Source organism: Mesorhizobium sp. M0522 (assembly GCF_040321085.1).
In the GTDB taxonomy this organism is placed as follows: Bacteria; Pseudomonadota; Alphaproteobacteria; order Rhizobiales; family Rhizobiaceae; genus Mesorhizobium.
Genome location: NZ_JAMYQW010000001.1, coordinates 177608 through 231190, shown reverse-complemented (window position 1 = coordinate 231190; position 53583 = coordinate 177608). Strand labels below are relative to the sequence as shown.

Annotated in this window: 60 protein-coding genes, 1 tRNA gene and 1 riboswitch (2 of these 62 only partly in view); of the genes, 33 read left to right on the top strand and 28 right to left on the bottom strand. The window is 64.0% G+C overall.

What is annotated here, in order from left to right; all coding sequences use genetic code 11:
- A tRNA-Arg gene (locus NKI58_RS01155) sits at nt 1–50 on the bottom strand (it extends 27 nt beyond the left edge of the window).
- Nucleotides 51–97: 47 nt separating this feature from the next.
- Complete coding sequence (locus tag NKI58_RS01150) at nt 98–790, bottom strand: winged helix-turn-helix transcriptional regulator (protein WP_352696794.1); 693 nt, start codon at nt 788–790, stop codon at nt 98–100.
- Between the two features lie 174 nt (nt 791–964).
- Between NKI58_RS01150 and NKI58_RS01145 the strand changes: the two genes are divergently transcribed.
- From NKI58_RS01145 to NKI58_RS01130, 4 genes are all read left to right on the top strand, one after another.
- Nucleotides 965–1291 carry a DUF1330 domain-containing protein gene (locus NKI58_RS01145; RefSeq protein WP_023677873.1) on the top strand — a complete coding sequence of 109 codons (327 nt, stop codon included), beginning with the start codon at nt 965–967 and terminating at the stop codon, nt 1289–1291.
- A 121-nt stretch (nt 1292–1412) separates the two neighbouring features.
- Nucleotides 1413–1943, top strand: coding sequence for a hypothetical protein (locus NKI58_RS01140; protein ID WP_352570595.1), 531 nt, complete (start codon nt 1413–1415; stop codon nt 1941–1943).
- 120 nt (nt 1944–2063) lie between these two features.
- Complete coding sequence (locus tag NKI58_RS01135) at nt 2064–2354, top strand: hypothetical protein (protein ID WP_352783300.1); 291 nt, start codon at nt 2064–2066, stop codon at nt 2352–2354.
- Between the two features lie 41 nt (nt 2355–2395).
- Nucleotides 2396–2539 carry a glycine zipper domain-containing protein gene (locus NKI58_RS01130; RefSeq protein WP_198023575.1) on the top strand — a complete coding sequence of 48 codons (144 nt, stop codon included), beginning with the start codon at nt 2396–2398 and terminating at the stop codon, nt 2537–2539.
- 72 nt (nt 2540–2611) lie between these two features.
- Here NKI58_RS01130 and NKI58_RS01125 read toward each other — a convergent pair whose 3' ends face one another.
- Entirely contained in the window at nt 2612–3775 is a 1164-nt protein-coding gene (locus NKI58_RS01125; protein ID WP_352783302.1) for a M20 aminoacylase family protein, read from the bottom strand.
- A gap of 270 nt (nt 3776–4045) precedes the next feature.
- Between NKI58_RS01125 and NKI58_RS01120 the strand changes: the two genes are divergently transcribed.
- Nucleotides 4046–5224 (top strand): D-alanyl-D-alanine carboxypeptidase family protein, encoded by a 1179-nt coding sequence (locus tag NKI58_RS01120; RefSeq protein WP_352618952.1) that lies wholly within the window; start codon nt 4046–4048, stop codon nt 5222–5224.
- Between the two features lie 4 nt (nt 5225–5228).
- Nucleotides 5229–6356 (top strand): CobW family GTP-binding protein, encoded by a 1128-nt coding sequence (locus NKI58_RS01115; RefSeq protein ID WP_352754596.1) that lies wholly within the window; start codon nt 5229–5231, stop codon nt 6354–6356.
- A gap of 175 nt (nt 6357–6531) precedes the next feature.
- On the opposite strand, the gene NKI58_RS01110 is transcribed toward NKI58_RS01115, so the two are convergent.
- The 5 genes from NKI58_RS01110 to NKI58_RS01090 all read right to left on the bottom strand — a co-directional run bounded on the left by NKI58_RS01110 (nt 6532) and on the right by NKI58_RS01090 (nt 10467).
- Nucleotides 6532–6807 (bottom strand): sulfurtransferase TusA family protein, encoded by a 276-nt coding sequence (locus NKI58_RS01110; protein WP_352783306.1) that lies wholly within the window; start codon nt 6805–6807, stop codon nt 6532–6534.
- 5 nt (nt 6808–6812) lie between these two features.
- On the bottom strand, nt 6813–8141 hold the full coding sequence (locus NKI58_RS01105) for a L,D-transpeptidase family protein (protein WP_352783651.1): 1329 nt from the start codon (nt 8139–8141) through the stop codon (nt 6813–6815).
- Nucleotides 8142–8353: 212 nt separating this feature from the next.
- Nucleotides 8354–9304, bottom strand: coding sequence for an acetyl-CoA carboxylase carboxyltransferase subunit alpha (locus NKI58_RS01100; protein ID WP_352783309.1), 951 nt, complete (start codon nt 9302–9304; stop codon nt 8354–8356).
- Between the two features lie 99 nt (nt 9305–9403).
- The gene (locus tag NKI58_RS01095; protein ID WP_352593889.1) at nt 9404–10321 is read right to left on the bottom strand and encodes a site-specific tyrosine recombinase XerD; all 918 of its coding nucleotides are present in this window, start codon (nt 10319–10321) and stop codon (nt 9404–9406) included.
- Nucleotides 10318–10467 (bottom strand): hypothetical protein, encoded by a 150-nt coding sequence (locus NKI58_RS01090; RefSeq protein ID WP_023677884.1) that lies wholly within the window; start codon nt 10465–10467, stop codon nt 10318–10320. The genes NKI58_RS01095 and NKI58_RS01090 overlap by 4 nt, the downstream gene beginning before the upstream one ends.
- A 158-nt stretch (nt 10468–10625) precedes the next feature.
- On the opposite strand from NKI58_RS01090, the gene NKI58_RS01085 reads away from it, so the two are divergent.
- The 4 genes from NKI58_RS01085 (at nt 10626) to NKI58_RS01070 (ending at nt 14107) form a co-directional block, all read left to right on the top strand.
- Nucleotides 10626–11228, top strand: coding sequence for a shikimate kinase (locus tag NKI58_RS01085; protein ID WP_352593890.1), 603 nt, complete (start codon nt 10626–10628; stop codon nt 11226–11228).
- The gene (aroB, locus tag NKI58_RS01080; RefSeq protein WP_352593891.1) at nt 11225–12367 is read left to right on the top strand and encodes a 3-dehydroquinate synthase; all 1143 of its coding nucleotides are present in this window, start codon (nt 11225–11227) and stop codon (nt 12365–12367) included. The genes NKI58_RS01085 and aroB overlap by 4 nt, the downstream gene beginning before the upstream one ends.
- Nucleotides 12364–13260, top strand: a complete 897-nt coding sequence (locus NKI58_RS01075) for an HlyC/CorC family transporter (RefSeq protein WP_023677887.1) — start codon at nt 12364–12366, stop codon at nt 13258–13260. Before aroB ends, NKI58_RS01075 begins: the two co-directional genes overlap by 4 nt.
- Nucleotides 13261–13336: 76 nt before the next feature.
- Nucleotides 13337–14107, top strand: coding sequence for an alpha/beta hydrolase (locus tag NKI58_RS01070; protein ID WP_352593938.1), 771 nt, complete (start codon nt 13337–13339; stop codon nt 14105–14107).
- A 3-nt stretch (nt 14108–14110) separates the two neighbouring features.
- Here the strand turns inward: NKI58_RS01070 and NKI58_RS01065 are convergent, their stop codons facing one another.
- Complete coding sequence (locus NKI58_RS01065) at nt 14111–14413, bottom strand: BolA family protein (RefSeq protein WP_352570588.1); 303 nt, start codon at nt 14411–14413, stop codon at nt 14111–14113.
- A 133-nt stretch (nt 14414–14546) separates the two neighbouring features.
- Between NKI58_RS01065 and NKI58_RS01060 the strand changes: the two genes are divergently transcribed.
- The 6 genes from NKI58_RS01060 (at nt 14547) to NKI58_RS01035 (ending at nt 20257) form a co-directional block, all read left to right on the top strand.
- Nucleotides 14547–15176: a J domain-containing protein gene (locus NKI58_RS01060; RefSeq protein WP_254816626.1), complete on the top strand. Its 630-nt coding sequence runs from the start codon at nt 14547–14549 to the stop codon at nt 15174–15176.
- A gap of 123 nt (nt 15177–15299) precedes the next feature.
- A complete protein-coding gene (gene cobS / locus NKI58_RS01055; protein WP_352451201.1) occupies nt 15300–16286 on the top strand; it encodes a cobaltochelatase subunit CobS in 987 nt (328 codons plus the stop codon).
- Nucleotides 16287–16297: 11 nt separating this feature from the next.
- Nucleotides 16298–18196, top strand: coding sequence for a cobaltochelatase subunit CobT (gene cobT, locus NKI58_RS01050; protein ID WP_352451202.1), 1899 nt, complete (start codon nt 16298–16300; stop codon nt 18194–18196).
- Entirely contained in the window at nt 18193–19218 is a 1026-nt protein-coding gene (locus NKI58_RS01045; RefSeq protein WP_352593892.1) for an esterase-like activity of phytase family protein, read from the top strand. Before cobT ends, NKI58_RS01045 begins: the two co-directional genes overlap by 4 nt.
- A 188-nt stretch (nt 19219–19406) precedes the next feature.
- Nucleotides 19407–19775: an ArsR/SmtB family transcription factor gene (locus tag NKI58_RS01040; protein WP_352593939.1), complete on the top strand. Its 369-nt coding sequence runs from the start codon at nt 19407–19409 to the stop codon at nt 19773–19775.
- On the top strand, nt 19772–20257 hold the full coding sequence (locus tag NKI58_RS01035) for an SRPBCC family protein (RefSeq protein ID WP_352593893.1): 486 nt from the start codon (nt 19772–19774) through the stop codon (nt 20255–20257). Before NKI58_RS01040 ends, NKI58_RS01035 begins: the two co-directional genes overlap by 4 nt.
- Before the next feature lie 57 nt (nt 20258–20314).
- On the opposite strand, the gene NKI58_RS01030 is transcribed toward NKI58_RS01035, so the two are convergent.
- The 3 genes from NKI58_RS01030 to rpmB all read right to left on the bottom strand — a co-directional run bounded on the left by NKI58_RS01030 (nt 20315) and on the right by rpmB (nt 22110).
- Complete coding sequence (locus NKI58_RS01030) at nt 20315–20989, bottom strand: polyamine aminopropyltransferase (protein ID WP_023677895.1); 675 nt, start codon at nt 20987–20989, stop codon at nt 20315–20317.
- Between the two features lie 62 nt (nt 20990–21051).
- A complete protein-coding gene (locus NKI58_RS01025) occupies nt 21052–21732 on the bottom strand; it encodes a queuosine precursor transporter (protein ID WP_023677896.1) in 681 nt (226 codons plus the stop codon).
- A gap of 81 nt (nt 21733–21813) precedes the next feature.
- On the bottom strand, nt 21814–22110 hold the full coding sequence (gene rpmB / locus NKI58_RS01020) for a 50S ribosomal protein L28 (protein WP_006328411.1): 297 nt from the start codon (nt 22108–22110) through the stop codon (nt 21814–21816).
- A 680-nt stretch (nt 22111–22790) separates the two neighbouring features.
- On the opposite strand from rpmB, the gene NKI58_RS01015 reads away from it, so the two are divergent.
- Genes NKI58_RS01015 through NKI58_RS01005 form a run of 3 tightly spaced genes read left to right on the top strand, consistent with a single transcriptional unit; the run spans nt 22791 to nt 25179 of the window.
- Entirely contained in the window at nt 22791–23582 is a 792-nt protein-coding gene (locus NKI58_RS01015) for a DUF3108 domain-containing protein (protein ID WP_352593894.1), read from the top strand.
- Nucleotides 23583–23623: 41 nt separating this feature from the next.
- Entirely contained in the window at nt 23624–24511 is an 888-nt protein-coding gene (gene yddG / locus NKI58_RS01010; protein WP_352593895.1) for an aromatic amino acid exporter YddG, read from the top strand.
- Entirely contained in the window at nt 24508–25179 is a 672-nt protein-coding gene (locus tag NKI58_RS01005) for a lysoplasmalogenase family protein (RefSeq protein WP_352783325.1), read from the top strand. Before yddG ends, NKI58_RS01005 begins: the two co-directional genes overlap by 4 nt.
- Nucleotides 25180–25183: 4 nt before the next feature.
- On the opposite strand, the gene NKI58_RS01000 is transcribed toward NKI58_RS01005, so the two are convergent.
- Nucleotides 25184–25612 (bottom strand): cupin domain-containing protein, encoded by a 429-nt coding sequence (locus NKI58_RS01000; protein WP_352591166.1) that lies wholly within the window; start codon nt 25610–25612, stop codon nt 25184–25186.
- A 21-nt stretch (nt 25613–25633) separates the two neighbouring features.
- A complete protein-coding gene (gene gloB, locus NKI58_RS00995; protein ID WP_352451211.1) occupies nt 25634–26401 on the bottom strand; it encodes a hydroxyacylglutathione hydrolase in 768 nt (255 codons plus the stop codon).
- Between the two features lie 98 nt (nt 26402–26499).
- Here gloB and NKI58_RS00990 point away from each other — a divergent pair, with 98 nt between their 5' ends.
- The 3 genes from NKI58_RS00990 (at nt 26500) to NKI58_RS00980 (ending at nt 30115) form a co-directional block, all read left to right on the top strand.
- On the top strand, nt 26500–27282 hold the full coding sequence (locus tag NKI58_RS00990; RefSeq protein WP_352646682.1) for a class I SAM-dependent methyltransferase: 783 nt from the start codon (nt 26500–26502) through the stop codon (nt 27280–27282).
- Between the two features lie 117 nt (nt 27283–27399).
- Nucleotides 27400–29232, top strand: a complete 1833-nt coding sequence (locus NKI58_RS00985; protein ID WP_352783330.1) for an ABC transporter ATP-binding protein/permease — start codon at nt 27400–27402, stop codon at nt 29230–29232.
- A gap of 76 nt (nt 29233–29308) precedes the next feature.
- Nucleotides 29309–30115: a DUF1194 domain-containing protein gene (locus NKI58_RS00980; RefSeq protein WP_352783333.1), complete on the top strand. Its 807-nt coding sequence runs from the start codon at nt 29309–29311 to the stop codon at nt 30113–30115.
- A gap of 18 nt (nt 30116–30133) precedes the next feature.
- Here NKI58_RS00980 and NKI58_RS00975 read toward each other — a convergent pair whose 3' ends face one another.
- Entirely contained in the window at nt 30134–31159 is a 1026-nt protein-coding gene (locus NKI58_RS00975; RefSeq protein ID WP_352783335.1) for an RNA polymerase subunit sigma-70, read from the bottom strand.
- Nucleotides 31160–31201: 42 nt separating this feature from the next.
- Entirely contained in the window at nt 31202–31948 is a 747-nt protein-coding gene (locus NKI58_RS00970) for an SDR family NAD(P)-dependent oxidoreductase (protein ID WP_352783338.1), read from the bottom strand.
- A 234-nt stretch (nt 31949–32182) separates the two neighbouring features.
- Between NKI58_RS00970 and NKI58_RS00965 the strand changes: the two genes are divergently transcribed.
- Entirely contained in the window at nt 32183–32503 is a 321-nt protein-coding gene (locus NKI58_RS00965) for a DUF1330 domain-containing protein (RefSeq protein ID WP_352783341.1), read from the top strand.
- A gap of 25 nt (nt 32504–32528) precedes the next feature.
- On the opposite strand, the gene metW is transcribed toward NKI58_RS00965, so the two are convergent.
- Both metW and metX read right to left on the bottom strand, forming a co-directional pair.
- On the bottom strand, nt 32529–33143 hold the full coding sequence (gene metW / locus NKI58_RS00960; RefSeq protein WP_023677909.1) for a methionine biosynthesis protein MetW: 615 nt from the start codon (nt 33141–33143) through the stop codon (nt 32529–32531).
- 115 nt (nt 33144–33258) lie between these two features.
- The gene (metX, locus tag NKI58_RS00955) at nt 33259–34428 is read right to left on the bottom strand and encodes a homoserine O-acetyltransferase MetX (RefSeq protein ID WP_023677910.1); all 1170 of its coding nucleotides are present in this window, start codon (nt 34426–34428) and stop codon (nt 33259–33261) included.
- Between the two features lie 92 nt (nt 34429–34520).
- A riboswitch (SAM riboswitch) is annotated at nt 34521–34598 on the bottom strand.
- A 138-nt stretch (nt 34599–34736) separates the two neighbouring features.
- Here metX and hisC point away from each other — a divergent pair.
- Both hisC and NKI58_RS00945 read left to right on the top strand, forming a co-directional pair.
- Nucleotides 34737–35846 carry a histidinol-phosphate transaminase gene (gene hisC / locus NKI58_RS00950; protein ID WP_352621618.1) on the top strand — a complete coding sequence of 370 codons (1110 nt, stop codon included), beginning with the start codon at nt 34737–34739 and terminating at the stop codon, nt 35844–35846.
- Nucleotides 35847–35852: 6 nt separating this feature from the next.
- Nucleotides 35853–36788, top strand: a complete 936-nt coding sequence (locus NKI58_RS00945) for a prephenate/arogenate dehydrogenase family protein (protein WP_352621620.1) — start codon at nt 35853–35855, stop codon at nt 36786–36788.
- A 134-nt stretch (nt 36789–36922) separates the two neighbouring features.
- On the opposite strand, the gene NKI58_RS00940 is transcribed toward NKI58_RS00945, so the two are convergent.
- Nucleotides 36923–37924 carry a DUF2125 domain-containing protein gene (locus NKI58_RS00940; protein WP_352703653.1) on the bottom strand — a complete coding sequence of 334 codons (1002 nt, stop codon included), beginning with the start codon at nt 37922–37924 and terminating at the stop codon, nt 36923–36925.
- Nucleotides 37925–38038: 114 nt separating this feature from the next.
- On the opposite strand from NKI58_RS00940, the gene NKI58_RS00935 reads away from it, so the two are divergent.
- Complete coding sequence (locus NKI58_RS00935; protein ID WP_352703651.1) at nt 38039–38572, top strand: gamma-glutamylcyclotransferase; 534 nt, start codon at nt 38039–38041, stop codon at nt 38570–38572.
- Nucleotides 38573–38612: 40 nt separating this feature from the next.
- On the opposite strand, the gene NKI58_RS00930 is transcribed toward NKI58_RS00935, so the two are convergent.
- Nucleotides 38613–39593 carry a quinone oxidoreductase family protein gene (locus NKI58_RS00930; protein ID WP_352577230.1) on the bottom strand — a complete coding sequence of 327 codons (981 nt, stop codon included), beginning with the start codon at nt 39591–39593 and terminating at the stop codon, nt 38613–38615.
- Nucleotides 39594–39937: 344 nt separating this feature from the next.
- Between NKI58_RS00930 and NKI58_RS00925 the strand changes: the two genes are divergently transcribed.
- Entirely contained in the window at nt 39938–40885 is a 948-nt protein-coding gene (locus NKI58_RS00925) for an aldo/keto reductase (RefSeq protein ID WP_352593905.1), read from the top strand.
- A gap of 78 nt (nt 40886–40963) precedes the next feature.
- Nucleotides 40964–41584: a LysE family transporter gene (locus tag NKI58_RS00920; protein WP_352577228.1), complete on the top strand. Its 621-nt coding sequence runs from the start codon at nt 40964–40966 to the stop codon at nt 41582–41584.
- Nucleotides 41585–41611: 27 nt separating this feature from the next.
- Here NKI58_RS00920 and NKI58_RS00915 read toward each other — a convergent pair whose 3' ends face one another.
- Together NKI58_RS00915 and NKI58_RS00910 are read right to left on the bottom strand one after the other, a co-directional pair.
- Nucleotides 41612–42412: a lysophospholipid acyltransferase family protein gene (locus tag NKI58_RS00915; protein ID WP_352703649.1), complete on the bottom strand. Its 801-nt coding sequence runs from the start codon at nt 42410–42412 to the stop codon at nt 41612–41614.
- A gap of 107 nt (nt 42413–42519) precedes the next feature.
- Nucleotides 42520–43428 (bottom strand): LysR family transcriptional regulator, encoded by a 909-nt coding sequence (locus NKI58_RS00910; RefSeq protein WP_352703646.1) that lies wholly within the window; start codon nt 43426–43428, stop codon nt 42520–42522.
- 131 nt (nt 43429–43559) lie between these two features.
- On the opposite strand from NKI58_RS00910, the gene NKI58_RS00905 reads away from it, so the two are divergent.
- Nucleotides 43560–44180, top strand: a complete 621-nt coding sequence (locus tag NKI58_RS00905) for a pyridoxamine 5'-phosphate oxidase family protein (protein ID WP_352570568.1) — start codon at nt 43560–43562, stop codon at nt 44178–44180.
- A 15-nt stretch (nt 44181–44195) separates the two neighbouring features.
- Here the strand turns inward: NKI58_RS00905 and NKI58_RS00900 are convergent, their stop codons facing one another.
- From NKI58_RS00900 to ftsE, 3 genes are all read right to left on the bottom strand, one after another.
- Nucleotides 44196–44960 (bottom strand): YdcF family protein, encoded by a 765-nt coding sequence (locus tag NKI58_RS00900; RefSeq protein ID WP_352703644.1) that lies wholly within the window; start codon nt 44958–44960, stop codon nt 44196–44198.
- An 88-nt stretch (nt 44961–45048) separates the two neighbouring features.
- Nucleotides 45049–46032 (bottom strand): cell division protein FtsX, encoded by a 984-nt coding sequence (locus NKI58_RS00895; RefSeq protein ID WP_352646673.1) that lies wholly within the window; start codon nt 46030–46032, stop codon nt 45049–45051.
- Complete coding sequence (gene ftsE / locus NKI58_RS00890; RefSeq protein ID WP_023677923.1) at nt 46025–46684, bottom strand: cell division ATP-binding protein FtsE; 660 nt, start codon at nt 46682–46684, stop codon at nt 46025–46027. The genes NKI58_RS00895 and ftsE overlap by 8 nt, the downstream gene beginning before the upstream one ends.
- 236 nt (nt 46685–46920) lie before the next feature.
- On the opposite strand from ftsE, the gene NKI58_RS00885 reads away from it, so the two are divergent.
- From NKI58_RS00885 to NKI58_RS00875, 3 genes are all read left to right on the top strand, one after another.
- Nucleotides 46921–47211: a hypothetical protein gene (locus NKI58_RS00885; RefSeq protein ID WP_352646671.1), complete on the top strand. Its 291-nt coding sequence runs from the start codon at nt 46921–46923 to the stop codon at nt 47209–47211.
- Between the two features lie 186 nt (nt 47212–47397).
- Nucleotides 47398–47940 (top strand): hypoxanthine phosphoribosyltransferase, encoded by a 543-nt coding sequence (gene hpt / locus NKI58_RS00880; protein ID WP_254816654.1) that lies wholly within the window; start codon nt 47398–47400, stop codon nt 47938–47940.
- A 197-nt stretch (nt 47941–48137) separates the two neighbouring features.
- On the top strand, nt 48138–48509 hold the full coding sequence (locus NKI58_RS00875) for a response regulator (protein WP_023677925.1): 372 nt from the start codon (nt 48138–48140) through the stop codon (nt 48507–48509).
- A 19-nt stretch (nt 48510–48528) separates the two neighbouring features.
- On the opposite strand, the gene NKI58_RS00870 is transcribed toward NKI58_RS00875, so the two are convergent.
- Nucleotides 48529–49479 (bottom strand): DMT family transporter, encoded by a 951-nt coding sequence (locus NKI58_RS00870; protein WP_352703642.1) that lies wholly within the window; start codon nt 49477–49479, stop codon nt 48529–48531.
- Between the two features lie 223 nt (nt 49480–49702).
- Between NKI58_RS00870 and NKI58_RS00865 the strand changes: the two genes are divergently transcribed.
- On the top strand, nt 49703–50560 hold the full coding sequence (locus tag NKI58_RS00865) for a LysR family transcriptional regulator (protein WP_352853028.1): 858 nt from the start codon (nt 49703–49705) through the stop codon (nt 50558–50560).
- Nucleotides 50561–50633: 73 nt separating this feature from the next.
- Here the strand turns inward: NKI58_RS00865 and NKI58_RS00860 are convergent, their stop codons facing one another.
- Both NKI58_RS00860 and NKI58_RS00855 read right to left on the bottom strand, forming a co-directional pair.
- Nucleotides 50634–53249: a TIGR02302 family protein gene (locus tag NKI58_RS00860; RefSeq protein ID WP_352783357.1), complete on the bottom strand. Its 2616-nt coding sequence runs from the start codon at nt 53247–53249 to the stop codon at nt 50634–50636.
- A 212-nt stretch (nt 53250–53461) separates the two neighbouring features.
- Nucleotides 53462–53583, bottom strand: the final stretch of a protein-coding gene (locus NKI58_RS00855; protein ID WP_352824343.1) for a threonine/serine dehydratase. Its footprint extends 820 nt past the window's final position; only the last 122 of its 942 coding nucleotides appear in the window; its start codon lies beyond the right edge, outside the window; the stop codon is at nt 53462–53464.

Here is a 53583-nt window from a genome sequence, read left to right as displayed (position 1 = left end):
TGACCTACAGATTAGGAATCTGCCGCTCTATCCTACTGAGCTACGGGACCATCGCGCCCGACACATAACCGCTTCGGGACGTTTCGCCAAGAGGCAGCTAGGCAGCTCGCTTGGGTTCGACCGCGAACGGGCTCAGGCCCAGCCAGGTCTGCATTTTACGGGCGATATTCTGGTCTCCCGTCAAGATGACTTTCGCCCCGGCCTTCTCGACGGTGATCAGGCCCATCCAGATTTCGGTCATGGTGTGCAGGTCGGTCGAGACGTAGAGATCGACATCGAAGCCCGGATCGTACCAGCAGAGGTCGACCTCGCCGTGCTTCTCGACGATCAGCCACCATGACCGCTTGGAGGCGGGGAGCTCCTGATACAGAAATTGTATCACCGTGCGGCCGTCGGGCAGCGGTGACGCGTTGAGGTTGCGCCGCATGTCCCACATCAGCAGCGACGGATCGAGGTTCTTCAGCGACAGCCGCGACTCGACCCATTTCTGCCCCCAAAAGCCCATCGCCTCGACAACGGAACGCAGATCCCTGCCTGCCTCGGTCATCCGGTATTCGAAGATGCCTTTCTCGCCGCGCACCTCCTTGCGCTCGACGATCCCGGCCAGCTCGAGCTCCTTGAGGCGTTGCGACAGAAGGGTCGGCGACATTTTGGGGACGCCGCGGCGCAGATCGTTGAAACGGGTCGAGCCCGCCACCAATTCGCGAAGCAGAACCATGGTCCAGCGGGTGCACAGCACCTCGGCGGCCATCGATAGCGGGCAGAACTGCTTGTATCCGGACTGGGTCATGATGTTGCCTTCCCCTCAAACTCAGCCGGGATCATAGGCCTTCCCCCGCGGCACGGCGAGTACAGAAACTGTACCACACCAGTACAGATCGGGGACTGGCTGGCGCGACCCTTGCCATGCGACCCCTCTGCCGCTGCACGGGATACCCCTGTGCACGACCAGGAGACATGACCCATGACCGCTTACGTTATCGCAGACATCAAGGTGAGGGACCCGAAGTGGATGCCGGCCTATGCCGCGTCGGTCCACGACCTCGTTCACAAGCACGGCGGCAGATATCTGTCGCGCAGCGGCAATGTGAAGACGCTCGAAGGCAAGCCGCTCGACACGACGCTGATTGCCTTGATGGCGTTCCCGACCGAGGCCGCGGCGCGCGCCTTCACCGACGATCCTGCCTACGCGCCGTTCGTTTCGGCCCGTCAGGGCGGCAGCGACAGCCGTTTCCAGCTGATCGACAACTCCGATCTGGCCGGAACCATCCCGTATCTGCCGAAGGGATGATCTTCCCCTGCATTCGTCGCATCGGGCCAGGGATCTCCCAGCAACAACAGCCACAGCGCCCACCTGCCGGACCTCCTTACTTCCGGCGGCCGGCCGGGCTGTGCTTTTCAAGAAGAATGGAATGACTATGACAATCAACTTTCGCAATAGAGTTCTCGCTGCCGCGGCGCTGCTGTCGGCCTGCACTGCGTTGGCGCAGGCGCATCAGGCAGCGCCCGCGTCCGGCCCCAATCCGCTGGCCGACAAGGTACGCGCGGCCAACAGCCGCTTCGAGAATGTGGCGGCGGCGACCGCCGAGGGCTATGCGCCGATCCCCTGCGCCAGCGGCATCACCGGCGGCGCCATGGGCATCCATTACGTCAATCCCGGCTACCTCAAGGACGACGCTGTCGATGTCGCCAAGCCGGAAGCGGTGATGTACGAGCCGATGGCCGACGGCACGCTAAAACTGATCGCGGTCGAATACATCACCTCGAAAGGCCCGGCCTCGCTCGATGGGCATCTGTTCAACTTCAACAGCGCGCCCAATCGCTATGGCCTCGGTCCGTTCTATGAGCTGCATGTCTGGGCCTGGAAGGGCAACCCGACCGGCGCGTTCGCGGATATGAACCCGAACGTGTCGTGCGAACCGACGACTGCTGCCAGCCAGTAAGCAGCCGGGCCAGGCGGCGCCAACGCCGCCTGGCCGAATGTGGGAGCAGGCCCCAAAGAGGTCGGGATAGCGGAACTTTCGGGACGCCGGCGCGCTTTAGTGTCCCGAAGGAGACACCGCATGAGCGCCACCAAAGAGTTCTTTCAAACGTGGCTGCAGGAGAATGTCGGCAATCTGCCCGCCGAGAGCGAGGTGAGCGTCGCCGTCCTGGCGCAGCAATTCGAGCAGGATGCCGATGCTGCCGGCTATGGCCACGAGGTTCGCGAAGACGAACTCGGCAATATCCAGGAGGCGATCGAGGCAGCCCTGACGAAGGCGAGGACAGGCGAAGAGCCGCAGGCTGCCGACGACAATGAGCTGGCGCCGATCATGGAGGCGCTGGAGGTCGAGGATCCGAAGAGCGGACCGTAGCGGTTGCGGCTCTTCCCTTCCACGCTACATGACCGGGCATAATGGATGCCAAACACCTCACACTCGGCGTCGTGATCGGCGTGGCTATCGGCGTCGTGTTGGACAACATTGTTGCGGGCATCGGTATAGGTATTGCTCTGGGCATTGCCTTCGGCCTTGCCCGGAAGTCGTCCGGCCGGAAGTGACCAGCAGAACATGTCCTGCCCGGTTTTGCCGCCCAGAGGTGCGGCGGTTGCCGCACTGCCAATGCCGAATGGCTACGCCGCCAGCGCTGTTTCCGCCAGCTTCACCCAATAGCTCATGCCGTGCGGGATGACCTCGTCGTTGAAGTCGTAGGCTGGGTTGTGCAGGCCGGCGGTATCGCCATTGCCGATGAAGATGAAGGCGCCCGGCCGCGCTTCCAGCATGTAGGAGAAATCCTCGCCGCCCATCACCGGCTGGATCGCGCGGTGCACATGGCTGTCGCCGGCGACGTCGGCCGCGATGTCGCTGGCAAAGACCGTCTCTTCTGGATGGTTGAAGGTGACGGGGTAATTGGCATTGTAATCAACCTCGATTGTCGCGCCGAAGGCAGCGCCCAGGCCTTGGCAAAGTGCGCGGATGCGCTCTTCGGCCTTCTTGGCGACTTCCTTCTTCAGCGTGCGTACGGTGCCGGCGATCTCGGCGGTCTCGGGAATGACGTTATAGGCGTCGCCGGCGTGGAATTTCGTCACCGAGACGACCACTGCCTCGACCGGATCGGTGCTGCGCGAGGCGATCGTCTGCAATGCGCCGACGAGCTGGCTGGTGATGACGATCGGATCGATGGTGCCGTGCGGCATCGCCGCGTGGCCGCCCCGGCCCTTGACGGTGATGGTGAATTCGGCGGTCGCCGCCATGATCGGGCCCGGCCTGATGGCGAACTGGCCGACCGGCAGGCCAGGCATGTTGTGCATGCCGAAAACCTTGGAGATACCGAAGCGCTCCATCATACCGTCCTTGACCATCTCGTTGCCGCCGCCGCCGCCCTCTTCGGCCGGCTGGAAGATGACCGCGACGGAGCCGGCGAAATTGCGCGTTTCGGCGAGGTATTTGGCGGCACCCAACAGCATCGCGGTGTGGCCGTCATGACCGCAGGCGTGCATCTTGCCGAGGACGGTCGAAGCATAGGATTTGCCGGTGATCTCGTTGAGCGGCAGGGCATCCATGTCGGCGCGCAGGCCGATGGTCGAGCCTTCGCCGTGGCGGCCGCGGATGATGCCGACGACGCCGGTCTTGCCCAAACCCGTCACGATATCGTCGCAGCCGAAAGCCTTCAGCTTCTCGGTGACGAAAGCGGCGGTCTTGAAGACGTCGAAATTCAGCTCCGGCGTCTGGTGCAAATGGCGGCGCCAGCCGGCCACCTCGTCCTGCATTTCGGCGGCTCGGTTCAGGATCGGCATGATGGTTCCATTTCGCTGTTGGAGCAGGCGGTCTTGGCCTGCTGCTTTGCAATTGTGCCTGCTGCCTTGCAACCATGCACGCTGCTTTGCATTGTGCTGCTGCTTCCACATTGTGATCGGCAGCACTTTGCCATGTTGACGTCACATAGAGTAAATAGCACCGCGACTGTGGTCCGGGAACAGAGGGCCGGACCATTATCCTGGCGATCGTGTAACGAAATCTTACGGAGCCAGGTGGGACTGCGGCAAGAGGCTATTTCGGTTTTCATGATGCGCTACAGGCATTTCCTCAAACTGTTGGTGGCGGGCACGGTGGTGCTTGCGTCGCTGGCCGGGCCTGCCTTGGCCAATCCGACAATCCTGTTCGACCTGAACAGCGGCAAGATCCTGCAACACCAGGAGGCGTTCAGGCGCTGGTACCCGGCTTCGCTGACCAAGCTGATGACCGCCTATGTGGCGTTTCGTGCGATTGCCGCGGGCGAGGTCCAGCTCGATTCGCCGATCAAGGTAACGAAACATTCTGCCGGCGAGCCGCCGAGCAAGATGGGCTTCAAGCCGGGCTCGGTGATGCGGTTGGACAATGCGCTGAAGATGATGCTGGTCAAATCGGCCAACGATATCGCCATGGCGGTCGGCGAGAATATCGGCGGTTCGCAAGCGGCTTTCGCCGAACGCATGAACGCCGAAGCGCAGAGGCTCGGCATGAGCGGGTCCCATTTCGTCAATCCGAACGGGCTCTATTCGCCGGACCAGTATACGACAGCGCGCGATCTCGCTTTGCTGGTGATGGCGATTCGCAAGGAATTTCCGCAATATGCCCCCTGGTTCTCGATCGAAGGCCTTGCCGTCGGCAAGAAGGCGATCTCCAACTACAACCTGCTGATCGGCCGCTATCCGGGTGCCGACGGCATGAAGACGGGTTTCGTCTGCTCGTCCGGCTTCAACATGATCGGCTCGGCGACCCGCAACGGCCGCACCCTGGTCGCCGTAGTGCTCGGCGAGCAATCGGCAGTCACCCGCGCCGAGGCGGCGGCAAAATTGCTCGACCAGGGCTTTGCAACGCCGGCGCCGAGCTGGCTGACGGTAGCGGCGCTGCCCGCCTATGGCGACACCATGTCGGCCAACGACATGAATGACGAAATCTGCAAGAAGAAGCCGGTCGAGGAGCAGTCGGAAACCGCACCCGCCGTCGGCGACAAGGGCAAGGACGTGCCGAAATCGCCCTATCAGGAAAAGCTCGACCATGTACCGACGCTGATCGCCGTCGGCCTCGGCGGCGCCACGGGACCGAAGCCGAAGGCGATGCTCGACGCCTCCGGGCAGGAATATGCCGACGTGCCGCTGCCGACATGGCGGCCGGACCGGGCGCCGCCGGCTGGCGCCGAGCCAGTTGTGGCCGGATCCGCCACCGCCGCGCAGGTCCAGCAGCCGGCCAAGGCGCTGAACTAGCCGCATGGCCGGCTTCCCGATCCCCGTTTCGGTGCTCACCGGCTTTCTCGGTGCCGGCAAGACGACGCTGCTCAACCGGCTGCTCCGGGATCCGGCGCTCGCCGACACCGCCGTCATCATCAACGAGTTCGGCGAGGTGGCGATCGACCATCTCCTGGTCGAGCAGGCCTCCGACGGCATCATCCAGCTCTCCGACGGCTGTCTCTGCTGCACGGTGCGCGGCGAGCTGGTCGACACGCTGGCTGACCTCGTCGACCGCCTGCAGACCGGCCGCATCGACCGGCTTGCCCGCGTCATCGTCGAGACCACCGGGCTCGCCGATCCCGCCCCCGTACTGCAGTCGATCATGGCACACCCGGCCCTGGTCCAGGCCTTCCGGCTCGACGGCGTCATCACCCTGGTCGATGCCGTCAACGGCAATGCGACGCTCGATGCGCATGTCGAGGCGGTGAAGCAGGTGGCCGTCGCCGATCGCATCGTGCTCAGCAAGGCCGACCTGACCACGGATGCAGGCGATGTCGAGGCGTTGCGGGCGCGGCTCAGGCAGCTCAACCCGGGCGCCGTGGTGCTCGACGCGGGCGAGGCAAGCACCGCGACCCTGTTCGATAGCGGCCTCTACAATCCGGCCACCAAATCCGTCGATGTGCAGCGTTGGCTCGGCGAAGAAGCCGGCCACGACCATGACCACGGCGGGCATGACCACGGCGGGCATGATCACGACGGGCATGACCATGCCGACCATGATCACCATGACCACAGGCACGATTCCCGCGTGCGTTCGTATTCGCTGGTTCATGACGGGCCGGTGCCGTTTTCGGCAATCGAGATGTTCCTCGATCTGTTGCGCTCGGCGCATGGCGAGCGCCTTTTGCGGATGAAAGGCGTCATCGAGCTTGCAGAAGACCCGTCGCGGCCGCTGGTTATCCATGGCGTGCAGAAGATCCTGCATCCGCCGGTGCAACTGCCGGCCTGGCCGGACAGCCAGCGCGGCACAAGGCTGGTGCTGATCACGCTCGACATGCCCGAAGACTATGTTCGCCGGCTGTTCGCCGCCTTCACCAACCGGCCGTCGATCGACACGCCGGATCGCGTAGCACTGGAAAGCAACCCGCTGGCTATTGCCGGATCGTGATCTCCCCCCTTGAGGGGGAGATGTCGCCGAAGGCGACAGAGGGGGTCGCCTCGGCTGGCGCGACCCCCTGTGGGACGAAAGAAAAGGTTGGCGCTTCACGCGCGGCAACCCCCTCTGGCCTGCCGGCCATCTTATCCCGCTCAGCCGCTTTCGCCAGAACCAGCTAAGTCGAGACTCAGCCGATCCCGCGCTCGACCAGGAAGCGGTGGCCGCCTGCCGCCGCCGCCGTTTCGATCAGCCGATGGCCGCTCTCGGCGCAGAAGGCGGGAATGTCGATGACGGCGAGCGGATCGGTGGTTTCGAGCCACAGGCGGCTGCCCGGCTGCATTGCGGCCAGGCGCTTTTTTGCCTTGAGCACGGGCAACGGGCAGTTCAGGCCTTTGAGGTCGTAGACGGCGGCGGGGCTGGTTGAGGGCCTGTCTTCTTGGCCCCCATCTTCTTGTTCAAGCATGAACCTCAGCCGCCAAACATGCCGAGCAGTTTCTTCTTCAGCTTTGTCGCCGTGCTTTCGGCGTCCGCAGCCTGCGTTTCGGCGACCGGAACGGCCTCCGCGGATGGCGCGACGGTTGCGGTCGCGACAGGCGCTTCGGCCGCCGACTTGGCAGCATCCTTTTCGGCGACCGCCTGAGCCTTGGCGGCTTCCTTCTCGGCCAGGGCCTGTGCCTTGGCTGCCTCTTTCGCGGCCTTGGCCGCTTCTATGGCGGCAAGCCTTTGTTCCTCGGCCTTCTGCTTGGCGGCCTTTTCGGCATCGAGCGCCGCCATCTTGCGGCCGGCCGGCGAATCGATGCGGCCCATGCGCGCCGTTTCGGCCACGGTGCCGTCCGGGTTGAGCGAAGGCGGCTCGATCGGAACGCGTTCGCCGCGCGCACGCCGTTTCGACCAGTCGGAAACGATGCTGGCTTCCTTGATCCCGGCGATGGTCGGCTTGGGTGCCGGCACGCTGGCCTTCATGGCGCCGTTGAAGGCCGCCTCATAGGTGCTTTGATAGGCGTTGATGGCGCTCTTCAGCGAATCGGGCTGGGTGGTCGCAGGGCAAGCGCCGGTCGGATTAAAGGTCGAGCCGTCGGCCGCAACCTGGTTGAAGACGTAGCGCTTCTCGCAGACGTCGACTTTCGGCGGCACCTTGGTAACCTCGAAATTGTCGTAGCCGACCTTCAGCATCTTCCAGAATTCGTAGTTCGGATCGTTGCGATAGCGCGCCATGTTGGCTGCGGTCATGCGGAACGGAAAAGCCTGGATCTGGAACTCGGTCTGGCCGCCCTGGAAGGCGTCGCGGCCGAAAGCGTAAATCTGCTCGATCTGCGCGTCGGTCATCGAATAGCAGCCAGACGACGAGCAGGCGCCATGGACCATCAGGTTGGAACCCGTGCGGCCATTGGCGCGGTCATAGGCGTTCGGATAGCCGATATTGAAGGACAGGTGGTAATTCGACCGCGGGTTCATCTGTGCCGGGCGCACCGTGTAAAAGCCTTCCGGCGCCTGGCGGTCGCCTTCGGTGAATTTTGGCCCGAGCTTGCCCGACCATTTGCAGATGTCGTAGCTGGCGACCAGGTCGTAGCGGCCGTTGGTCTTGGCCTTCCAGATTTCGAGCTTGCCTTCTTCCTTGAAGATGCGGGCCATCACCGAGGAGGTGCGGACCATGCCCTTGGCCTTCATCTCGGCCAGGATCTTGTCCGGCAGCGGCTTGTTGGCTTGCGGCGCAAAATCCTTCATCGAAGCATCATTGCAGCCGGCGACGCCGATCGCAGCGATCAGAACTCCGGTGCGGGCAAGCTTGGCAAACATGGATATGGCTATCGTCTTCATCTCTGCACCGCGGATGCCGCGGCTGCTAAACTGACCACTGACGGACCCTAAGCCCGTTAACCTTGAAAATTCCTTACCGCAATCATGCTGGCGCGTCCCCTTACGGCAACCCCACTGAGCCGAATGCGGCGGCATTTTTGTGGCGAAACTGGTTCACGCCGCCACATTTCGGGCCGCGTGCCTGCCGGATGTTATAGATTGCGGCCCATCGCCAGGTATTTCTCGCGGCGATGCTCGCGGAAATCGGTGTTGGCGCCGGAGAATTCCTTCATCGTCCTGGCGATGAGGTCGCCGGTGGCGGCGATCACCGTTTCGGGGGCGCGATGGGCACCGCCGAGCGGCTCGGCAATGATGGCGTCGATGATCTTCAGCTCCACCAGGTCTTGCGCCGTGATCTTCATGTTGGTCGCCGCGTCCTTGGACCGCGTGGTGTCGCGCCACAGGATCGAGGCGGCGCCCTCCGGCGAGATCACCGAATAGATGGCGTGTTCGAGCATGTAGACGCGGTTGGCGGTGGCGATCGCTATGGCGCCGCCGGAGCCGCCTTCGCCGATCACCACCGAGATCGACGGCACCTTCAGGCCAAGGCAGGCCGAGGTCGAGCGGGCGATGGCTTCCGCCTGGCCGCGCTCTTCGGCGTTGACGCCGGGATAGGCGCCGGCAGTGTCGACCAGCGTCAGCAGCGGGATTTGGAAGCGGTCGGCGAGTTCCATCAGCCGCACCGCCTTGCGGTAGCCCTCCGGCCGGACCGAGCCGAAATTATGCTTCAGCCGGCTTGCCGTGTCGGAACCTTTTTCCTGGCCGAGGATCGCCACCGGCTCGCCACGGAAGCGGGCGAAGCCGCCGACGATCGCCTGGTCCTCGCCGAAATTGCGGTCGCCGGCGAGCGGCGTGAAATCGGTAAGCAGGCCCTTGATGTAGTCGATGCAATGCGGCCTGTCCGGATGGCGCGCCACCTGCACCTTCTGCCACGGCGTCAGCGCCTTGTAGGCGTCGCGCAGCGCATCGCGCGAGCGCTTCTCGAGACGGGCGATCTCATCGCCGACATCGACCGCCTCGCCGTTCTCGGCAAGCTTCTTCAGCTCAAGGATCTTGCCTTCGAGATCCTGCACAGGCTTTTCGAAATCGAGGTAATTGTACATTCTTGGGCGGACCGGCAAGTCGGAAGGCAATGACTGACGCAAGCCTGAAAATGCAGGCTGGGCGCGGTGGAACGTCGTTCTCACATAGCGGCATGACGCCTAGTCGGCAAGCGGATGATGATCGTTGACCAGACGCACCAGCCGCTCCTCCAGCACATGCGTGTAGATCTGCGTCGTTGAAATATCGGCATGGCCAAGCAACTGCTGCACGGCCCTGAGATCAGCGCCGTTCTGCAGCAGATGGCTGGCGAAAGCATGGCGCAGCACATGCGGCGATATCTTCGCCGTGGCAATGCCGGCCCGAGCGCCAAGCCCTTTCAGCTCGCGGGCAAAGACCTGTCTCGAGAGATAGCCGCTGTCGGAGGCAGCCGGAAACAGGAACGGGCTGTCGGCAAGAGCCGGCACCGCCCCCCGTGCGGCAAGCCATGTCCGCATCGCGGTGCGCGCCTTGGCCGACAGCGGCACCATGCGCTCCTTGTTGCCCTTGCCTCGCACCATGAAGAAGCGGTCGTCGCGCTGTGCCACCGTCACGGGAAGGCCGACCAGCTCCGAAACGCGCAAGCCGGTGGCGTAGAGCACCTCGACCAGCGCGTGCAGGCGCAGCGCCGCCAGGCTGTCGCCGTCATGCAGGGAGGGGTCCATTGCCTCCTGCGCGGCACGGTCGAGCAGCCGGCCGGTGTCGGCCTCGCTCATCGTCTTAGGCAGCGGCCGGCCCTTCTTCGGACTGTCCAGCGTGCCGGTCGGATCGTCACCGCGCAGGCCTTCGGCGTAGAGGAACTTGAAGAACTGCCGGATCGCCGACAATTTGCGCGCCTGCGAGGTGGCGGCAAAGCCGCGCGCGGCGATGTCGTCGAGGTAGGCGCGGATGTCGGCGCTGGTGGCAGCGGCAAGCCCACCGCCGATCCCGGCGGAAGCGTCCTCGAGGTCGCGGCGATAGGAGGAAAGCGTGTTTTCGGCGGCGCCGCGCTCGGCGCTCATCATCTCCAGGAAAGCTTCGATGCGGGCGGCGCTGTTCATTTTTTGGGATTGAGCTTTTCCGGAGGGATACGCACGCTCATTTCCGCCTTCCTCGGCTCGACGAACATGACCAGGGCGAACATCGCGCCATAGACAATGCCGGCCAGAATCGCGAGCGTCACGACAAAGCGAAACAGTGTTGGCATTAATTTTCGCCCGTCGTCTTATTCTGCATTTCCAACCCTGTGCCCTTATGAGACGCCAATCCGGCCAATTCAAGGGTGAAGCCCATAGTCCCGGTTGCGCCGCGCTTGACGCAAACAGGCTTTTGATGTCGATACGCCGCCAAAGAGGCCCTAGAAGCATGAACGCGCTACCAGCAAATCCTCCGGGCGAGAGCTATGCCGCGCTGCTCGGCCGGCTGGGCGGCCGTTCCATCGTCTTTGTCGGGCTGATGGGCGCCGGCAAGACGGCGATCGGCCGCAAGGTGGCGGCGATGCTGGCACTGCCCTTCATCGACAGCGACCAGGAGATCGAAACTGTTTCGCGCATGAGCGTCCCGGACCTGTTCGAGCGCTATGGCGAGGCGGAGTTCCGGGCACTGGAGCAGCGCGTCATCCTGCGTGTGCTGGAGCACGGGCCGCAGGTGCTGTCGACCGGCGGCGGCGCCTTCATGAACGCGCAGACGCGCGAGGCGATCGCCAGCCATGGCGTTTCGGTTTGGCTGAAAGCCGAGATCGACCTGTTGATGGAGCGCGTTTCCAAGAAACAGAACCGGCCGCTGCTGAAAAGCGCCGATCCGCGCGCCGTGCTGGAACGGCTGATGGCGGAACGCTACCCGGTTTACGCCGCGGCCGATGTCATCGTGCCGACCCGCGACGACCGCAAGGAGATCATTGCCGCCGAAGTGGTGGACGCGCTGCGCGGCCATCTCGGCGTTGCCGATATTGACGAGGTGCGGTCGTGAGCGCTGATGCAACGGTCTCTGTCGAAGTCGGGCTTGGCGAGCGTGCCTACGATATTTTGATCGGTCCCGGCCTGCTGTCACGCGCCGGCGCCGAGATTTCGCGCCGTCTGCCGGGGACGCGGGCGGCGGTCGTCACCGACGAAAACGTCGCGGCCGCGCATCTCGCGACGCTTGCGGCCGGCCTGGCAAGCGGTGGCATCCAACATGCCGTCATCACGTTGCTGCCAGGCGAAAAGACCAAGAGCTTTGCCCATCTGGAAGAGGTGGTCGACGGCGTGCTGGCCGCCAAGCTGGAGCGCGGCGACGTCGTCATCGCGCTCGGCGGCGGCGTCGTCGGCGACCTCGCCGGCTTTGCCGCCGGCATCGCGCGGCGCGGCATGAACTTCGTGCAGGTTCCGACCTCGCTGCTGGCGCAGGTCGATTCCTCCGTCGGCGGCAAGACCGGCATCAACAGCAAGCGCGGCAAGAACCTGGTCGGGGTATTCCACCAGCCCAGGCTGGTGCTGGCCGACACCGAAGTGCTCGACACGCTGCCAATCCGCGAGTTTCGCGCCGGCTATGCCGAACTGGCCAAATACGGGCTGATCGACCGGCCCGAGTTTTTCGCCTGGCTGGAAGAAAACTGGCGTCAAGTGTTTGCCGGCGGGCCGGAGCGGGCTGCGGCCATCGCCGAGGCCTGTCGTGCCAAGGCCGACGTCGTTGCCCGCGACGAGTTCGAGACCGGCGACCGCGCGTTGCTCAATCTCGGCCACACCTTCGGTCATGCGCTGGAGGCGGCGACCGGCTATGACGGCGCAAGGCTCGTGCATGGCGAGGGCGTCGCCATCGGCATGGCGCTGGCGCACCGCTTTTCGTCAAGGCTCAATTTGGCGAGCCCCGACGACGCGGCGCGTGTCGAGGCGCATCTTCGCGCCGTCGGTCTGCCCTGGCGCATGGCCGACATTCCAGGCGAACTGCCCGACGCCGAGACGCTGTTCTCCTTCATCACCCAGGACAAGAAGGTGTCGCGCGGCGCGCTGACCTTCATCCTGACGCGCGGCATCGGCCAGGCCTTTATCGCCCGGGATGTGCCGGCCTCGGAAGTGCTGGCGTTCCTCCGGGAGAACCATCCGGGTCGGCAGGAAAGCCGCCCGGGATGAGCCAGGCCGGCTGGATCGCGGCTGCCGTGCTCGCCGGCCTCGGCCTGCTGGGCTTCGTCTTGCGCCGGCGCCTGCTCGCCGCCTTCGGCTACGAGCTGCAACGCATCGAGCCGCAGCGCTCTGCGCGCGAGGAACTGCGCGGCGCCGTCGACGATTTCCGCCGCGACGGCCAGGTGGTGCGCGAGGACCGCGCCCGCATCGGCGGCCTGTTCGACCTCGAGGAGCTCGAAGTGTCGGACGTCATGGTCCACCGCACGAATATGCGCTCCGTCAACGCTGACGACCCGCCCGAAGCGGTGGTTCGCGAGATCCTGCAGAGCCCGCACACCCGCATGCCGTTATGGAAGGGTTCGCTCGACAACATTGTCGGCGTGCTGCACGCGAAGGATCTGCTGCGCGCGCTGAACGAGGTCGGCAACGATTTTTCCAGGATCGACGTGATGAAGATCGCGTCGAAACCGTGGTTCGTGCCCGACACCACGACGCTTCAGGAGCAGCTCAATGCCTTCCTGCGCCGCAAGGCGCATTTCGCCATCGTCGTCGACGAATATGGCGAGGTCGAGGGGCTGGTGACGCTGGAAGACATCATCGAGGAGATCGTCGGCGAGATCGCCGACGAGCACGACATCGACATCCAGGGCGTCAAGCAGGAGGCCGATGGCTCCGTCGTCGTCGACGGCACGGTGCCGATCCGCGACCTTAACCGGGCGCTCGACTGGAACCTGCCGGACGAGGAAGCCACCACCATCGCCGGCCTTGTCATCCACGAGGCGCAGTCGATCCCGGACGAAAAGCAGGCCTTTACGTTTCACGGCAAGCGCTTCGTAGTCATGAAGCGCGACAAGAACCGTATCGCGCGGCTGAGGATCAAGCCGGCGATGCTTGGAGAATGACAGTGCGCACCTTGTGGCAGCCGTGGGCAGTCAGGAGTTGGTGACGATCGATCGGCGAAGCCTGCTTCTGGCGTCGATGGCGGCGCTGCTGCCGGGACAGGCGGCGGCATTGCGGCTGCGTTCGCCGTCGCCCGAAACCTTCGACTATGGGCCGGCCAAGCTCGACATCTATTCCCGCGATGGCGCAAGCGGCCTGCCGGTCGTCTTCTTCGTCCATGGCGGCGCCTGGCGGGTCGGCAACCGCAACAATGTCAATTCCAAGCCTGGTTTCCTGCTCGACAATGGCTTCGGCTTCGTCTCGATCGACTACCGGATGCTGCCTGAAGCCGACGTCGCCACCCAGGCGGCAGATGTCGAACTGGCCTATCGTTACGTCCGCGCCAACATCGCCAGGCATGGCGGCGATCCGGACCGGATCGTCGCCATGGGCCATTCGGCCGGCTGCCATCTCGTAGCATTGACCGGGCTGCGCGGCGGCCTGCCCGGCGTCGCGGCGCTGGTTCTCGACGACACCAGGGCCTACGATCTGGAGGCGCTGGCCAGAAGCGGCGGCATTGCAGGGGTCTATGCCCGCGCCTTTCCCGATCCGGCGCAGTGGCGCGCGCTGTCGCCTGTCACCTATGTGGAAGGCCGCAAGCACCCGCCGACCTTCATCGCCCATTCGCGGGCGAAAGCCCGCGCGGCGGACGCCCAGGCCTTCGCCGGGCGTCTGCGCGCCACCGGAACCAGGGTCACGCTGTTCGACGGCGGCGCCTATTCGCACATGTCGATCAATCGCGACTTCGGCACCGACGGCGATGCATTGACCGCAGCGGTGATGGCTTTCCTGAGGGCGAGCCTCGGCTGAAATTTACCAGCGGGTCTTTTCACCGGGCGCCACCGGCTCGATTGCCAGGGCGTGGACGCCGGATTTCAACTCCTCGGCCAGCAGATCGTTGACTGCGCGGTGACGCTCGACGCGGCTCATGCCGGCAAAGGCTGGCGCGACGATGCGGACGCGGAAATGCGTCTCGCCAGTGCCGTCGAAGGTGGCGTGATGGCCGGAATCCACATGATGATGCCCGGCATGGAGATGGCTTTCGTTGATGACGTCCAGCCGTTCCGGCGAAAACGCCTTTTTCAGCTTATCTTCCATCGTTGCCTGTATGGACATCGCCGCTTCCCTTCACCACATCTATGTCATCGCACAAAATTCGCAATTCGCCGGTTTTATGCCGCGATTCAGCGGTTAGGGCGATCATCGCGAAAATGTCAATTCTTGTTTCGCATCAGCGAACAGCCCATAAATGGGTGAGATGAAGCCGTACCCAAAATATTTCGAGAAGATTCGCATCCGCCCGGAGAAGGACGCGGAGCTGAAGTCGCGTTCGCCGATCTGCCAGTGGGATGGCTGCAAGGAGGCCGGTACCCACCGTGCCCCGGTCGGACGGATGAAGGAAGGCGAGTATTTCCAGTTCTGCTTCGATCACGTGCGCGAGTACAACAAGGGCTTCAATTATTTCTCGGGCGTTCCCGACACCGAGATCGCCCGCTTCCAGAAGGAAGCCATGACCGGCCACCGGCCGACCTGGAAAATGGGCGTCAACGGTGCCTCGACACGCTCCTCGCCAGACTTCGCCCAGGCGCGCTCCGGCCGCGCCGGCTACTACAATCGCATGCGCGATCCGTTCGACCTGTTCAAAGGCCCGAAGGACCCGCGCGAAGCACGCGAGCGCAAGGCCAAGCCGCTTGAGGCCAAGGCACTGGAAACGCTTGGCCTTGATACAAAGGCAAGTGGCAAGGATATCAAGGCGCGCTATAAGGAACTTGTGAAACGCCACCACCCGGATGCGAATGGCGGCGACAGAGGTTCGGAAGACCGGTTCCGCGATGTGCTCCAGGCGTATCGCGTGCTCAAGCAGGCAGGTTTGTGCTGAGCGACCATACGGTTCGTGTCGCTTTCCAACTTTCATAAGGTTGGAAAAGGCTCTAAGACCGCCCCCGAACAAAATCGATTGCCGGCGAAACGCGGCGTTTCGCTTGTGGAGACGTTGATAGAGATGAACAAGGTCGATCGCGACATCGCCAACCTGCCCGACACCACGGTGTCGGTGAAGGAGACATTCGGCTTCGACTCCAAGATGGTGGTGCCGGCCTATGCGGTGACGAGCGAGCATGTCCCCGACATCGATCCGGACTACCTGTTCGACAAGAACACGACCATGGCGATCCTCGCCGGCTTTGCCTATAACCGCCGGGTCATGGTGTCGGGCTATCACGGCACCGGCAAGTCGACGCATATCGAGCAGGTCGCCGCCCGCCTCAACTGGCCCTGCGTGCGTGTCAATCTCGATAGCCATGTCAGCCGTATCGACCTCGTCGGCAAGGACGCCATCGTCGTCAAGGACGGGCTGCAGATCACCGAATTCCGCGACGGCATCCTGCCCTGGGCCTATCAGCACAATGTCGCGCTGTGCTTCGACGAGTACGATGCCGGCCGCCCGGACGTGATGTTCGTCATCCAGCGCGTGCTGGAATCGTCGGGCCGGCTGACGCTGCTCGACCAGAGCCGGGTCATCCGCCCGCACCCGGCCTTCCGGCTGTTTTCGACCGCCAACACGGTTGGGCTGGGCGACACCACCGGCCTCTACCACGGCACCCAGCAGATCAACCAGGCGCAGATGGACCGCTGGTCGATCGTCACCACGCTGAACTACCTGCCGCACGACAATGAAGTGAACATCGTGCTGGCCAAGGCCAAGCACTACCGCGATGGCAAGGGCAAGGAGATCGTCAACAAGATGGTGCGGGTCGCCGACATGACGCGCTCGGCCTTCATCAACGGCGATTTGTCGACGGTTATGAGCCCGCGCACGGTTATCACCTGGGCCGAGAATGCCGAAATCTTCGGCAATATCGGCATGGCGTTCCGGCTGACCTTCCTCAACAAATGCGACGAGCTGGAACGCTCGCTCGTCGCCGAATTCTACCAGCGCGCCTTCGGCGAAGATCTGCCGGAATCGGCGGCGAATGTGGTGCTGGGCTAAGCAGAGTCTCGATGGCGGGTCCGGGCGACAACACGCGAAACAAATCCAAGACCGGCGCTGAGAACGACAGCTTCAAGCGCGCCGTCACCGTCTGCATGCGCGCCATCGCCGGCGACAAGGATCTCGAGGTCGGCTTCGCCAAGGATCGGCCGGCGCTGGCCGGCAGCCGCGCCCGGCTGCCGGAATTGCCGAAGAAGGCATCGAAGGCGGACATCGCCATCACCCGCGGGCTCGGCGATTCCATGGCGCTGAAGCGCGCCTGCCACGATGCGCGCATCCACACCAGGCTGGCACCGGAAGGCAAACAGGCCCGCGCCATCTATGACGCGGTCGAGCAGGCCCGCGTCGAGGCGATCGGCAGCCGCGCCATGCAGGGCGTCGCCGACAATATCGGCTCGATGCTGGAGGACAAATACGCCAGGGCCAACCTCGTCGACGTCAAGGACAAGGCCGACGCGCCGATCGAGGAAGCGCTGGCGCTGATGGTGCGCGAAAAGCTGACCGGCCGCACTGTGCCGAAAAGCGGCGAACGGCTGGTCGATCTCTGGCGCCCTTGGGTCGAGGAAAAAGCCAGTGCCGATCTCGACGGGCTGTCGGCAAAGCTCGACGACCAGCAGGCGTTCGCCCGCGTGGTGCGCGAGATGCTCGCCTCCATGGAAATGGCCGAGGAACTCGGCGATGACCAGGAGACGGAAGACTCCGAGGACAACGACGAAAACCAGCCGCAAGGCGAGGAGCAGAGCGAGGAGGGCGGCGAAGACGATTCGGGCTCCGAGCAGTCGCAGTCCGAGGATACCGAGGCATCGTCGGACGACGAGCAATCGGCCGAGACGGAGGCCTCCGACGCCACCGCCGAGGATCTCTCCGACGATGACGACGCCGATGCGGAGACGCCCGGCGAGGCGCGCCGCAACGACAATCCCTTCACCAATCTGCCGAAAGAGATCGACTACAAGGTCTTCACCACGGCCTTCGACGAGACCGTAGGTGCGGAGGAACTGTGCGAGGAGGAGGAGCTCGACCGGCTGCGCGCCTTCCTCGACAAGCAGCTCGCCAACCTCTCCGGCGTCGTCGGGCGGCTGGCCAACCGGCTGCAGCGCCGCCTGATGGCGCAGCAGAACCGCTCCTGGGATTTCGATCTCGAAGAAGGCTATCTCGATCCGGCACGGCTGGTGCGCGTCGTCATCGACCCGATGCAGCCTTTGTCCTTCAAGCAGGAGCGCGATACCAAATTCCGCGACACGGTGGTGTCGCTGGTGCTCGACAATTCGGGTTCTATGCGCGGCCGGCCGATCACGGTCGCCGCGACCTGCGCCGACATCCTGGCGCGCACGCTGGAACGCTGCGGCGTCTCGGTCGAAATCCTCGGCTTCACCACCCGCGCCTGGAAGGGCGGACAGGCGCGCGAGAAATGGCTGAAGGAAGGCAAGCCGCCGAACCCCGGCCGGCTCAACGATCTGCGCCACATCATCTACAAATCCGCCGACCATCCGTGGCGGCGGGCGCGCCGCAATCTCGGCCTGATGATGCGCGAGGGCCTGCTCAAGGAAAACATCGACGGCGAGGCGCTGCTGTGGGCGCATAACCGGCTGATCGCGCGGCCGGAGCAGCGCAAGATCCTGATGATGATCTCGGACGGCGCGCCGGTCGATGATTCGACGCTGTCGGTCAATCCGGGCAATTATCTCGAGCGGCATCTGCGCGCCATCATCGAGCTCATCGAGACGCGCTCGCCGGTCGAGCTTTTGGCCATCGGCATCGGCCACGACGTCACCCGCTACTATCGCCGCGCCGTCACCATCGTCGATGCCGAAGAACTGGCCGGCGCCATGACCGAGCAGCTGGCCTCGCTGTTCGCCGAGGAAACCGTGCGCGACACGCGGCGCGGCGGCATGCGGCGCGCCGGATGATTTGTTCCCGCGGCGGCTTTTGGCAGAAGCTTTTGGCCGCCATTGCGTTGTTCGGCATCACTTTGGCCCCGGCTGTCGCTGCCGGGCCGGCCTCGGTCGAGCCGGCCGAAATCTCGGCCCGGCCCATAACCCAGTTTCGCATCGGCAATGACGAAAAACAGTTCGGGCCGCTCGAATTCGTCGGCGGGCTCGAAATGACCTCGCCGACGCGCGATTTCGGCGCGCTGTCGGCGCTTCGGTTCCTCAAGCCAGGCAGCGATTTCATCGGCGTTGCCGACACCGGTTTCTGGTTCTTCGGCACCCTCGTTCACGATGCCGAGAAGCGGCCTTCCGGCATCCAGAATTTTCGCATGCAGCAGATGGTCGATGCGGCCGGCCAGCCGATCGACGAGAAATGGGCGGTCGATGCCGAAGGCCTCGCGGTCAAGGACGGCATTGCCACGGTCGGTTTCGAGCGCGATCACCGTATCGCCGAGTTCAAGATCGACCCGGACGACATGAAGGCGCCGTTCAGGCAATTGGACTTCCTTATCCCGGCCTGGGAACTCCGCCGCAATCGCGGCTTCGAGACCGTTACCCGCGCCCATCCTCACGGGCAGCACGCGGGCGGGCTGGTCGTGGTGTCGGAAAAGAGCCTCGACAAGACCGGCAACATCTTTGCCGCGATCATCGAAGGGCCGCGCAAGGGCGTCTTCACCATCAAGCGCAATGGCGATTTCGACATCACCGACGGCGCCTTCCTGCCGGACGGCGACCTGTTGCTTCTGGAGCGCAGTTTTTCGATGGCCGGCGGCGTCAAGATGCGGCTGCGGCGCATCTATGGCGAAAGCGTCGAGAAGGGCGCCGTCGCCGACGGGCCGGTGCTGCTCGAAGCCGACATGGGCTACCAGATCGACAACATGGAAGCGCTCGACGTCTGGACCCGCGACGATGGCGCGCTGATCGTGTCGCTGATGTCCGACGACAACCACTCGATCCTGCAGCGCAATCTTTACCTGGAATTTGTGCTGCACGAGGATTGACGCGCGACCGGCCTGCTGGCTGACAGCATCGCTGGCGTTTCCGCGCCGTTTTGCAGCGCAGGCAATTTCCCTCGCAATTTCCCCTGGCAATGACCCGCGTCGCGGGTTTTCCAGCCGGCTCTCACCATCAGCAAAAATACTTTAGCCGTGACTTGACAATTTGTGTCATCGGCGAAATACTCAAGTCCATGCTTAAGTATTCCGAGATCGACAGCATCCTGCGGGCTCTTGCCGAGCCGACGCGCCGGGCAATCCTGGAAAGGCTGAGCCGCGGGCCGGCCACCGTCAGCCAGTTGGCGGAGCCGTTCGGCATGACCTTCGCCGCCGTGCTCCAGCATCTTCAGGCGCTGGAAGCGTGCGGGCTGATCCGCAGCGAGAAGGTCGGACGCGTGCGCACCTGCCGGATCGAGCCCGGCGGGCTTGCCCCGCTCGCCGACTGGATCGCCGCGCGCCGTACGCCGGCCGAACGCCACCTCGACCGTCTCGGCCAGATCCTGGCGGAGACTGACCAAACGAACGCAACAATCCACGACCAGGAAAAGGACGACAAGAAATGAACCAGATTGCCCCCGTGAACGACCAGCAGTCCGTCATCCATTCGACCTTCACGATCGAGCGGACCTATCCGCAATCGCCCGAGAGCGTCTTCTTCGCCTTTGCCGACAAGGCGACGGTGCGGCGCTGGCGGGTCGAAGGCGACGGCTTCACCATCGCCGAATTCACCTTCGATTTCCGTGTCGGCGGCGGCGAGGTTTCGCGGTTCAGCTACCAGGGCGGCCCGGAGATCAGGCTCGATGCGCAGTTCCAGGACATCGTCCCTGACCGGCGCATCGTATTTTCATACCGGATGGCGGTCGGGGCGCAGCCGCTGTCGGCGTCGCTCACCACGGTCGAGCTTGCACCTTCCGGCGAGGGCACCCGCCTGACCTATACCGAACAGGGTGCGTTCTTCGATGGCGTCGATTCAGCGCAAGGGCGCGAGGAGGGCACACGCGGGCTGCTGCAGGCGCTTGCCGCCGAGCTTCAGAAGGCGAAGTAGAGGTTCGCCGGCGTACCGGGCGGCGTCCAACAAGGCCCGCCCGGATTGCGAGGTGGCCTATTGCCCCTTGCTCGCGAGCCAGACGATGTGACGGGCGCCGCGCTTGCCGTGAGCCCGCACCTTGACCTCCTCGACCGTGAAGCCGGCCTGCTTGAGCCTTCGGGTGAAACCTGCGTCAGGGCCCTGCGACCAGACCGCCAGCACACCGCCGGGCTTGAGAGCTGCTCTCGCGCTGATCAGGCCGGCTGCGCTGTAGAGCGCATCGTTGGCCTTGTAGACGATGCCCTCGGGGCCGTTGTCGACATCGAGCAGGATCGCGTCCCAGGCCGAAGCTTGCGATCGGATGAGCTGACCGACATCGGCCTCACGAATGCTGACGCGCCGGTCATCAAGGCAGCCGCCGAACAGCTCGGCCATCGGGCCGCGCGCCCAAATCACGATGGCCGGCACCAGTTCGGCAACGGCGACCTGCGCATCGTCGCCGAGCTCGGCCAGCGCCGCGCGCAGCGTAAAGCCCATGCCGAGGCCGCCGATCAGGATGTTTGGGGTCCGGCGGCCGGCAATCCTTTGACAGGACAGTTTCGCCAGCGCTTCTTCGGAACCGCTGAGCCGGCTGTTCATCAGCTCGTTCGCGCCAAGCATGATCGAGAATTCGCCGCCGCGCCGTTTCAGGCGGAGTTCCTGTCCGCCGTCAGGCGTTTTTGCCGAGTCCAGTTGAAGCCAGGGGATCATGCTCGATAGTCTTTGAGCATGATCTTGTCCGAAAACCGGTTCCCACTTTTCGGGATCACGCTCTATGCCGCCAGTGCCGGCTGGCTCCAGCGGGCGGCAAGCAGCCGGTAGGGGATCAGCGCCACCACCGCTATGACCAGCTTGACGCCGAGATCGCCGAGCGCCCAGGAAATCCAGCGCATCGTCTCGACCGGCAGCACGCCCATCAGCGGCGCGGTTTCCAGCGCAAAGCCGTCATTGGGCCCGGCGAAGGCGAACGCCGCCGCGAAGGCGACGGTGAAAAACACCACCGTATCGAAGACGGAGCCGACCAGGGTGCCGACGATCGGCGCGCGCCACCAGCTCTGCCGGCGCAGCCGGTTGAACACGGTGACGTCGAGCAACTGCGCGGTGAGAAAGGCCGCACCCGACGCCGCGGCAATACGCACCAGCCGGTCGGCGGCGGTCTCGAATTCGATCAGGCCGTGGCGAAACAGCAGCGGTGGGATGACGATCGAGCAGACCACCGCTGTCATGAAGCCGACAAAGACGATCCTGCGCGCCACCGCCGGCCCATAACGGCGATTGGCGAGATCGGTGACCAGGAAGGAGAACGGATAGGTGAAGGCGCCCCAGGTCAGGATGTCGGCCAGCGACAACCCGCCGATTGCACCCTGCATCGGGAACTGCACGAGGATGTTCGAGGCCACGACGACGAGCGCCATGGCCGCCACGAAGGGCAGGTACCGCGAGAGGAAAATCATTTTTTTATCCTGGGTAATGGAACCAGCGGAACGCGATCCGGAACCCGGTCGCGCCCTGGAAGGCGGCCGCCGCCGAAAAACTCAGGCGGCCGGCTGTTCGGCGAGCTTCTTGGCGATCTGCTTCTTCAACAGGCGGGCGCGCTGCGACAATTCCTTGGCATCGGCCTTGGCCAGGAAGGCATCGAGGCCGCCGCGATGCTCGACCGAACGCAGCGCGTTGGCCGAAATGCGCAGGCGCACATTCTGGTTCAGCGCTTCCGAGATCAGCGTCACATTGACGAGATTGGGCAGGAAGCGACGCTTGGTTTTGTTGTTGGCGTGGCTCACATTGTTGCCGGACATGACTGCCTTGGCAGTGAGTTCGCAGGTGCGGGACATGGTTCTAACCTTCGGTTCTCGGTCCTGGCCAAACATTCGACCCGCGCCGGGTGGCGCGCGGTTTCGGTCAGGCGGCCTTATGGAAAAAGTTGGCGTTCCATAGTTGCATTTCGCCGATGCGTCAAGCTTGGGGTTGCTTCGGGGATGGGGAATCGCACTTTCGGAGTAGGTGTCGTCGGTGAAGCTGCTGATCGCCCCCTCAGGAGGAGATGTTGCTGTCCCGCGGATCTCTCAAGACCTAGGTTCCTCGCCCACCGCGAAGCGGGGGAGAGGTGGCCGCCCACGGGTCTTGCCTTCGGCAAGCCCGAGGACAGGCTCTGCGGCCGGAGAGGGGCCTTTTCGTAGAGCGCGGTTCCCCCTCTCCGTCTCGGCTTCGCCGAGCCACCTTTCCCCCCGCAACCCTTTCCCTCTGCCGGGCCGAGGCAGATCGGCAGATTCGTCGAGGGCGCCACATTTGTTCTTGCTTTGTGCCGGCAGCTATGCTACTAATTTCGGTATGGTGCTAATTGGCTCCAACGACCCGCCCGCCGAGGCGGGTTTTTTATTTTGGCCGTCGACCAGCCCCAACGTTGCCTGCCGACGGCGCCTTTCACATTAAGGCCGGAATTCAGCCTATAAGCGGTCGCACAGGGACATGCCAGACCGGAGCCGCCCGTCCGGTCGACAATCAAGGACCCGCCATGCCTCGTTCTTTCCTCCATGCCCTGGTCGTGCTGATGGCCGTCGCGCTTTCGACGACGGTTTCGGCCGCTGAGCCGCAATCCTTCACGGGCGAATATTCGGTGTCGTTCCTCGGCCTCTCCGTGGCCAAGGCGAAATTCTCCAGCCATTACGAGGGTGACACCTATTCGATCGAGGGCAGCGTTTCCGCCGCCGGGCTCGCCACTTTGTTCGACGATACGCGAGGCACGATCTCGTCGAAGGGCAAGATTTCGGGCAAGCAGTTGCAGCCGCAAGCGTTCCACGCCGACTACACGTCCGGCAAGAAGGCATCGATGATCGACATCCAGTTTGCCAACGGCGTCGTCACCTCGACCAAGGTCGTGCCTGAGCCGAAGAAGCGCAATCCCGAGAATTGGATACCGCTGGTCGGCAGCCATCTCGTATCGGTCCTCGATCCGATGGCCGCGACCGTCATCCATGCCGACAGCCTCGACCAGGTCTGCGGGCGCACGGTGAAGCTCTATGACGGCGAAATGCGTGCCGATCTCAAACTGACCTACGAGTCCAAAGGGTCGATCTCGGTGACCGGCTACAAGGGCGATACGGTCACCTGCAGGCTGGGCTTCGAGCCGGTGGCCGGCTACCGCAAGAACCGCAAGGCGCTGAACTACCTGAAGAAACGCAGCCGCATCATGGTGACGTTTGCACCGGTCGGCCAAAGCGGCGTATATGCGCCGATCCGCGCCACGGTCAGCACGCAAATCGGCCCGTTGACGATCAGCGCGGAGCGGTTCGAAGCGAACGAATAGGCGTGATGGTGCGCCGCCAACGGGGCACGGGGGCGACGGATATGGCGCGCGCAACACTGATCGGCTTCTCCGCGGTCGCCATGTGGGCGCTGCTGGCGCTGCTTACGGATGCTTCGGGCGCCGTTCCGCCGTTCCTGCTTTCAGCAATCACCTTCACGATCGGCACTTGCGTCGGGCTGGTTGCCCGGCTGTTCATGCCGGCAGCCGGCGGCGCCGCGAAGATACCGCGCCAGGTCTGGGTGATTGGCATTGCCGGCCTGTTCGGCTACCACTTCTTCTACTTCACCGCGCTGCGCAATGCGCCGGCCGTCGAGGCCAGCCTGATCGCCTATCTGTGGCCGCTGCTGATCGTGCTCGGATCGGCGCTGATGCCGGGCGAGCGGCTGGCCTGGAACCACGTCGCCGGCGCGCTGCTCGGCCTTGCTGGCACGGTCCTGATCGTCACCAAGGGCGGCGGGCTTGCCTTCGACGCGCGTTATGCCTTCGGCTACGCCATGGCCGGCGTCTGCGCGGTGCTGTGGTCGTCCTATTCGCTGTTGTCGCGGCGCTTCCCCTCGGTGCCGACCAGCATCGTCACCTGGTTCTGCGCCGCCACCGCGACCCTTTCGCTGGTCTGCCATCTGTTGCTTGAAGAGACGGTGCTGCCCGCCGGCGCCGGCCAGTGGCTGGCCGTGCTCGGCCTCGGTCTGATGCCGGTGGGGGCGGCGTTCTATGCCTGGGACATCGGCGTCAAGCGCGGCAACATCCAGGTGCTGGGGGCGGCGAGCTATGCCGCGCCGCTGCTGTCCACCCTGGTGCTGATATCAGCCGGCTTCGCCGAGCCGTCATGGCGCATCCTCGCCGCCTGCGTGCTGATCACCGGCGGCGCGGCACTGGCGGCGAAATCGCTGTTCCTGCGCAAGAGGGCCGCGAGCGAGGCAAACGCATGATGCCGTTTCCCGGCGGCATCGATGCCAATGCCAATGCGACGCTGCTGTTTTCGCTGGCGGCGGCGGTGATTTACGCGTTCAGCCTCGGCATGCCGCCGCGCCTTTCGCAGTCGGCGGCAAGGACATTGGCGGTGGCGATGCTGGCGGTGCTGGTCGTGCAGCAGGGCGGCCCATGGCTGCTCGTCGCCGCGCTCGGCGCCAGTGCCGTCGGCGACGCCTTCCTGTCGCGCGACGGCGAGAAGGCATTTCTTGGCGGCACGGCCAGTTTTCTTGCCGCGCACGTGCTTTACGTCGTGCTGTTCCTGCGTGCCGGCGGCGGCCTCGGGCTGCTTTCGGCCGAGCCGTGGCGGGCAGCGATCGTGCTGGCGATGATCGTGTCGGCGCTGGCGATGCTTTTCGCGCTCTGGCGCCGCATCGGCCCGGCCTTGCGTTTGCCGATTGGCATCCATGCCGCGGCGCTGCTTGGCATGGGCATTGCGGCGCTCACCCTGAACAGCGTCGGGGTCGTCGGCGGCGTCGTCCTGCTCATCCTGTCCGACGGGCTGCACGCCGTGGAAAAGTTCCTGCTGCCCGCCATCTCGCCGCACCGCATTTGGGTGCGCCATGCGGTCTGGGCGCTGTATTACGTCGGCCAGCTGGCGATCACGCTGGGTTTCCTGCTGGGCTAGGTGCCTAGGGCGTGCCCGGCAGCCAGCCTGGTTCGGCGAGTTCGAAGGCGGAGAAATCGAAACCCGGCGCCACGGTGCAGCCGACCAGGGTCCATTCGCCGAGGCTGCGTGCCGACTGCCACCAGCCTGCCGGCACGACGATCTGCGGCCGCTCGCCCGCGGCAAGCGCCGTACCGAGGATCTCCTCGATGACGGGACCGCCTTCCCGATGTATCGACAGCGCCAGCGGCGCACCGTCATAGAAATGCCAGACCTCGGCCGCGTCCTTGACCCGGTGCCAGGCCGACAATTGGTCCTTCTCGAGGAGGAAATAGATCGCCGTCGAATGGCCGCGCGTGCCTGCCGCGCCGTCGCGAAAGGTCTCGGCATACCAGCCGCCTTCCGGATGCGGCTTCAGGCCGAGCAGGGCGATGATTTCGGCGGAACTGGTCACGACCCTAGCTCCTGGTGCCGCTCAGAAATTGTCCTTGCGCTTGCGGATCTCGGCGAACACTTCGGCGTCGGAGGCCTTCTCCAGGCCGAGATGCCTGCGGATCGCCGGATCGTGCCAGCGCAGGAACGGATTGGTCGACAGTTCCTCGCCGATGGTCGTCGGCAGCGTCGGTTTGCCGTCGGCGCGCAGCGCCTCGACCTTGGCGGCGCGCTCTTTCAGCGCCGAATTGGTCGGGTCGACGGTGAGCGCGAAACGGGCATTGGCCAGCGTATACTCATGGCCGCAATAGATAACCGTCTCGGCCGGCAGCGCCGCGAGCTTCTTCAGGGATTCGTACATCACCGGCGGCTTGCATTCGAGCAGCCGCCCACAGCCGAGCGCAAACAGCGTGTCGGCGGCGAAAGCCACTTTCGACGCCGGCAGATGATAGGTGACATGGCCGGCGGTATGGCCGGGTGTGGCGATGACCTCGATCCGCTCGTCGCCGAGATGGACGACCGAGCCTTGCTCGACAGTTTCGTCGATGCCGGGAATCTTTGCCTTTTCGGCTTCCGGCCCGACAATGCGCAGCTTGAAACGCTCCTTCAGCGCCAGATTGGCCTCGACGTGGTCGAGATGGTGGTGAGTGGTCAGGATCATCGTTGGCGTCCAGCCGGTGCGCTTGATCGCCGCCAGGATGGGCGCCTCCTCGGGCGCATCGATGAGCGCCGTCTGACCGCTTTTCGGGTCATGCACCAGCACGCCGAAATTGTCGCTGCGGCACATGAATTGTTCGATCTCGACCGGCATCGCATCTCTCCCTTTATTGCCGCAGACATAGGGCGCCTGCCAGCCGATGTCATCTGCCTTTGTTGAACTTGGACTGCTTCGAAGCTACCGTTCCGCGCATGCATTCAGACATTGTCGATCTCCGTTCGTTTTATTCGACCACGCTCGGCCGCCTGGCCGAACGCTCGATCACCATGGCGCTGTCCTCGATATGGGCCGTCGTGCCCAACGAGCGGCTGGTCGGCCTCGGCTACACCTTGCCGTGGCTGGAGCGCTTCGGCAGCGATGCCGAGCGCGTCTTTGCCTTCATGCCGGCGACGCAGGGCGCGGTGGTCTGGCCGGCGACCGGGCCGACGGCGACCGCGCTGGTCTTCGACGAGGAACTGCCGCTGGTTGATTCCTGCATCGACCGCATGCTGCTCGTCCATTCGCTCGAACATGTCGAGAACCCACGCGAGACGCTGAACGAGATCTGGCGGGTGCTGTCGCCGGCGGGCCGTGTCGTCATCGTCGTGCCCAACCGGCGCGGTGTCTGGGCACGCTTCGAGCATACGCCTTTCGGCAATGGCCGGCCGTTCTCGCGCGGCCAGCTGACCGAATTGCTGCGCGAAGCGAATTTCACGCCGGCGGCGTGGTCCGATGCGCTGTTCTTCCCGCCGTCGCCGCGACGTTTCATGATGCAGTTCCATAATGTGCTGGAACGCGCCGGCCGGCGCTTCTGGCCGATCTTCTCCGGCGTTATCGTCGTCGAGGCGCAGAAGCGGCTCTATCAAGGCGTGCCGGTTGCCCAGCGCGCGTCCCGCCGCGTCTTCGTGCCGGTTCTCTCGCCGCATGGCGCGCCGACGCTTGGCCGGGCTGTCGCGGGCCGAACACCCGGCACCGCCAGGATGACGCGTTCGTGATCCGAGACGTGCTTTTTCACGCCTATCTGACGATATCAGGTTTGCTGTCCGATTGAAGGCCGTGCGGCCGATCCCTATGACCGGTTTGGCATTGCTCCGAATGCAAGGATTTAACCGATGGATGATCGTCCGGATGTCGAGGCCAGCGCCCAGAAGCTTGCCACGTCGATCGAAGCCAGCAGCCTGCGTGAGCAGCTGGCAACAATCAAGATAGCGCTGACCACCTCGCCGGTGCGAAAACAATTGCTTTGGGCATCGATCGGCATCGTCGCCGTCATCGTGGCGAGCTCGATCGGGCAGGTTCTGCTCAATCGCTGGAACCAGCCTTTCTACGACGCGCTGGCGCGGCGCGACATGCCGGCTTTCCTGCATCAGCTTCTGGTCTTTGCCGGCATCGCCGGCGGGCTTGTGGTGCTCAATGTCGGCCAGACCTGGCTCGACCAGATGCTCCGCCTGAAGCTGCGCGAGGCGCTGACGCTCGACCTGATCGACGAATGGATGCGGCCGGCGCGTGCCTTCCGGCTGACCCATGCCGGCGCCATCGGCGTCAATCCCGACCAGCGCCTGCAGCAGGATGCCGGGCATCTCTCCGATCTTTCCACCGGTCTTGGCATCGGCCTGCTGCAGTCCTGCATCCTGCTTGCCTCGTTCGTTGGGGTCCTGTGGTCGCTGTCTTCCGGCTTCGTCTTCCACATAGGCGGCCATTCGCTGGCCATACCCGGCTACATGGTCTGGGCGGCGATCCTTTATGCTGGCACCGCCTCCTGGTTGAGCTGGCTGGTCGGGCGACCGTTGATCCGCTTCAACAACGATCGCTATACGCGTGAGGCGGAACTGCGCTCCTCGGTGGTTCGCGTCAACGAGAATGTCGATGCCATCGCGCTGGCGCATGGCGAGGCCGATGCCAGGCGCCGGCTCGAATTCGATCTCGGCACGGTGCTGGGCGCCATGCGGCGCATCTACAGCGCCCAGATCAATCTTTCCTGGGTTACCGACACCTATGGCTGGATCACTGTCGTCGCGCCGATCCTGGTCGCCTCACCGGTCTATTTCGCCGGCGATATCAGCTTTGGCGGCTTGATGATGGCAGTCGGCGCTTTCAACCAGGTCCATTCGTCGCTGCGCTGGTTCATCAACAATATCGGCGGCATCGCCGATTGGCGCGCTACGCTGATGCGGGTCGCCGACTTCCGCATCGCGCTTGGCGACACCGACGCGCTGCACGATACGGAAAGGCGCATTTCGTTCGGCGAAAACCCGGACGGCAGCCTGACATTCGAGAAACTCGAGATCGCCTCGCCGGAGGGATGCACCAAGCTTGCCGAGCCGCATGTCGAAATCCGCGCCGGCGACCGGGTCATGATCACCGGAGATCCGGGCGCCGGCAAGACGCTGTTCTTCCGGGCCATTGCCGGTCTGTGGCCATGGGGCAGCGGACGGATCGGCATGCCGGCCGGAGAAGCGCCGATCTTTGTTCCGCGTACCCCCTATTTCCCGCTCGGCAAGCTGCGCGAGGTGCTCAACCATTCAGACGGCGCGGCGGAGGCGAGCGATGCCGAGATCTCGGAGGTGCTGGCCGATGTCGGGCTGCAACGCCTGTCGTCCTCGCTCGATCGCTCGGCGCGCTGGGAGCGTGAGCTCAGCGACGACGAGCAGCGTCTGCTGGCCTTTGCCAGGCTGGCCTTGCGACGGCCGAAATGGGTGATCATCGACGAGGCGCTGGACGCGTTCGACGGCCCAACGCTGAGGCAAGTGCTGTCGATGCTGGAGAAGCGCCTTCCCGACGCCGCGATCCTCAATATCGGCCGCGGCCAGCACAATGCCCGCTTCTTCCGGCGGGCGTTGACCATCGTCAAGGATGCCGGCCAACCGCCACTCAAGCCGGCCCGTATCAGGGCAGGTGCCATCGAACCGCCCCCGGCGATCGCCTCGACCGGCCGAAAGAAATAGAAGGCAAGCTTTATTTCGCCGCGATCGCGGCGAAAAACTGTCGCGATCGTTTCAGATGGGAACGTTCCGATCGGCCATGCTTGACGCTCTCGCCCTGCTCGCCTGCCTTGCCTGCACCCCGGCGGCACCTGCGGCCGCACCGGCCAATGCAATTGCCGTCGATGTCCAGCTGGTGCTGGCCGTCGACATCTCGCAGTCGATGGATGAAAGGGAGTTTGCCCTGCAGCGCGCCGGCTATGTCGCGGCGCTGCGCCACCCCGACTTCATCAACGCCGTGCGTGCCGGCACCTTCGGCCGCATCGCCATCGCCTATTTTGAATGGGCCGGCACCATCCGCGACGATGCGGTCATTGCCTGGCAGGTCGTCGACAGCAAGGAGAGCGCCAACGCTTTTGCCGACAAGATCGCGGCCCGCCCGTTCAGGAGCTTTCGCGGCACCTCGATTTCCGGTGCTGTGGCTTTCGGCGCCGAGCTTTTCAACGGCACGGCTTTCACCGGCAAACGCCGCGTCATCGACGTCTCGGGGGACGGCCCAAACAACACCGGCTTGCCGGTCACAACGGCACGCGATGCGGCGCTGGGGAAGGGCATCGTCATCAACGGGCTGCCGATCCTGATCAGCCCGTCACCCACCTTCAGCCATCTCGACCGGTATTATGCCGAATGCGTTACCGGCGGGCCGGGCTCGTTCGTGCTGCCGATCTATGCTGCTTCCGAATTCGCCACCGCCACTCGCCGCAAACTGATCCTCGAGGTCAGCGGCATCGAGTATCCCAAGGTGGATCCGAGGACGATCCGCATCGACGCACCGATCGACTGCCTGCAAGGCGAGCGCGACCGGCGGTTTTTCTCGGACCCATATTTCCCGGAACTCGACCGATAAGGCTGGCCCAGGGGTAAGCTAGGCTGGTGGCAGGCCGAAGGCCGGGAACAGAGATGGCCCGAGCGGCCCTATGAAGATCGTCAAGGAAGCGATCCCGCCCTCGGCTGCGTCGAACACATGCAGGGAATGGGCCCGCCATTCAGGGCCATCGTGGCTGCGGGAATAAACCCCGACCGCGGGCTGGGCATTGGCGCGGGTGGCCAGCGTGCGGAAGCCGCCAAACCTCGGCCAGACGGTCTCGAAGAAACCGCGGATCGCTTCGCGGCCTTGATACCATTCACGCCAAGGCGGCATGGTATAGATGGCGTCCTCACGCAGGAGCTCGATCAAGCCGTCAAGATTGGCGGCCTGCCAGGCCTGCATGTAGCGTTCGAGCAGCAGGCCTTCTTCGCGGCTGGGCCGTGATCGGCTGGCCGGCCGTCCCTGAGGATAGCGCGCCGCCAGCGTTACGCGGGCCCGCTGCAACGCGCTGTTGATCGAAGCCGTCGATCCGCCCAGCAAACGCGCCGTCTCGACAGCCGACCATCCGAGGACGTCGGCAAGCAGCAGCGCGGCGCGCTGCCTGGGCGGCAGATCCTGGATCGCGGCGACGAAGGCGAGCTGGACGGCCTCGCGGCTCTCGTAACGGGCTTCCGGACCTGGCTCGCTGCCGGCAATGTCTGGAAGCTCGGCGTCGGGGTAGGGCTCCAGCCAGGCGATGTCGGCTACCGGCCCGCCTATGGCCGCCCCGTGCGAGGGCGGCCGTCCGGGTTCCCGGAGAATGCGACGCGCCCTCGACCTCGCCTTGATGGCGTTGAGGCAAGCGTTGGTCGCGATCATGTAGAGCCAACCGCGAACCGAACCTCGCCCGTCGAACTCCGATCTTGCGCGCCAGGCGCGAAGCAACGTGTCCTGGACGAGGTCGTCGGCCTCGTGCAGCGAACCCATCATGCGATAACAATGCAGCTTGAGCTCGCGGCGATGCGCGGCCGTGACCTTCTCGAAGGCCAGCCGATCGAGGATCGGCTGGCCTGCTGGTTCCAGAGGTGGTTGAGCGTCTGTCATGTGGCTTGTGCGGTTACGAGCGAGCGTTGCATTACGCGCCCCTCAGGCGGCCGGGGCAAGCCCGCTACCGCTCACCATGAAGGAACTGCCTTGCGGCTGGCCGGTGGCGAGTGCGACCACCGCCCGTCCGACATCGGCCGGCGTTTGCGTGTCGGTCATGGCGGCGATGAAGTCCGCCGGCTGGATGCCCATATAGGCCGCTATGCTGTCGACGCCGGCCTTGCCCACGCCGGTTTCCGGCATGATGCGCATCGGCGCGAGCGCCATGAAGCGCAGGCCGAGGCCAAGCCGGTCGGCCTCCTTCTGGCTATGACCGGCCAGGAACATCTGCATGCGTTTTGCGCCGGCATAGCCGCCGGCGTTCGGTGGTCCGCCGGTCAAGGCCGCGCCGCTGGAGATCAGAACGATCCGGGTCCCCGGCTTGAGCGGACGCCGCAGAGCGGCCCGGCAAAACAGGAACGACGCCTTGACGTCCGTGTCCCAATTTGCCGAGAACGCCTTCCAGTTCTGTTCATGCACCGGCGCAGAAGGCGCCAGCGCACCTGCGCAGATCACCAGCACGTCCGGCTCAAGCGCGGCGAAGACCTTATCCGGGGCGGAGTCCACCGTAGCATCGACCGCGAGCGTCTTCACGCCCGAGACCTCCCAGGCAAATTGCGCCAGGGCCTGTTTTCCGCGGGCAACGGCCAGCACCGTCGCTTTCTCCTTGAGAGCGGCCTCCGCGATCGAGCGGCCGACACCACGGCTGCCTCCGACGACGACGACATTCTGATTTTGCAACGATCCCATGGATCACCTCTCGTTCCCGGCCGCCGGACCATCCAGGCGCGCTCATCGATAAGGACAGCGCAGGTGGCTGGAAATCATCGGTGCCAGGCGGAAATATCTTTCAGGTGACGGCAGCCGCGCTTCGTTTTTGTATTCAGTGTCATTACCTCTGGGGTAATCGACCAGCGCACTACGTCTCGGCAAACTGCTCCCATCAAGCCGGTTGTCCGGCCTTCGACCACAAGGAGATACGCCATGACCGCCTACGCCGTCGCACATATGCGCCAGGTCACGCCGGGGCCGCAGATCGTCGAGTACCTGCACAAGATTGATGCCACGCTGGAGCCGTTTGGCGGGCGCTTCATCGTGCATGGCAGCGAGGTGGAAGTCGTTGAAAACACCTGGCCGGGCCACCTCGTCATGATCGAATTTCCAGACATGCAGCAGGCGCGCGCATGGTACCGCTCGCGGGCCTATCAGGAGATCTTGCCGCTGCGCACCGAGAATTCTCAGTCCGACGTGGTCCTGGTCGATGGCGTTCCGCATCCGCACAAGGCCACCGACGTTCTCGAATAAGGGGACGATCTGCGACGATTGGCTCTTATCGTTTCAGCAGAAACACCGCCTGCTGGCCGAAAAAATTCCAGAACCACCACGGCATCGAGAAGCCGATCCGCTGGCCGTTGGCGTCGAGCGCGGTTGCCTTTTCCACCGTCGCGCCAAGCTCGTCGCACAGATTGACGAAGTCGCGAATGGTGCAGAAATGGATGTTCGGCGTGTCATACCAGGAATAGGGCAGGTCCCTGGTCACCGGCATGCGGCCGTTGAAGAGCAACGAAAAGCGCACCCGCCAGTGGCCGAAATTTGGGAATGAGACGATGGCGCGGTTGCCGATCCGGAGCAGTTCGTCGAGCACCAGCTTCGGATTGCGGGTCGCCTGCAAGGTCTGCGATAAGACGACGAAGTCGAAGCCCTTGTCGGGATAGAATTGGAGATCCTTGTCGGCATCGCCCTGGATGACCGACAGGCCGCGCGCCACGCATTCGTTGACGCCGCGCTGCGACAGTTCCAGGCCGCGACCGTCGACCTTCTTGGTCGCCTGCAGCAATTCGAGCAGCAGGCCGTCGCCGGAACCGACATCCAGCACCCGCGACTGCGGCGGGATGAGATCGGCGACGACCTCGAGGTCGACGCGCTGGGCGCGGTTGACGCTCATGCGTTCGCCTCTTGCCTGGCGCATGATCCTGATCCGAAAAGTCTGCAACTTTTCGGGGTCATGCGCTGATGCCTGGCGCATGGTCCTGATCCGAAAAGCCGGCAACTTTTCGGGGTCATGCGCCGAGCCCTCTCGCCCGAGCGGCCGAGGCGATGAAGCCTTTGATGGCGGCGAACAGTTCGGGCTCGTCGAGCAGAAAGGCGTCGTGGCCGCGGTCGGTCTCGATTTCGACGAACGATACCGAGGCGCCGGCCGCGTTCAGCGCGTGCACGACCGAGCGGCTCTCTTCGGTCGGGAACAGCCAGTCGCTGGTGAACGAAACCAGGCAGAAGCGCGTCTTGGTGCTGGCGAAGGCATCGGCCAGCCGGCCGCCATGGTCGGCGGCGAGATCGAAATAGTCCATCGCCCGGGTCATGTAGAGATAGGAGTTGGCATCGAAGCGATCGACGAAGGTCATGCCCTGATGGCGCAGATAGCTCTCGATCTGGAAGTCGGCATCGAAACCGAAGGTCAGCGCTTCGCGGTCCTGCAGGTTGCGGCCGAACTTGCGATGCAGCGCTGCTTCCGACAGATAGGTGATGTGGGCGGCCATGCGCGCCACCGCCAGCCCCTTTTCCGGCCGCTTGCCATGCTCGAAATATTTGCCGCCGTGCCAATCGGGGTCGGCCATCACCGCCTGCCTGCCGACCTCGTGGAAGGCGATGTTCTGCGAAGAATGGCGGGCGCCGGTCGCGATCGGCAGCGCCGAGAAGACGCGCTCGGGATAGCTGGAGGCCCATTGCAGCACCTGCATGCCGCCCATCGAGCCGCCAAGCACGCTGAACAACTGTTCGATGCCGAAATGCTCGACCAGCATCAACTGCGCCCGCACCATGTCGCGGATGGTGATGATCGGCAGGTCGAGCCCGTAAGGCTTGGCTGTGGCGGGATTTGTCGAGGCGGGGCCGGTGGAGCCGAGGCAGCCGCCGATGACGTTTGACGAGATGACGAAGAAACGGTCGGTGTCGATGATCTTGCCGGGGCCGATCAGCACCTCCCACCAGCCCGGCTTGCCGGTCACCGGATTGGTGTTGGCGACGTGCTGGTCGCCGGTCAGCGCATGGCAGACGAGGATGGCGTTGGAACGCGCGTCGTTGAGCGTGCCGTAGGTCTGGTAGGCGATCTGGAACGGCGACAGCAGCGTGCCGGCGTCGAGCTTGAGCGGCTTGTCGGCGCCGAAACGCAACACCGGGCTCGACGGCTGGTCGGCCTCGTTGTTGGTTTTTCGAGCGCGCAAAGCGACCATCACATCTCCTTGCCCGGCCTTCCGTTGTCCACCGGTCCGGGCAACAGCCAGTCAGGGCAACAAAAAACCGGCCATGCCTTCGCAAAGCCGGTTACAAGATGCAAACGGCCCTTTAGCAAGTTGTTTAACGTGGCTGCAAGCCGACCGGCCAAATCACCACGGAACTGTCGATGCTCTTCTATGACTCGCGCGTGGGTTCGTCAACGGCAAGTTCTTGATCCCGAATTGCCGCCCCTCGACATTCCGGGCCACGGCTTGTATTTCCGCTGCGGCCTCCGGATGGAGGCATCCTCGACGGATTTCATGGAATGAGCCAGACACCGGATCAGACACGTCCAAGGCCCCGCGCCGGCATCATGGACATTGAAGCCTATGTGCCCGGCAAGAGCGCGGCGCCTGAAGGTGTCGCCAAGGTCCATAAATTGTCGGCGAACGAGAACCCGCTCGGTCCTTCGCCAAAGGCGATTGAGGCCGCGCGCGCGGTCGCCGACAAGCTCGCGGTCTATCCCGACGGCAGCGCCAGGCGCCTGAGGGAAGCGATCGCCGAGGTGCACGGGCTCAACCCGGCGAACATCGTCTGCTCCAACGGCTCCGACGAGATTCTAGGCCTGCTGGCGCAGACCTATCTCGCACCCGGCGACGAAGCCATCATCACCGAACACGGCTTCATGGTCTACAAGATCTACATACAGTCGGCCGGTGCCGTCCCGGTAACGGTCAAGGAGACCGATGAGCGCGCCGACATCGATGCGATCCTCGCCGCGGTGACGCCGGCTACCCGGATCATCTTCCTTGCCAATCCAAACAATCCAACCGGCACCTACGTGCCGTTCCAGGAGGTGCGCCGCCTGCATGCCGGCCTGCCGCGAAACGTGCTTCTGGTGCTGGATGCAGCTTACGCCGAATATGTCCGGCGAAACGATTATGAAGCCGGCGTCGAGTTGGTGGGCAGCGCGGAAAACGTGGTCATGACCCGCACTTTCTCCAAATTGGGCCTGGGCGGGGCGCGGATCGGCTGGATGTATGCGCCAATGCACGTCATCGACGCGATCAACCGCGTGCGCGGGCCTTTCAACGTCAATGCGACGGCGATCGAGGCCGGCATCGCGGCGATCCACGACCGCGCCCATATCGAACGCAGCGTCGCGCACAACGAGACCTGGCTAGCCTGGCTGAGCGAGCAACTAAGCGAGCTCGGGCTGCGGGTGACGCCGAGCGTAGGCAATTTCATCCTCATCCACTTTCCCGAGGATAAAAAGCATTCGGCGGCGGCCGCCGACGACTACCTCAGTGCGCGCGGCTACATATTGCGGCGCGTTTCCGGCTACGGTTTTCCGAGCGCGCTGCGCATGAGCATCGGCACCGAAGAGGCCAATCGCGGCGTTGTCGCAGCACTCGCGACATTCCTGAAAAGCTAGAACACCATGACCTCACCGATGTTCGAAAAGATCGCGCTGGTCGGCATCGGCCTGATCGGCTCGTCGCTGGCCCGCGTCATCCGCCGCGAGGGACTCGCCGGCCAAGTCGCGATTTCGACGCGCAGCGACGCGACGCTGGCACGCGCGAGCCAACTCGACCTTGGCGACACCTATACGACGGATGCGAAAGAGGCGGTTGGCGATGCTGATCTGGTTATCGTTTCGGTGCCGGTCGGCTCTTCAGGCACGGTCGCCGCAGAGATCGCGCCGGCGCTGAAGAAGGGCGCCATCCTCACCGATGTCGGCTCGACCAAGGCGTCGGTGATCGCGCAGATGCAGCCGCATGTGCCTGATGGCGTGCACTTCATCCCCGGCCATCCTTTGGCCGGCACCGAAAAATCGGGACCGGACGCCGGTTTTGCCGAACTGTTCGAGAACCGCTGGTGCATTTTCACGCCGCTGCCCGGTACCGATCCCGCAGCACTGGAAAAGCTCTCGGAATTCTGGCGCTGCTGCGGCTCCAACATCGACACGATGGACCCGCAGCATCACGACATGACGCTGGCCATCGTTTCGCACCTGCCGCATATCATCGCTTACAATATCGTCGGTACCGCCGACGATCTGGAGTCGGTGACCAAGTCCGAGGTCATCAAATACTCGGCTTCCGGCTTTCGCGACTTCACCCGTCTCGCGGCGTCCGACCCGACCATGTGGCGCGACGTCTGCCTGCACAACAAGGACGCCATTCTCGAAATGCTGGCGCGGTTTTCCGAGGATCTGTCCTCGCTGCAGCGGGCGATCCGCTGGGGCGACGGCGAAAAACTGTTCGACCTGTTCACCCGCACCCGCGCCGTCCGCCGCTCGATTATCGAGGCCGGCCAGGACATCGACGTACCGGATTTCGGCCGCCAGGCAGTCGAACACCCGCCGAAGGGATAAGCCGCGGCAGGCCGATGGCAGGCCGGCCCGGCTTAGAGCGGTTCATCGTTTCACAGAAACGCCGAACCGCTCTATCTCTTTGTTTTTGCGCAATTCCGGACGGAAAACCGTTTCACACTTTTCCTGGAATTGCTCTAGTCGAGCGGCTTGATCTTGCCGAGCGGGATGAAGCCGAGCGAGGCCTTGCCCCTGACGATCTTCAGCGGCATCGACGGCTGGTTGCCGAGCAGCGCCAGTCCGGCAAAGCCGGTTTGGATCTCTTTCTTCTGCTCGGGGATGGCGGTGGCGAGGATTGCCGCCACGGCCTTCGGATCATTGAGCCTGATCGTCAGGTCGGCATTTATGAGACCGTCGTCATCGACCGACAGCGGTCCGGAAACGGTGATGCGCGCAGTTCCGGACGACAGATCGAGCTCGTGGATTTCGGCCGCCTGGCCGCGCAGGCTCTTCGGATTTGCCTTGATCAGCGTCACGCCGTTCTTCAGCGTCACGTCGCCGCTGCCGTCGAGCGGCGGCAAGACGCGCCCGTCGATGGCCGCCGCGTCGATTTCGAGATCGGTGAAATTGCCGGTATAGTCGATGTCCGGGCCGTTTGGGCGCAATTGCCCGATGGCAGTTCCGGCGCTGAACAGCGAGACGGGATCGGTGTCGTCTGCCGGATCGGTCTGGCCGGACAGGCCTTCTGCCTGCAGCGAGAGGCGTCTCGGCAGCGGCCAGGACAGCTTCATGTCGGCCCGCAGATCATCCCAGTCGATCCAGAGCGGGGTCATGCCGGGAACTGAGGTCCTGAGCGGCCCCCTGAGCTCGGCGGCAGGCGACAGAAGCCGCGTGATCTGCGTGGCGGCGTTGATCTTGCCTGTCGATGCCGCGACGTTGCGGCTGTCGTCCTCGTAAGCCAGGCTGTCGCAGGAAAGGGTGAAGCTGAAGGGATAGCCGCTGACCGCGAGATTGGCGCAGTCGGCCTTGATGCCTTTGTCGTCGAGGTCGGCGACCGCCTTTTTGGCTGCGCTCTCGACCAGGTCCGCCAGGTAGAACCAGCCCGCGCTGTAGATGCCGAACAGCACGAGAATGAAAGCGGCAAGCCACAACAGGCGGCGACGTTGGCTGGGCGGCGGGCGCTCGTCACTTGACGTCATGCTGCGGCTTTCGTTAACGCGGGGTGGCACGGGTGGGCTGTCGCTTGCGGCACCAATAGGCAGACGGACTGAAACACCACCGGTGAGGTGGTCGTCACAATCAGGCTTGGCGATATGGGCGATTTTTGGGTTTTTGGCTACGGCTCACTGATCTGGCGACCGGGATTCGCGCATGTCGAGACGCGGCGCGCCCGCCTGCATGGCTACCGCCGTTCGCTCTGCGTCTATTCTTTCGTGCATCGCGGCACGCGCGAACGGCCGGGCCTGGTGCTCGGCCTCGACCGCGGCGGCTCCTGCATCGGGCTGGCGTTCCGGGTTCCAGGCGAGCTGCGCAACGAGGTCATTACCTATCTGCGCGAACGCGAGCTGGTCACCAACGTCTATCTCGAACGTGTGCTCAGCGTTCGCCTCGACAAGAGTGAAACGGATGGGAGCGGGACGGTCGAAGCCATCGCCTATGTCGTGGACCGCAGCCATGAGCAATATGCCGGTGCGCTCGACCCGGCCGAGGCGGCGACCGTCGTTCGCGGCGCCGTCGGCCAGTCGGGGAGGAATGAGGACTACGTGCTCAGCACGCTGGAGCACCTCGAAGCACTGGGTATCAGCGACCACTGGCTGGAAGACGTGACAAGACGGATCGCGACGTAGCTTCTTTTATCGTTGACCATGATGTTTTCGGTGGTCTGGGCTACATCCTGAAAATCTGTTTTCCAAGATCGGCGCGATCCAGGCTGTTTGCCACGGCAAGCTTGAACTCGGTCAGCGCGTGGAGACCGCCGACAGGAACGTGGAAGCCGGGCTGGCCGAAGGTGTCGATAACCTCGCGTAGCACAGGCCGGTCGGCTTCGGCCGGCGGCGAAAAGAAATAGCGATAGATATTCGCCCTGATCTCGACGCCGCTCAGCAACACATCGAAATTGTGCAGTTCGAAGCGCTCGGCACTCATGCCGCCATTGATCACCATCTGCCCGCCGAGCGCCAGGGTGCGGATCAATTCGCCGCTGACAGGTCCGCCGACATTGTCGATAATCCCGTTCAATCCGGCGCCACCGGTGATATCCATCACCGCTTCCCGGATACTTGCCTTCAAGTCAGAAAGGTCAAGAATGGCGGCGGCGCCAAGCGTCTTCAGATCGAAGCTTTGGTGCGAGTGCCGCACCAGCGCGATGACGTTGATACCGCGTCGTTGGGCGAACTGCATCACCATTGTCGAAATCGACGAATAGCCGGCCGTGACAGCCAGCCACTGGCCAGGCCGCACACGGGAATCCACCAGCAGATCCCACGCGGTAATGGGGTTCACCATCTGCCCGGCGCGTTCGACCGGATAGCCGGCAGGCAACGGGATCAGCCATTCGGCGGGAATGGCCGCGTACTCGGCCCAGCTGCCATAATAGCTGAATGCGACAAGCGTGCCCGGTTCCAGCAAGACGTTCGCGCCGACGGCTTCGACGATGCCGGCGCCATGGTTTCCTGCGACCTGCCGGGGAAAATGCGGCTTCTTCGGTTCGGGATAGAGGTTCTGGATAAACAGGAAGTCGCCCGGATTGATCGAGGCCGAGACCATCCTGACCAGCACCTCGCCGTCGCCGATGCGCGGCATCGGCAGGTCGTCCATGTAGAGCACGTCGCGCGGCGAACCGATGGCGTCAAATACAATTGCTTTCATTCCGGTCTCCACAACAAACGATCCGGGGCAAACAGTCCGGGCTTGGCCAGACCGTGCCGAGATTTGCGTCGGCGCCGCGGAACCTATGGCCGGCCGGCAAAGGTCTGAATTGGCAGATTTGACAATCTATGTGCTAAACTTGCCAGATTGTTTCCTCAGAGGGTACTGGTTTGGAAATTCGGGACAGCGTCTTGAAGCCCGACACGGCGCGGCGGGTCGCGGTTTTGTGAAGCGCCGGCGGGCTGGAAAAGAGGCTATGCGTTTGACGTTGCCACGGTGCGACATAGGTTAGCCCGGTCGGCGGCTCCCACCCGCCCCAGCATGAATCACCATGGAGATCAGCCTTGCAGAAACGTCGTCTCGGTCGCACCGACCTATCCATCGCGCCATTGGTTCTGGGCGGCAATGTGTTCGGCTGGACCGCCGATGAGAAAACCTCGTTCGACCTGCTCGACCGCTTTGTCGACGCTGGCCTCAACGCCATCGACACGGCCGATTCCTATTCGCGCTGGATTGCCGGCCACCAGGGCGGCGAATCCGAAACCATCATCGGCCGATGGATGAAGAGCCGTGGTAACCGCGACAAGGTTGTCGTTATCACCAAGGTCGGTTCGGATATGGGACAGGGCAAGAGGGACCTGTCCGCCGCCTATATCGAAAAGGCCATCGATGCTTCGCTGAAGAGGCTGCAGGTCGATACAATCGATCTCTATCTGTCGCACTGGCCTGATCCGGCCACTCCCTATGAGGAAACGCTCGGCGCCTACCAGAAACTGCTCGACAAGGGCAAAATCCGTTATGCCGGCGCTTCCAACCTCGACGCCGCCCAGTTGCGGGCCGCACTTGACGTAGCAAGCCTGCGCGGCCTGCCGCGCTACGAGGTGCTGCAGCCGGAATACAACCTTTACGACCGCTCGTCCTTCGATGGTCCGCTGCGCGATCTGTGCGCGGCCGAGGACATCGGCGTCATCACCTATTTCAGCCTCGCCAAGGGGTTTCTGAGCGGCAAGTACCGCAGCGAGGCCGACCTCGGCAAAAGCCCGCGCGGTGGCGGTGTGAAGGGCTATCTCAACACCCGCGGCATGCGCATTCTCTCAGCGCTCGATGCCGTTTCAGCCAGACATTCGGCCAAGCCAGCGGAAGTGGCGCTTGCCTGGGTCATGGCACGGCCCGGCGTCACCGCTCCGATCGCCAGCGCGACGACGCTCGACCAGCTCGACAGCCTGGTGCGTGCCGCATCGTTGCAGCTCAGTCCGGACGATATCGCCGAGCTCGACAAGGCCAGCGCATAGCCGCGCACGATCGTTCAAGACCGGCGCCGCTGCCTTGCCCTACCGTCCCTGCCTCGTCGCAGGATGCAGGGACGCCGCATGGCCGGACAGGGTCTTCTCGATCAGCAGCTATGGCAGCAATTGCTGGCGCTGGTGCTGGCATCGGCCATCGTTATGGGCAGCCCGGGGCCGGCGACGATAAGCGTCACCGCGGTCGGTGCTGCGTTCGGCCTGCGCGATTCGCTCCGTTATGCCTCGGGAATCGTTGTCGGGACGGTCCTCGTGCTTTTGGTGGTGGCGACGGGCATCATGGCCGTTCTCATCGCGCTGCCGAAGCTCGCAGCGCTGTTGGCGGTCGCGTCAGCAGCCTACATCCTCTATCTGGCGTTCAAGATAGCGACGGCGCCGCCACTGGCGGCACGCATTGGTGGGGCGGCGCTTCCCACTTTCCTGGGCGGGTTCCTTCTGGCCGTTGCCAATCCGAAAGCCTATGTGGCGATTGCCGCCGTGTTTGCCGGCGCGTCTTCCGGCGCCGGCGGTCTTGCTATTTCAGCCAAGCTGGCGGTCCTCGCCTTGATGATTGTTGCCATTCATCTCTTGTGGCTTCTCGCCGGCGCGGCTTTTGCACGTTTGCTGCGCAAACCGCTGGCGTCGCGGATCATCAATCTGGTGTTTGCCGTGACGCTGGTTGCAACAGCCGCCCTGGCTGCCTTGCCGTGAGCCTTTCTGGCATCCGCGGCGGGTGTCTCAGCCTTTCAATTCAGGTTTCGCATCCAGCTCACCAAGCCGTTTCATTGCCGTCGGCGGCATCGGCGGCGGGTTCGGCGTCTGCGACGCTTCGACGAGGAGCTGGTCGCAGGCGGCCTCCGTCTCGCCGATCAGCCGTTGCATGAATTCGTCCTTGCCGAGGCCGGGCGGGATCGGTGGCAGGAAGCGCGCCTTGATCGTGCCGGGATAGCGCAGGAATTTGCGGCGCGGCCAATAGAGGCCGGCGACGTGAGCGACCGGCACCACCGGAATGCCAAGTTGCGCGTAGAGTTCGACGATGCCGTATTTGTAGACCGGTTCGTCGCCCGGCGCCCGGCGGGTGCCCTCGGGATAGATGATCAGCTGGCGCGGATTGCGCGCCAATTCCTGTTTGGTCGCGGCGATCACCGTCTTCAATGCCTTCGAGCGGCTGCCGCGGTCGACAGGAATCATCCGCATCTTCAAAATGTACCAGCCGAAGAACGGGATCCAGGTCAGCTCCCGTTTCAATATGTAAACGGGATCGTCGAGATAGGGCAGGAAAGCGATCGTGTCCCAGAAGGACTGGTGCTTCGGCGCCAGGATGAAGGAGCCGTCAGGCAGGTTTTCCTGGCCGGTGATCTCACTTCTGGTGCCGGCGATCTTGTCGTAGAGCCACATGCTGGTGCGCGACCAGAATTTCGGCACGAACCAGGCGCGATGGCGTGGCGACAGGAAATAATACGGGGTCCAGAGGATCATCTGGACGATCAAATTGAGGTAGAAGGCGAGATTGAACGCCAGCGAGCGGAAATACAGCATACAGCAAGTGCCCGGTGAGGAGGTGTGCGTTGGTTACACCAAGCGCCGGCAAAAAGGAAACGCTGCGAGGCGGGCGATCGGCCCGGCCTTGCGATGGGCCGTCTTCGTCACGTTTGCCACGCCGCCTGCAGCAGGCGCTGTCTCAGGCGCGGGGCGGCGAAGTCGAGGAATGCGCGCAGCTTCACCGGCAGTAGCCCCTGGCCGGCATGGACGAGGCTCACCGGCCATGGGTCTGGCTCAAACTCTTGCAGCACCGGGCGCAGCGTACCCGACCGAACTGCGGCGGCGATCTGGTAGGAAAGCAGCCTCGTCACGCCGACGCCGGCAATCGCCGCATCGATTGCCGCCTCAGCGGTGTTGACCCGTAACCTGGAGCGGACCGGTACGGTGAATTCGGCCTTGCCGGTGGCGAAGGTCCAACTGGCAGCGGTGAGCCCTTCAAAGGTGATTGCACTGTGCGCCGCAAGCTCCTGCGGCGTTTTCGGCGTGCCGTGCTCGGCGAGATAGGCCGGGCTCGCGCAAACGACGCGGTGGATCGAACCCAGGCGGATAGCGACCAGGCTCGAATCGGCAAGCTCGCCGATGCGGACGGCGAGGTCGATGTGCTCTTCGACCAACTGGGTTATCCGGTCGGCGAGTGTCAGCCGCACACTCACGTCGGGGTAGGCGGCGAGAAAGGCGGTGACGACCGGCAGCACATGCAGGCGGCCGAAGACGATCGGCGCAGTGACGATCAGTTCGCCGGTCGGGGCGCTGTATTCGCCGGCGGCTATTCGCTCGGCCTCGCCGACCTCGTCGAGAATGCGACGACACGCGGCGAGATAGGCATGGCCCGCATCGGTCAGCGACAGCTGCCGCGCCGTGCGGGTCAACAGCCGTGTCTTCAGATGCCGCTCCAGGTCCGAAACCTTGCGGCTGACCGTCGTCAGCGGAATGCCGAAGCGGCGCCCGGCAGCCGAGAGGCTGCCTGTCTCCGCCGCGGCAACGAAAAGCGACATGGACTGGAGGCGATCCATAGCTCTCCCGAAAATTTGCCCTCCCGAAAAACGGAAGGATAGATTGCAGATATGGCATCTGCATCTCGAAGATGGAAGGACCTATTTCCTGACTAGCAATGCAGCGCAGCTCGGCGCTTGAGGAGGCTTCCATGAACGCTCACACCAGCGATGTTGCTTTCACCCCGACGGTGAAGGCGATTCAGGCGCGCAAGGGCTCGCGCCAGGCCTATGCCCGTGTCGAGGAGCGTGGCGGCTGGCAGGCGGCAATCACGCCCGATCTCGCCGCCTTCATCGAGGCGCAGACCAGCGTCTTTCTGTCGACCGCCAATGCGGACGGGCAGCCTTACATCCAGCATCGCGGCGGGCCTGCCGGTTTCCTCAAGGTGCTCGACGAACGGACGATCGGCTTTGCCGATTTTTCCGGCAACAGGCAGTTCATCACCCAGGGCAACCTCAGCGACAACCCACAGGCTTTCCTATTCCTGATCGATTATGCGCACCGGCAGCGCATCAAGATCTGGGGCAAAGCGCAAGTCGTCGAGGGCGATGCCGAGCTGACGGCAAAGCTGATGCCGCAAGACTATAAGGCGCGACCCGAGCAGGTCATCCTGTTTACGGTTTCGGCTTGGGATTCAAATTGCTCGCAGCACATCCCGCAGCGTTTCGAAGCGGCCGACGTGGCGGCGGCGCTGGGCGAACGCGACAAGCGCATCGAACGGCTCGAACAGGAGATCGCACGCTTGCGCTCGGGTGCAGCAGCTAGGGAATAAAAGTGCCGGTGCCGTTCAGTTTCCGCCCGCGGCGTCGGCCAGCGTGACGCCGTTGGGCGATTGCTTCACCGGCATGATGCCGCGCGCCAGCGCCAGCAGGTATTTGTTATATTCGGTGAACAGCACGCGCAGCGCTTCTGGCTTGGTCAGCCAGCGGCCATTCTCGAGGTTGGTGTTGACCACCGGATAGGGTTCGAGCCTGGCCCCGTGCAGCAGCCGGCCCATTTCCAGCAGGCTGCGCGGCATGTGATAATTGTTGGTGACGAGAATGACCGTGCCGTAGGCATGGTCCTCGACCCATTTGGCACTTTCCTCGGCATTGCCGATCGTGTCGAGCGCGGCGCGGTCGATGTCGACGCAGCAGGAAAACAGCCTCTTGTCGCCGCCGGTCGCGGCCTGAAGCTGGCGGCGGCTGGCGGAGGGATGGACGCCGCTGATCAGCAGCCGCTCGCCCTTGCCTAACGAAAGCAGGCCCATCGCAGCGTCGAGGCGCGACTGGCCGCCGGTCAGCACGATGATAGCGTCGGCCCTTGCCGGATTGGCGGGCGTAGTCAGGCGGCTGACGGTATTGGCGAACCAGCCGAAGCCGGCGACAAACAGCGCCATAAAGGCGAGCAGAAGGAGAGCCGAGATGCGCAAGGAGCGGGCTGCCAGCAGCCGCCCATGTTTGGCGAACTGACCCGGCTTGGCAAATTCATCAGGCTCGGCGAATACAGGCGGGCGCGCAACCAGCACTGGCATGCATCCAGCGGTATCGGTCGAGTCCCGAACGTCCATCATGAAATGGTTAATCCCGAAATACGGCCTTTGGTAGGAAAAAAATGCAATTTTCGTGACGATGCGTTTTCATCCGTGATCGATCTTTCCTTTAGCCGGCGTCCGGCTGGCGAATGTCGATGTCGCTGAGATAGGTAACCACGGTGAAATGGGAGGTTGCCGCCGTCAGCGCGCCGATCACCAGCACCATGACAGCGACCCCGAGATAACCCGCCGAGCCGATGGCGAAATTGCCGAATAGGGCGGTCGCCTGGTCGGCCAGCGGCGTTGCCATGTTGCGTGACGACCACCAGGAGAAGACGATGAAGACCAGGATCGCCGCGGCGCCGCCTGCCGCGGCGCCCTTCATGCCGGTGACCAGAAAATGCCGGCGGAATTCGCGCGCGATGAAGCGCGCCTCGGCGCCGACAAAATGCAGCACCTCGATGATGTGGCCATTGCCGGCCATGGCGCCGCGCGTCGCGAATACCACGGTCAGCACCGTCGCCGACAGCATCAGCGCCAGCACTGCAATACCGATCGTTACCGTGGTGCGGGCCATGGCAACCAGCCGGTCGACCCAGGTGCGATGATCGTCGAGCGAGGCACTCGGCAGCTTCGGCGTGATCGCCGCGCGCAGTGCGGCGAAATCGGGCGGACTATTCTCGTCGATGGTGATGATGATCAAGCGCGGCACCGGCAGCTCATCGATGTTCAGGCCCGAGCCCAGCCAAGGCTCGAGCAGCCGGGCCGTCGCTTCGCGGTCGACGATCCGGGCGCTTTTCACGCCAGGGAATTCGCCGGCGATCTGCGAGGCCAGCGCAAGTGCGGCCTCCATGTCGAGGCCGTCGACCGGCTTGATCTGGATGGTCGCCTCGCGCGAGATCTGGTTCTCCCAGACGGAGGCGGTGTCACGCACCAGCGTGACGGCGCCAAACGTCAGGCAGGACAGAAACGTCATGATGGCGATGACCAGCACCAGCGCCCGGCCGGCGATGTTCTGCGCCGGCACGATCGGCGCCATTTTGCGCTGGACGCGGGGCTTTGCCGCCGCGGCGTCCTGACCCTCGAAATGTTCGACGGAGAGCTCAGTCATAGATGTCCAGCCTTCCGCCGGCCAGGATCATTCGCCGTGCGTCGACCTGTTCCATCAGGCCGAGGTCGTGTGTGGCGATCACCACGGCGGTGCCCAGCCGGTTGAGCTCGATGAACAGCCGCAGCAAGCGTCGTGCCAGCGGCGGGTCGACATTGCCGGTCGGCTCGTCGGCGAGCAGGATCTCGGGCTGCTCGATCAACGCCCGGGCGATGGCGGCGCGCTGCTTCTCGCCGCCAGACAGCACCGGCGGCAGCACATGCATGCGCTCGCCGAGGCCGACCCATTTCAGCAGCTCGGTGACGTCGGTGCGATAGGTCGCCTCCTCGCGGCCGCGCACGCGCAGCGGCAATGCCACGTTCTCGTAGGTGGTCATATGGTCGAGCAGGCGAAAATCCTGGAACACCACGCCGATGCGTCGTCTCAGATGCGGCAATTCGGTACGCGAGATGCGCGAGCGGTCCTTGCCGAAAATGGTGATCAGGCCGCGTGTCGGCTTCAGCGACATGAACAAAAGCCGCAGCAACGTCGTCTTGCCGGCGCCTGAAGGTCCGCTCAGGAACTGAAAGGAGCGCTCCGGAATGTGCAAGGAGATGTCGCGGAGGATCTCCGGACCCATGCCATAGCGGAGGCCGACATTTTCGAAGCGGATCACTTTCGACGACCTGAAATTCTCGGCGGCAAGATGCCAGCCCTTTCTATGGAAAGACCATCGGCCGGCATGGTTAACCGACGGTTAATTTGGGGGCTTTTCGAGCGAGTCACAGGGGTTCCGGTGGGGAAGCGTTAACCATTTCCGTTTACCCAAAAGAAACGAACAGCGAACAGGTGCGGTAGTGTTGGGCCATGATGGCTGAGGATCGAACCGCGCGCCCGGTTTCCGGCGAAATCATGACCGATCCGGCCGCCGAGCCGGAACGCATCATGCGCGACGTGACCGCCGAGGTCATCGATGCCGATTATGAGGTGCTGCCCCGCCATTTTACACGTCCAGACTTTGCGCCGCTGCCTGCGCGCATGATGTCCATGCCTTCGATCGAAGGCATGGACATGTTGCGCAAGCCCGAAACCGCCGTCGAACGCCCATTGTGGGTGCATGGTGGGCCGATCTTCTGGATTGTCGGCGTCGGTGCCGCCTTTGCCGCCTTCTGGATTTCGGGCGGCCATGCGCTGGTTCGTTAGAGCGGCGCCAGAAAATCAACAGGTCACCAGATAAACGATCAGCGACGCGCTGCGGACACCCGACCGTTCGCGGGCGTCCTGCGAAAGATTTGGCCTTGCCAGCCGGCTCGACATGCCTAGAAACAGGTTGAAGACCGTTTTCGGTCGGCTTCGCCTACAAGGCGATCATTTCTGGAAGGGCAGCCAATGCCAGTTGTGCGCGGCAAGGACATCGAAGTCCTGTTTTCGGCGTCCGCCATCGCGCGGCGGAACCTGGAACTTGCCAAGGAGATCGCCGGGCACGACTACCACGACCTTCTGGTAATCTCGGTGCTGAAGGGATCGTTCATCTTCGCCGCCGATCTTATCCGTGCCATGCACGATGTCGGCCTGTCGCCGGAGGTCGAGTTCATCTTCATCTCCAGCTATGGCGCCGGCACGACCAGCGGTGAGGTGAGGGTGCTGCGCGACATCGACAACGAGGTCGCCGGTCGCGATGTGCTTTTGATCGATGACATTCTGGAATCCGGCAAGACGCTGAGTTTCACCCGCGACCTCATGCTGTCGCGCGGCGCGAGGAGCTGTGCCATCGCCGTGCTGCTCGACAAGCGCATGCGCCGCCAGACCACGCTCAACGCCGACTATGTCGGCTTCGACTGCCCCGATTATTTCGTCGTCGGTTATGGCATGGACGTCGCCCACGCGTTTCGCGAATTGCCCTTCGTCGGCATCGTCAAGGGCGACGCTTGAGGCCTTTTGATAATTCTACTCCGGCGGCCACCTGACGCAGTTTTCTGCGCTTCCGGTGCTCTCGGACTCGAACGTCCGCTCCGCTCCGGTTCTCGAAAACCACGCTATCTGACTTGGCGGAGCGAATTCTGAAAAGGCCTCATCGACCCTTGGCGCCTTCAGGAAACATCAACTTTTCCCCGCCAAATATCCTGCCCATGGCAAAGCTCCTGATCGTCGAGGACGATGAATCCGTCCGCACTCTCGCCGCTCGCGCGCTCGAACGCGCCGGGCATAATGTCACTGTTGCCGCCGACGGCGCACATGGCCTTTCTCTGATCCGGGCGGCGCAAGGGAGCTATGACCTTGTGCTGTCCGACATCCGCATGCCGGAAATAGACGGCATCGAGATGGCCAAGGCGGCAGCAGCGCTGTTCCCGGCGATGAAGATCATGCTGATGACCGGCTATGCCGACCAGCGCGAGCGCGCCGAGGAATTGGACGGCATTATTCTCGACGTCGTGCAAAAGCCGTTCACGCTGGCTGAAATCCGCGCCCGCGTCGAACAGGCGCTCGCCTGCTTCGCCTAAAGCCCAAGGCCGACCGCCTTCAGGCAGGGTCGCAGGTCGCCGTAATGGCTGGCGCGCCGCTCAGGCGCCGGCTGGCATTGAGCGCAAACAGGCCGGCGCCGATGATGAGGGCTGCGCCCGCCGCCGTCGCTGGTCGCGGCACTTCGGCAAAGAACAGAAAACCCCATAGCGGCGACCAGATGATACCGGTGTATTCGAAGGTGGCGACGCTGTTGGCGGGCGCCAGCCGGTAGGCCTGCGACAACAGGATCATGCCGGCCGAGGCAACGAAGCCGCATGCCCCCATCTTGAGGAGATCCGGCGTCGCCGGCCAGACCCATGGCCGGACGAGGAATTCGAGACTCGGATGCACGGCGTGGTCAATGCCTGCCAGCCAAAACAATGCCGCCACAAATGCGGCGCCGATCAGATAAGCGCCGTTCTGATAGAAAGCCATGACAGTCGAGGATTCGGTGTCGCCGATCTTGCGTGCCATCAGCTGCGAGAAACCGTAGAGCAGAGCCGAACCTAGCGACAGCAGCGCTGCCCAGTCGAACAAGCCGGCGCCCGGGCGCACCATCACCAGCACGCCGAGCATGCCGACCAGGACGGTGGCGAGCGCCTGCCAGGACACGCGTTCGCCGAGATAGGGGCCGGCCAACGCCATGATGAACAGCGGCGCCATGAAATAGAGCGCCACCGCGTCAGCCAGCGGCAGGGCGGCGATTGCCAGGTAGTAGGCCGTGTAGGAGGTGAACTGGATGAAGGCGCGCATCGTCAGCATGCCGAACCGCTTCGACAGGATCGCCTGCAATCCGACATCGGCGTGGACAAGGAAAACCAGGATCGGCAGGGCGACGATCGAGCGGATCGCCATCACCTCGGTGACCGGATAGTGGCTCGACACCGCCTTGACCAGCGGGTCCTGCAGCGAAAAGACCAGCACGCCGAGACAGAGGCTGAGGATGCCGAGCACAAGCCGATTCTGCATAGGCGCTCCTGTCTCCCGCGTGCGCGGCCGAAAGCAGGCCTGCATCCGGGTAAAAAGAACCCGCCACCGTTTCGGGCAGCGGGTACGAGTGAGGACTTTTGATTGGTCCGCAGCCGATTTCCCGGCCGCATATCCAATGGGTAAGGCGACTATCGTCCGCCGTTTGACATGTTGCAAACGAATTGGAATGATGCCAGCAATCAGATTTTCTTATGGCGGGCACATGCGACCCAATCTCCACAGCGACCTGTTGCGCACCTTCGTGGCGGTCGCCGACACCGGCAATTTCACCAAAGCGGCGGAGCGGGCCGGCCGCACCCAGTCGGCGGTCTCGATGCAGATGAAGAGGCTCGAAGGCATGATCGGCGACAGCCTGTTCGAGCGCGGGTCGCGCGGTGTAGCGTTGACGCAGCGCGGCGGCGAACTCATCGCCAACGCCAGGCGCATCGTTTCACTGCTCGACGAGACGGCGGCATCGATGGTCGCGGCGCCGCTTGGCGGGCCGGTGCGCATCGGTATCCCGGAAGAATATGGCCACGCGATCCTGTCGCGGGCACTCGGCGCCTTTGCCAAGCGCCATCCTCAGGTCGACATCACGGTCCGCTACGCGCATTCCGGTGCGCAGATCGCGGCGCTCGCCGCCGGCGAGCTCGATCTGGCGGTGGTGTTCGAATGGCAGGATCTGTCAGGCGGTGAGGTGCTGATGCATGACCCGACCGTATGGGTGACGTCGGAGCTGCATCACATGCATGAGGAGCGGCCGGTGCCGATCGCGCTCTACAATCGTGCCGGTTGGTGCAAGGATTTCGCCATAAAGTCGCTGGAACAGCGCGGTCTCGCCTATCGTGTCGCCTACACCAGCGATACCAATGGCGGCCTGCGGCTCGCCGTCACCTCCGGGTTGGCGATTGCGCCGATCTCGCGCAGCAACATCCCGGCCGGCTGCCGCGAGCTTACGGCCGCCGACGGGTTCGGCGACATCGATTCCTCGAACGTGGTGCTGCGGCGCAATCCGAACGCTTCCGGCGAGGCCATCGACGGCATGGAAGAGGCGATCCGCGAGGCGTTCACCAACCGTTAAAACGTGCCGCTCAGTCCGGCGGTGGCGGCCTCCACGGACCGCACGGCGATCTTCCGAATATTGGGGGGCAGCCTTACTTCAGCTCCAGCAACCGCTCCAGATAGCTGCGCTCGATATCCGGGCTGAGTGCGTTGCCGAGCCGCTTGCGGATCGCTTCGAGGATCTGGCGGGCACGCTGCACATCGATCTCGTCAGGCACTCTCACCGAACTTCCGTCATCGGGACCCTCGCTGGTGCGGGGCCGCCCGAGCGGGTCACGGTCGGCATTCTGCTGGCGCCCGCCCTGCCCGTTGCCGCCCTGGTCGCCTTGCATCGCCTGCAATTGCTTCATCATGTCCTTGGCGCCCCTGCGCAAGGCTTCCAATGCGCGGCCCTGGTGACCGACGGCCTGGTCGCCTTCGCCCTCGCCGAGCGCCTGTTCGGCATTGCCCATGGATTTGCCGGCCTCGCCAAACCCCTCATTGGGGTCGAGGCCCATGCCTTCGAGGCTCTTCCTCAATTGATCGAGCTCGCTCTGCAGCTTGCCCTGGCCTTCCTGCAATTGCTTCAGCGCATCAGCAAATTCCTGCGGCGTCATCGGCTTCGGCCGGCCGAGCGGATCGCGGTCGTCACCCGGGCCGGGCTTGCCCTCTTCGCCCATCGGGCCTGGCTCACCGTTCTCGCCGAGCTGCTCGTCGCGGTTCTGCCCGCGCTGTTGCTGGCCGCGCTGCATCTGGTCCATACGGAAAGTGTCGTTCATCATCTCCTGCTGGCGCCGCATGATCTCGCCCAGCTTGTCCATCTGCTGGCGCATCTCGCTGTCCTGCTGGCCGCCCTGTTGCTGGCGGCCTGCCTGCAGATTGTTCATCATGTCCTGCAACTCGGACAGCAATTGCTGCGCCTGGTCGCGATTGCCGGATTTCGCCAGGTTCTCGATCTGGTCCATCATGCGGTCGATGTCGCTCTGGCGCAGTTCCTGACCGTTCTGCTGCATCTGTGGCGCATTCGGATTCTGCTGCGCCCGCGCCGCGAATTCCTGCAGGAACTGGTTCATCGCCTCGCGCAGTTCCTTCATCGCCTTCTCGATCTCTTGGTCGCTGGCGCCGTTCTTGATCGCATCCTGCAGCGCCTGCTGCGCCTGGCGCAGCCGCTTCTCGGCCGCCGACAGATTGCCTTCCTCAATGCCGAGCGCGATCTCCCAGAGGTAAGCGACCTCGTCGCGCAACTGGTCGTCGCTGTCTGCCATCTTCAGCCGGGTGCGGGCGCTCATGATGGCGAGGTAGTGCGCCATGTTGTCGAACGTGTCTTCCGGCCTGAGCGTGATTGCATCCATCAGGTCGAGCACGCGGTCCTTGGCATAGGCGTCGAGCGCCAGTATGCGGCGCTGCTCGACCACAGCCCGCGCCAACGGGTTGGAGAATGGCCGCTCCGGCATCACCAGCGTCTTGGTTTCGCTGGTCGCCGTGTGTCCGGCACCGTCGGTGGCGACAAGCGACAGCTTGACGTTGCCACCTGCCCAGACATGGTCGGTCAGGTCCTTCGTCGTCTTAGCGGCATTGGCCTTGCCGCCGCGGCGCGGCAACGTCAGCGGCATTTCCGGCGGGCCATAGAGCGGATGCGCGTTGGGCACTTGCGGATCGGCCAACGCGAAAACCGCCTTGGCGGAGGCCGCGCCATAGTCGTCGTCGATCTGGTAGTTGAGCTCGAAGGCGCCGTTGACGGCGCGCTTCGGCTCGCCGACAAAGCGGATCTGCGGCGGCTTGTCGGGAATTATGGCGAAGGCCCAGCGGCCGAGCTCGCCGTCGCTGGACTGCAGCGTCAGCGTGCCGTCGGCCGTTAACTTGCCGCTGAACTGGCGCACGGTGGAAGGCGTTGCCGGACTTGCCTCAGTCTTGGCGGCTTGCGGCCCGGTCGGATCGATGGCGCGGGTGTTGCCGCCGGTGTCGGCGTAGCTCAGCGTTTCCTCGCCCGAACCGCCGGTGACGCGCAGCGACACATCGCTGCCCTCCGGAATCGTGAAGGTCGGCGGCGCTTGAGTGGCGTTGTTGGCCAGGACCGGGGCGTTCAGGAATACCGGCGGCCTGCCGGTATAGGCCGGCGGCGTCACCCAGGCATCAATGCGCGGCGGCACGACGTCGCGGGCGGCACGGGCAACAAAACCGTCGCTCAGCCTGCCGCCCGATGGCCCGAAGGAGAAGGCAAAGGCAGTGACCAACAAAAGCGCGGCAACGGCGCGCAGCGCCCACGGGTCGCGTTCCGGCACGCGTGTGCGCGGCACGTCGCCGCCAAGCTCGCCCAGCCGGTCGGCCATGCGCCGCTGATGCTCGCGCCACAGGGCTTGCGAAAAAATGCTTTCCTTGCCGCTCGGGCGATCGGTCTGGACCTGCACCGGGCTGTGCAGCAATCGGTTGGCCGCCTCGATGCGGCGGTCGACCTCGGCACTGGATGGCGTGCGGAAGAAACGCAGTGGATAGAGTGCGGCAAGCGCTGCGACGCCGAATGCCGTGATAAGACCGATCCGCGCCAGATCGGGCAAAAATGGGAACAGGCCGAGCCACGAAATGCTGAGGAACAGGCTGGCGACGATGATCAGTGGCAGCAGCAATGGCCAGCCGCGTTCGACGATTATCGAGACCTGCGTCCCCAGCCGGCTCAAGGCAAGGCGCCTGGCCAGACTGCGATCGCTGGTGAAAATGGGTCGTTGTGTCATCGGCCCTTCCTGGCCGGGCGGGATAGCCCAGGCCTCACGAGTCTATCGCATGGGCCCGAAAAGTCGATTTTCGGGAAGCACGATGCGAAGACCTAAAATCTAAGCGCGTACTTCGTGCGTCCAAGCGGATGCACATCGCCCTAAGGATACCAACAAACACGGCGAAGGCGAGGCGGTTCCCCAAAACGTGAACAATAATGCCCCGGATATTGTCAGAATTTCGCCGGATTGGCGTTTGCGCCGCAGACCAGTACGGCAACGCGCTCGCCTGCAACCGGTGCGTAGCGGCCGGACAGGAGCGCCGCGAAGGCGGCCGCACCGCCCGGCTCGGAGA

What these genes read in the sequence shown, in the direction of transcription:
- NKI58_RS01030 (WP_023677895.1), bottom strand. Translation starts at nt 20,989, where the DNA reads ATGATCCCCTGGCTTCAACTGGACTCGGCAAAAACGCCTGACGGCGGA.
- NKI58_RS01075 (WP_023677887.1), top strand. Translation starts at nt 12,364, where the DNA reads ATGAGCCAGGCCGGCTGGATCGCGGCTGCCGTGCTCGCCGGCCTCGGC.
- NKI58_RS01140 (WP_352570595.1), top strand. Translation starts at nt 1,413, where the DNA reads ATGACTATGACAATCAACTTTCGCAATAGAGTTCTCGCTGCCGCGGCG.
- NKI58_RS01110 (WP_352783306.1), bottom strand. Translation starts at nt 6,807, where the DNA reads ATGCTTGAACAAGAAGATGGGGGCCAAGAAGACAGGCCCTCAACCAGC.
- NKI58_RS00945 (WP_352621620.1), top strand. Translation starts at nt 35,853, where the DNA reads ATGACCTCACCGATGTTCGAAAAGATCGCGCTGGTCGGCATCGGCCTG.
- NKI58_RS00870 (WP_352703642.1), bottom strand. Translation starts at nt 49,479, where the DNA reads ATGCAGAATCGGCTTGTGCTCGGCATCCTCAGCCTCTGTCTCGGCGTG.
- NKI58_RS01065 (WP_352570588.1), bottom strand. Translation starts at nt 14,413, where the DNA reads ATGTCCATACAGGCAACGATGGAAGATAAGCTGAAAAAGGCGTTTTCG.
- NKI58_RS01150 (WP_352696794.1), bottom strand. Translation starts at nt 790, where the DNA reads ATGACCCAGTCCGGATACAAGCAGTTCTGCCCGCTATCGATGGCCGCC.
- NKI58_RS01005 (WP_352783325.1), top strand. Translation starts at nt 24,508, where the DNA reads ATGATGCCGTTTCCCGGCGGCATCGATGCCAATGCCAATGCGACGCTG.
- NKI58_RS01085 (WP_352593890.1), top strand. Translation starts at nt 10,626, where the DNA reads ATGAACGCGCTACCAGCAAATCCTCCGGGCGAGAGCTATGCCGCGCTG.
- metX (WP_023677910.1), bottom strand. Translation starts at nt 34,428, where the DNA reads ATGGTCGCTTTGCGCGCTCGAAAAACCAACAACGAGGCCGACCAGCCG.
- gloB (WP_352451211.1), bottom strand. Translation starts at nt 26,401, where the DNA reads ATGCCGGTCGAGATCGAACAATTCATGTGCCGCAGCGACAATTTCGGC.
- NKI58_RS00990 (WP_352646682.1), top strand. Translation starts at nt 26,500, where the DNA reads ATGCATTCAGACATTGTCGATCTCCGTTCGTTTTATTCGACCACGCTC.
- cobS (WP_352451201.1), top strand. Translation starts at nt 15,300, where the DNA reads ATGAACAAGGTCGATCGCGACATCGCCAACCTGCCCGACACCACGGTG.
- NKI58_RS00900 (WP_352703644.1), bottom strand. Translation starts at nt 44,960, where the DNA reads ATGATGGACGTTCGGGACTCGACCGATACCGCTGGATGCATGCCAGTG.
- hpt (WP_254816654.1), top strand. Translation starts at nt 47,398, where the DNA reads ATGCCAGTTGTGCGCGGCAAGGACATCGAAGTCCTGTTTTCGGCGTCC.
- NKI58_RS00935 (WP_352703651.1), top strand. Translation starts at nt 38,039, where the DNA reads ATGGGCGATTTTTGGGTTTTTGGCTACGGCTCACTGATCTGGCGACCG.
- NKI58_RS01060 (WP_254816626.1), top strand. Translation starts at nt 14,547, where the DNA reads ATGGGTGAGATGAAGCCGTACCCAAAATATTTCGAGAAGATTCGCATC.
- NKI58_RS00915 (WP_352703649.1), bottom strand. Translation starts at nt 42,412, where the DNA reads ATGCTGTATTTCCGCTCGCTGGCGTTCAATCTCGCCTTCTACCTCAAT.
- NKI58_RS01145 (WP_023677873.1), top strand. Translation starts at nt 965, where the DNA reads ATGACCGCTTACGTTATCGCAGACATCAAGGTGAGGGACCCGAAGTGG.
- NKI58_RS01040 (WP_352593939.1), top strand. Translation starts at nt 19,407, where the DNA reads ATGCTTAAGTATTCCGAGATCGACAGCATCCTGCGGGCTCTTGCCGAG.
- yddG (WP_352593895.1), top strand. Translation starts at nt 23,624, where the DNA reads ATGGCGCGCGCAACACTGATCGGCTTCTCCGCGGTCGCCATGTGGGCG.
- NKI58_RS01105 (WP_352783651.1), bottom strand. Translation starts at nt 8,141, where the DNA reads ATGTTTGCCAAGCTTGCCCGCACCGGAGTTCTGATCGCTGCGATCGGC.
- NKI58_RS01035 (WP_352593893.1), top strand. Translation starts at nt 19,772, where the DNA reads ATGAACCAGATTGCCCCCGTGAACGACCAGCAGTCCGTCATCCATTCG.
- NKI58_RS01120 (WP_352618952.1), top strand. Translation starts at nt 4,046, where the DNA reads ATGCGCTACAGGCATTTCCTCAAACTGTTGGTGGCGGGCACGGTGGTG.
- NKI58_RS00885 (WP_352646671.1), top strand. Translation starts at nt 46,921, where the DNA reads ATGACCGATCCGGCCGCCGAGCCGGAACGCATCATGCGCGACGTGACC.
- NKI58_RS01015 (WP_352593894.1), top strand. Translation starts at nt 22,791, where the DNA reads ATGCCTCGTTCTTTCCTCCATGCCCTGGTCGTGCTGATGGCCGTCGCG.
- NKI58_RS01045 (WP_352593892.1), top strand. Translation starts at nt 18,193, where the DNA reads ATGATTTGTTCCCGCGGCGGCTTTTGGCAGAAGCTTTTGGCCGCCATT.
- NKI58_RS00905 (WP_352570568.1), top strand. Translation starts at nt 43,560, where the DNA reads ATGAACGCTCACACCAGCGATGTTGCTTTCACCCCGACGGTGAAGGCG.
- NKI58_RS01090 (WP_023677884.1), bottom strand. Translation starts at nt 10,467, where the DNA reads ATGCCAACACTGTTTCGCTTTGTCGTGACGCTCGCGATTCTGGCCGGC.
- cobT (WP_352451202.1), top strand. Translation starts at nt 16,298, where the DNA reads ATGGCGGGTCCGGGCGACAACACGCGAAACAAATCCAAGACCGGCGCT.
- NKI58_RS00865 (WP_352853028.1), top strand. Translation starts at nt 49,703, where the DNA reads ATGCGACCCAATCTCCACAGCGACCTGTTGCGCACCTTCGTGGCGGTC.
- NKI58_RS01025 (WP_023677896.1), bottom strand. Translation starts at nt 21,732, where the DNA reads ATGATTTTCCTCTCGCGGTACCTGCCCTTCGTGGCGGCCATGGCGCTC.
- NKI58_RS01070 (WP_352593938.1), top strand. Translation starts at nt 13,337, where the DNA reads ATGGCGGCGCTGCTGCCGGGACAGGCGGCGGCATTGCGGCTGCGTTCG.
- NKI58_RS00910 (WP_352703646.1), bottom strand. Translation starts at nt 43,428, where the DNA reads ATGGATCGCCTCCAGTCCATGTCGCTTTTCGTTGCCGCGGCGGAGACA.
- rpmB (WP_006328411.1), bottom strand. Translation starts at nt 22,110, where the DNA reads ATGTCCCGCACCTGCGAACTCACTGCCAAGGCAGTCATGTCCGGCAAC.
- NKI58_RS01125 (WP_352783302.1), bottom strand. Translation starts at nt 3,775, where the DNA reads ATGCCGATCCTGAACCGAGCCGCCGAAATGCAGGACGAGGTGGCCGGC.
- NKI58_RS00895 (WP_352646673.1), bottom strand. Translation starts at nt 46,032, where the DNA reads ATGACTGAGCTCTCCGTCGAACATTTCGAGGGTCAGGACGCCGCGGCG.
- NKI58_RS01095 (WP_352593889.1), bottom strand. Translation starts at nt 10,321, where the DNA reads ATGAACAGCGCCGCCCGCATCGAAGCTTTCCTGGAGATGATGAGCGCC.
- NKI58_RS01115 (WP_352754596.1), top strand. Translation starts at nt 5,229, where the DNA reads ATGGCCGGCTTCCCGATCCCCGTTTCGGTGCTCACCGGCTTTCTCGGT.
- NKI58_RS00975 (WP_352783335.1), bottom strand. Translation starts at nt 31,159, where the DNA reads ATGACAGACGCTCAACCACCTCTGGAACCAGCAGGCCAGCCGATCCTC.
- NKI58_RS01135 (WP_352783300.1), top strand. Translation starts at nt 2,064, where the DNA reads ATGAGCGCCACCAAAGAGTTCTTTCAAACGTGGCTGCAGGAGAATGTC.
- NKI58_RS01130 (WP_198023575.1), top strand. Translation starts at nt 2,396, where the DNA reads ATGGATGCCAAACACCTCACACTCGGCGTCGTGATCGGCGTGGCTATC.
- NKI58_RS00940 (WP_352703653.1), bottom strand. Translation starts at nt 37,924, where the DNA reads ATGACGTCAAGTGACGAGCGCCCGCCGCCCAGCCAACGTCGCCGCCTG.
- NKI58_RS00930 (WP_352577230.1), bottom strand. Translation starts at nt 39,593, where the DNA reads ATGAAAGCAATTGTATTTGACGCCATCGGTTCGCCGCGCGACGTGCTC.
- NKI58_RS01100 (WP_352783309.1), bottom strand. Translation starts at nt 9,304, where the DNA reads ATGTACAATTACCTCGATTTCGAAAAGCCTGTGCAGGATCTCGAAGGC.
- hisC (WP_352621618.1), top strand. Translation starts at nt 34,737, where the DNA reads ATGAGCCAGACACCGGATCAGACACGTCCAAGGCCCCGCGCCGGCATC.
- NKI58_RS00970 (WP_352783338.1), bottom strand. Translation starts at nt 31,948, where the DNA reads ATGGGATCGTTGCAAAATCAGAATGTCGTCGTCGTCGGAGGCAGCCGT.
- metW (WP_023677909.1), bottom strand. Translation starts at nt 33,143, where the DNA reads ATGAGCGTCAACCGCGCCCAGCGCGTCGACCTCGAGGTCGTCGCCGAT.
- NKI58_RS00920 (WP_352577228.1), top strand. Translation starts at nt 40,964, where the DNA reads ATGGCCGGACAGGGTCTTCTCGATCAGCAGCTATGGCAGCAATTGCTG.
- NKI58_RS00875 (WP_023677925.1), top strand. Translation starts at nt 48,138, where the DNA reads ATGGCAAAGCTCCTGATCGTCGAGGACGATGAATCCGTCCGCACTCTC.
- NKI58_RS00965 (WP_352783341.1), top strand. Translation starts at nt 32,183, where the DNA reads ATGACCGCCTACGCCGTCGCACATATGCGCCAGGTCACGCCGGGGCCG.
- NKI58_RS00985 (WP_352783330.1), top strand. Translation starts at nt 27,400, where the DNA reads ATGGATGATCGTCCGGATGTCGAGGCCAGCGCCCAGAAGCTTGCCACG.
- NKI58_RS00860 (WP_352783357.1), bottom strand. Translation starts at nt 53,249, where the DNA reads ATGACACAACGACCCATTTTCACCAGCGATCGCAGTCTGGCCAGGCGC.
- NKI58_RS00980 (WP_352783333.1), top strand. Translation starts at nt 29,309, where the DNA reads ATGCTTGACGCTCTCGCCCTGCTCGCCTGCCTTGCCTGCACCCCGGCG.